We start from the raw sequence: 57,671 nt of genomic DNA, 5'->3' as shown, positions 1-57,671 counted from the left end.
TCGAGAACGGACTGCAGATGGGCAAGACTGTCGCCGACGTTCGATCCGATCGACAACACCGCGCGACTCATGGTCGTGACCTGTGCGCGACCACCGCGACGTCCGCGAACGTCAACGGGATCGGCGCGGACGGCTTGTGCAACACCACCTCGGTGCGCCGGACGCGAGGGTCGGTCATCACCCCGTCCGCGATCTCCGCGGCAACGGTCTCGATGAGGTCCCGTGGGGGTCCCGCGACGATCGCGGCCGCGCGCTCGGCCAGTCCGCCGTAGTCGAGGGTGTCGTCGAGGTCGTCCGATGCGGCCGCCGGGGCGAGGTCCATCCACACGGTGATGTCGACGTAGAAGTCCTGACCGTCCCGCTTCTCGTGTTCGAAGACGCCGTGATTGCCACGAACCTTCAAGCCGCGCAACTCGATTCGATCACTCACGTCCGGCTGCACCCTTTGCCCAGGCCTCGGCGACCGCAATGGCGTCAAGGGAACCCTGCGCGTCGTGCACGCGCACTCCCCACGCCCCGTGGGTCGCGGCGAGCGCCGAAACGACGGCGGTCGCGATCTCCCGTCCGGCGGGCGGCCGCGGTTCCCCGTCCGCATCCGCCAGCAGCGAACCCAGGAACCGCTTGCGGGACGCGCCGATGAGGACGGGGAATCCCAGCGCGTTGAACTCGGGCAGCGCCTTCAGCAGAGCCCAGTTGTGGTCGGCGTTCTTCGCGAAACCGAGACCCGGATCCAGCACCAGGGAACCCGGATCCACCCCGGCCTTCACGGCCAGGTCGACCTGGGTCATCAGTTCGTCCCGAACCTCACGGACCACGTCGTCGTAGTGATCGGCGGTGCCGCGGTGCACGTAGTCGGCAGCCGAACGCCAGTGCATCAGGATCCACGGCACTCCGGCGTCCGCGACCACCGAGGCCATCGCGGCATCCGCGCGGCCACCGGCGACGTCGTTGATGATCGACGCACCCGCCTCGATCGCGGCCTCCGCGACGGACGCCCGCATCGTGTCGACGCTGACGCAGATGCCCTCGCCCACCAGATCCGCGATCACGGGTGCGACGCGACCGGCTTCGACGTCGGGATCGACCCGCGCCGCGCCCGGCCGGGTGGACTCACCACCGACGTCGACGATGTCGACGCCGAGCCGCTTCAGTTCGAGACCCCGCGCGAGTGCGGCGTCACGATCGAGGAAGCGTCCGCCGTCGGAAAAGGAATCGGTGGTGACGTTCAGGACGCCCATCACCACGGTTCGGCCTGGCGCGGGCAACTCGATCACGGTCACTTCCGCAGAATAAGGTCCAGAGCCTCGGAACGTGAGGCCGCGCTGGACTGGAGCAGACCACGCACCGCGGAGGTGGTGGTACTCGCACCAGGCTTGCGGATCCCCCGCATCGCCATGCACAGGTGCTCGGCCTCGATGACCACGATCGCACCGCGCGGGTCGAGCTTGCGCATGACGGCGTCGGCGATCTGGCTGGTCAGACGTTCCTGGACCTGCGGACGCTTGGCGTACAGGTCGACGACGCGCGCCAACTTCGACAGTCCGGTCACCTTGCCCGTCTTACCGGGGATGTACCCGACGTGGGCGACCCCGTGGAACGACACGAGATGGTGCTCACACGTGGAGTACAGCGGAATGTCGCGAACGAGCACCAGCTCCTGGTGCCCCTCGTCGAACGTCGTGTTCAGCACGGTGTCCGGGTCGGTGTAGAGGCCCGCGAAGACCTCACGGTACGACCGCGCCACGCGGGCGGGCGTATCCCGGAGTCCGGGACGGTCCGGGTTTTCACCGATCGCGATCAGCAGTTCGCGCACCGCGGCTTCGGCACGCGGCTGATCGAACACCCGGCCTGTCTCGAGTGCCACGGGCTCACTACCGAGATGATTCACCGACAACCGAAACTCCTCCAGTACCGGGACCGATCGTCCCGAAGCAACAGCCTAGTGTCGGGCGGATCAGTTCGATCCGTCCGGTCCTTTCCAGGCCCTCGTCTGCGCGTCGTCGCCGGTGCCACGCTGCTCGTGCGGCGGGTTCCACTGGTTACCCGGACCCTGGTTACCGGGGTACTGACCCTCGGGGTTGTTCTGGTTCCCCGGGTCGCGAGGCGGCCAGCCCGGAGCCGACCAACCCGCGGGGGCGCCGTAGTCCGGACGCGGCTGCGTCATCCCACCCTGCGGCCTGGCCGGTGCCGGCTGCGAGTAACCGTTGGCGGGCGCCGGCTGCGGGTACTGCTGCTGCTGCGGAGCCTGCTGCGACTGCTGCTGGGCGAACACCGGCTCGGGCTGCTGAGGCCACGGCTCGCCGCGCTCGACAGCGAGTTCCCGCGGCGTCTTGACCGGCGGCTTGTCGGACGGCGTCCGGTGGCCGAAGTCGTTGAACGCCGTGATGCGCGGGCGCTTCTCGACACTGTGGAAGATCTTCTCGAGATCCTTGCGGGTAAGCGTCTCGCGTTCGAGCAGCTCGGTAGCCAGGATGTCCAGCACGTCGCGGTACTCGTTGAGGATCGCCCACGCCTCGGTGTGCGCGGCCTCGATGAGGTTGCGGACCTCTTCGTCGATCTCGCGCGCGACCTCATGGGAGTAGTCGGACTGCTGACCCATCGACCGGCCCAGGAACGGATCTCCGCCCTCCTGGCCGTACCGCACCGCACCCAGCTTGGCGCTCATGCCGTACTCGGTGACCATCGACCGGGCGATCTTCGTCGCCATGTCGATGTCGGAGGACGCACCGGTGGTCGGCTCGTGGAACACGAGTTCCTCGGCCGCGCGGCCACCCATCGCCATGACGAGTCGGGCGATCATCTCGGACCGTGTCATCAGGCCCTTGTCGTCCTCGGGCACCGTCATCGCGTGACCGCCGGTGCGGCCACGGGCGAGGATGGTGACCTTGTAGACGGGCTCGATGTCGGGCATCGCCCACGCGGCGAGCGTGTGCCCGCCCTCGTGGTACGCGGTGATCTTCTTCTCGTGCTCGCTGATGATGCGGCTCTTGCGGCGGGGACCGCCGACAACACGGTCGACGGACTCCTCGAGCGCGGCCTCCGTGATGACGGTGCCGTTCTCGCGAGCCGTGAGCAGCGCGGCCTCGTTGATGACGTTGGCCAGATCGGCACCCGACATTCCGACGGTGCGCTTGGCCAGGCCCTCGAGGTCGGCGTGCTGATCGATCGGCTTGCCCTGCGAGTGGACCTTCAGGATGGCGCGACGACCGGCGAGGTCGGGGGCGCCGACCGGGATCTGCCGGTCGAAGCGGCCCGGGCGCAGCAACGCCGGGTCGAGGATGTCGGGGCGGTTGGTGGCGGCGATGAGGATGACGCCGGTGCGGTCACCGAAACCGTCCATCTCGACCAGCAACTGGTTGAGGGTCTGCTCACGCTCGTCGTGACCGCCGCCGAGGCCGGCGCCACGCTGGCGTCCGACGGCGTCGATCTCGTCGACGAAGATGATGCAGGGGCTGTTCTGCTTGGCCTGGTCGAACATGTCGCGTACGCGGGACGCGCCCACACCGACGAACATCTCGACGAAGTCCGAACCGGAGATCGTGAAGAACGGGACGCCGGCCTCGCCTGCCACCGCGCGGGCGAGGAGGGTCTTACCGGTTCCGGGCGGCCCGTACAGCAGCACGCCGCGCGGGATCTTCGCGCCCAGCGACTGGTAGCGCATCGGGTTCTGCAGGAAGTCCTTGATCTCGTACAGCTCTTCGACGGCCTCGTCCGCACCCGCGACGTCGGCGAACGTGGTCTTCGGCATGTCCTTGTTGAGCTGCTTGGCCTTCGACTTGCCGAAGCCCATGACGCCGCCGCGACCGCCACCCTGCATGCGACTCATCACGAAGAAGAAGATGCCGAGCAGGATCACCATCGGCAGGACGAACAGCAGGATGGACGTGAGCCAGCTCTCCTGCGTGACCGTGGTGTTGTAGCTCTGCAGGCCCTTGTCGGAGATCTCGTTGAAGATCTGCTCGGACGCCGACGCCGGATACTTCGCGAGGATCTCGGTCTTGCCGTCGGTGGCGTCGTTGCCGTCCTTCAGCCACAGGCGCACCTGCTGCTCCCGGTCGTCGATCTGCGCCTTGTCGACGTTGTTCGCGTCGAGCTGCGCGATCGCCACGGAGGTGTCGACACCCTGGAATCCGCGCGTGTCGTTGCCGAAGTAGCTGAAGGCGTAGATCACCAGCAGGATGCCGGCAACTATCGCCAGGTTTCGAAACACAGTCTTACGGTTCATACAGGTCGGCCGATATGGCCGGTCCTTTCGAGAGTGCGGGTCTTCCGGGTGCGCCTTCCGGCTGCCAACCGGACAAACCAGGTTACCGCGAAGGCACCCCGGCGACTCCAGGTAGCAGCCAACCGCCGTTGGGAGCGGTCTCTTTTCTTTCAACGCACGCGGTTGCCCATCGGTTCCCTCGGACTCGATCCGGGTCCGAATGTGCGGGAGTTCACCGCACGGGCGCGACCCTCGGCCAGCCGCCGCCCACCCGCTCGATGTGAGCGGCCAGGGCCAGGATCCTGGCCTCTCCCCCGGGCGGCGCCGCGATCTGCACGGCCAGCGGGGTGCCCGAATGCGAGTGCGTGCCGACGGGCACACTCGCCGCAGGCCACCCGACGAGATTCCACAGCGCGCTGAGCGGGGCGTACCGCACGTTGGCCACGATGTTCGACAGCCACGACCGCTCGCTCCACGTCGTCGCCGCGAGCGGCGGCTGCGCGAGAGCGGGTGTGATCACCACGTCGTAGTTCTCGAAGAATGCGCGTAGCGACTCTTCGAGCCTGCCCACCTGCTCCGGGCGGACGAACCGGCCCAGCGCGCGGCCCACCGCGACGTGTCTGCGGGTCCGCGGCTGCAGTCGCCGCAGATCGAGTCCCTTCGCGTCGGCGGCCGTTCCCGCGGTCCAGCGGGCGAGAACGGGAAGCAGGTTGACCGGGTACGGCAACGTCGCAGGCTCGACGTCGTGACCCGAGCCGGTCAGTTCCGTGCCCGCGCGCACGGCCGCGTCCCGCCACTGCGGATCGACCGTGGCCAGGAACGTCGGCGACCCTGCCGCCACCGCGATCCGCAACGGTTCCGATGCGCCGATCCGCGCGAGTTCGGGTCGGTCGGCGAGGACGGACAGCATCAGGGCGGCGTCGTCGACGGTCGTGGCGATGGGCCCGTTCTCGGCCATGCCGAACCACGAGGTGGCGCCGAGTTCGGACGGCACGACACCCCTGCCCGGTTTGATGCCGAACACCCCGCAGTTCGCCGAAGGGATGCGGATCGACCCCAGACCGTCGGTCCCGTGAGCCAGGGGCACCATCCCCGCGGCGACGGCGGCGGCCGCTCCCCCGGACGAACCCCCACAGGTCAGGGAAGGATTCCACGGATTGCGGGTGATGTGGCCGGGCGCGTCGGTGGTACCCCACACCGCCAGTTCGGGGAGGGTGGTCAGGCCCACGACCACCGCTCCCGCCGCCCGCAGTCGCGCGACGACCGGGTGATCGGCAATCTTCGGTTCCGCACTGGTCGCACCCGATCCCTCGCGCATCGGCAGTCCGGCCACCGAAATGACGTCTTTGATCGCGACGGGCACTCCTGCCAGCGGAAGTGTGGACAGATCCGGCCGGCGGGAGAGGGCGAGCGCGTCGGCTCGGGCCTGTTCGGCGAGGACGGTGACGAACGCCTGAATCTTCGGTTCACGCTCTTCGATGGCCGCGAGCGCGGCCTCGACATGCTCCATCGGGCTCGAGACGCCCGAGCGAACCTGCTCGGCGACGACGACGGCTGAGGTGAACGGGGAGTCCCCCATTACCCGAGTATATGGTGCAGAGAAGCAGTCATTTCGAGTATTCGCGCTGGATACGGTAGGTCTGTGGGGTTACCATTCGCTTGTCCCTGGATGGGACTCTTCACACCGCTCCAGACAACCTCGATGTGCCCAGAGAACCCGCCCAGTAGAACCCTCGATGTGCAATGACCAGAGGAAACGGGTCGGGCAGAGACGGATCGGCCGCTGGATCGGACTCTGCCGAACGGACCGTCGGAGTCACGAACTCCGAACACGAGAGCAGCGAAGCGACGGTCGCGGCCGGACCGTCGACGGTGGTTGCTGCGCACACCGTGTCCGCACGGACGATGACCGCCGAACAAACCGCCGCCGCCGAACGAACCGCCGCCGCCGAACAAACCGCCGCCGCCGAACAAACCGCCGCCGCCGAACAAACCGCCGCCGCCGAACAGACCGCGGCCGCCGGTCCGACCGTGACCGCCAGGCAGCCGGACACGCTCATCACCAAGCCGCCGAACAATGCGGCTCTCGACGATGTGGAGGTCGGGCAGCAGGTCGACGACTTCGATCTGCTGATGAGTCTGGGCAGCGGCGCGTTCGGCCGGGTGTTTCTGGCACGCCAGCGGTCGATGCAGCGACTCGTCGCGGTGAAGATCTCGCACGACAAGGGGAACGAGCCGCAGACCCTCGCAAAACTCGACCACAACTACATCGTCCGCGTGTTCGACCAGCGGTTGCTCGAAGACCGCCAGCTGCGCCTGCTCTACATGCAGTACCTGCCGGGCGGCACCCTGCTGCGGGTTCTGCGGCGCGTGCGTGTGACCCCGGAACAGGACCGGACGGGCAGCCTGCTGCTGGACGTGGTCGACGAGGAGATGCGGGAGAAGGGCGAGATCAGGCCCACCGACTCGAGTGTGCGGGACGAGATCGCATCGCTGACCTGGCCGGAGACGATCGCGTGGCTGGGGCGGCGACTGGCGGACGCCCTCGACTACGCCGGCAAGCGCGGCGTCCTGCACCGCGACATCAAACCCGCGAACATCCTGCTGACGGCCGAGGGGGTGCCGAAGCTCGCCGATTTCAACATCAGTTTCAGCGACACCGTCACCGGGGCGTCACCGCTCGCCTACTTCGGCGGGTCCCTGGCGTACATGTCGCCCGAGCAACTCGAGGCGTGTCACCGCGGTATGCCGGGGACGGCGGCGGACCTCGACACCCGCAGCGACATCTTCGCGCTCGGCGTGATGTTGTGGGAGCTGATGTGCGGACGGCGTCCGTTCGAGGACGAGGATGTGTCGAGCGAGTCGCTCGTCGCACTTGAAGCGATGCTGGACCGCCGCAGCCGCGACATCGACCCGGAGTTCCTGGACCAGTTGCCCTACGACTGCCCGCCGTCGCTGCGACGGGTGCTGCTGACGTGTCTGGCACCGAAGCCGGAGGACCGGTGGTCGTCCGGTGCCGAACTGGCCCAGCAATTCGACCTGTGCCTGAATCCGCGGGCCCGGGACCTCGTCGATCCGCCGCCGAACAGTTGGCGCATGCGGCTGCGCCGATTCGCCCTCCCGATCCTGGTGATCGGTATCGCGGTGCCGAATGCCCTCGCGGGCGCCTACAACTATCACCACAACAAGATGCTGATCATCAGCAATCTGACGCCGGAGGCCCAGCACTCGTTCGAATCGATCCAATTGGTGATCAATTCGATCGCGTTCCCGTTGGGCGCGATCATGCTGCTCTACTGGTGCCGATATCCGCTACTCGTTCCGCGGGGTCTGCGCAAGGGGAAAACGTACGACCGCCAGACACTGGCCCGGGCCCGCACCGACACGCTGCTGCTCGGCGACCGCGTCGTGCTGGTGGTGTTCGGGTTGTGGGTCATCGCGGGCATCGCCTATCCGATTTCCCTGCAACTCGCGGCGGGGAACGTGCCGCCGGGCGCGTACGTGCACTTCATCGCATCACTGATCGTGTGCGGTGCCGTGTCGGTGGCGTACCCGTTCTTCGTGGTGGCGTTCTTCGCGGTGCGCTGCATCTACCCGACCCTGCTGCCTCAGGACATCGCCAGCAGCGCCGACGCGCACAAACTGCGGGGTCTCGACCGCCGGAGCACGCTGTATCTCGCGGTGGCCGCCTCGGTTCCGCTGGCCGGTGTGGCCGGGGTGACGTTCCTGTCGCCCGACGAGATCACGCTGGTGATCATCGCGGTCCGCATCCTGTGCGTCGGCGGCATCTTCGCGTTCGTCGGCGTGTACTGGCTGTTCCGGCAACTGGAACAGGACCTGCGGGCGCTGGAGCTCGCCGTGTCCCACGAATCCGTCCGCTGACGGGCGGCGCGGAGATCAGCCGCCGTAGACGGAAGGCTCGAGAGTCCCGATGTACGGCAGGTCGCGGTAGCGCTCGGCGTAGTCGAGGCCGTACCCGACGACGAATTCGTTGGGAATGTCGAAGCCGACGTTCGCGACGTTGACGTCGACCTTGATGGCGTCGGGCTTGCGCAGCAGCGTGACGACCTCGAGCGACGCGGGGTTGCGGCTCGACAGGTTGCGCATCAGCCAGGACAGCGTCAGACCGGAGTCGATGATGTCCTCGACGATCAGCACGTGCCGGCCCGCGATGTCTTTGTCGAGGTCCTTGAGGATGCGCACGACGCCGGAGGACGACGTGGACGACCCGTAGGAGCTGACGGCCATGAACTCCATCTGGGTGGGGATGGGGAGGGCCCGCGCGAAGTCGGTCATGAAGAAGATAGCGCCCTTGAGGACACCCACCAGGAGCAGATCCCCTTCCGGGGCGCCCTCCGGGTAGCGCTTGGCGATCTCCTCGGCCAGTTCGACGGTACGTCGACGGATCTCGTCCTCGGAGATCAGTACCGATGCGATGTCGCCTTCGTACACGCGATCAAACCCTTCGTCGGTCGTCCAATCCGACGTTCAGCCTGCCACGTCGTCGGCGGACCACCAACCTCGCGTCCGGTGTTCCGCCCCCGATCGCCACCTGCCCCTGTCCCCGCCACCGTGCGACGAGGTCGTCCACGGCCCGCAGCTGGGTGTCTCCGAGACCGCGCGCACCGGCCGCGAGGAGCCAGCTGCGCAGCACCCGCCTGCGGACGGGTGGCGCCGACAGTGCGAGCAGGGCGGTGTCGATTTCGCCGTCCACCACGACTTTTGCTTGGGCGTCGGCGGCCAGCGTGTCGAGGACCGCTCCTTCCTCGCGCAGGTGTTCCCCGGTGCGGGCGAGGGCTCCGGCGACGCCGCCGCCCAGCACGTCCTCGAGCAGCGGCAGCACCTCGGTGCGCAGCCGCACCCGCACGAAGTCGGGTGAGGCGTTGTGCGGGTCCTCGTACGGGCTCAGTCCCAGTTCCGCGCAGGCCTGCCGGGTCACCGCGCGGCGCACGTCCAGCAGCGGACGCCCCCACGGGCTGTCGTACGCGCTCATCCCCCAGATGGATCGACCGCCCGAACCGCGCGACAACCCCAGCAACACCGTTTCGGCCTGGTCGTCGAGGGTGTGCCCCAGCAGCACCGGGCGGGTTCCGCGCGCCGAGTCGAGGGCGCGGTAACGGGCCTGTCGGGCGGCCGCCTCGAGCCCGCCCGACCCGGTCACATCGACGGGAAGCACCTCGGCGGACGCGCAGCCGAGCGCTCGGGCACGGGCTGCCGCCTCGTCGGCCACGTCGGCGGAACCCGGCTGCAGCCGATGATCGACGACGAGGGCACACACCGACCGTGCCTCGACGGCGGCCGCCGCGGTCAGTGCCAGTGAGTCGGCGCCACCCGACAACGCGACCGCGATCTCACCGTCCGGGGCGTGCGCCGCGATCCAGCGCCGCAGGGCGTGACGAACCTCGAGGATCGCCGGCTCCTCGGGAAGCACCATCACCGGCTCAGCCCTTCTCGAATCAGCCCAGAACCCGGGACACCCAGACGTCCGGCGCGTCGATCTCCGCGAGCCGGGGCAACGTGTCGGGGCCGGTCCACACGACGTTGAACCGGTCCATCCCGACCTTGTCCACGACGGCGTCGACGAACGCCTTGCCGCGCACGTACTGCGCCATCTTGGCGTCCATTCCGAGCAGTGCCCGGATGAGACGCTGCACAGGATTGCTCTTGCGGCGGCGCCGCTGATCGAACGCTGCCCGGATCGCGGCCACCGACGGCACGACCGCGGGGCCGACGGCGTCCATCACGTGGTCCGCATGTCCCTCGAGGAGGGTGCCGAGCACCAGCAGGCGGTCGAGCGCCTCACGTTGCGGCTCGGCCTGGGTCGCGCGCAGCAGTCCGACGATGCCGCCCGGTGCGCCCGAGTCGTCCGGCTCCGTGCGCCCGCGGGCGCGCAGCGCGGAGGACAACCGGCCGACCATGTCGGTGAGGGACTCGTCTTCGGCGGATCCGAGGGTCTCCACCGACTCCTGCATGTATCCGGTGAGCCACGGTGAGGACGAGAACTGCACCCGGTGCGTCACCTCGTGGAGGCACACCCAGAGCCGGAAGTCGCTGGGCCGCACCCGCAACGTGCGCTCGACGGACACCACGTTGGGCGCCACGAGCAGGAGGGTTCCGTTGTCGCCGGTGAACGGGTCGTACTGGCCGAGGATCGCCGACGACAGGTACGCGAGCATTGCCCCGGCCTGAATGCCTGCCGGCTTGCCGACCAGCGTGCCGGGAGCGGCGTCGCCGCCCGTGAGTTGCGACATCGAGTGCGCGGCGGCGTGGATCCACCCGGCCCGGTCGAGGATCTGGGCGGTCGGCACCGGAAGTCCGTCGGCGAGGCCGGTGACTTCCCGGACGGGCAGTTCCGCGCGCATCGACGCGTCGGCCAGTTCCGCGACCACGGTTTCGGCGGTGTACCGCGATGTCACCGGTCCGCTGCGCGCGAGTTTCACCCCCGTCCTGGCTGCCAGCTTCCAGTCGACGGCGCCGCTGAAGGCATTTCCCTCGGCGGCCATCACTGGCACCCGCACGTGCGGAGCGCGGCCGCCAGTGCGTCGAGTGCGGGACGGCTGACCTCCGGCGGGCGGTCGTTGGACATCAGCGCGAACGTGAGGACACGCCCGTTCTGGTCCACCACGTAGCCGGCGAGCGCGCTGGCCGTGGACAGGGTGCCGGTCTTCGCCCGCACCCATCCGGCGCCCGTGCGGTTCCCCGACGCGTACCGGTCCGACAGGCTGCCCGTGGCACCGGCCACCGGCAGGTAGTCGAGCATCGGGCGCAGGGCCGGATTGCCGTCGCCCGCGGCGGCCGTGAGGACCTGGTCGAGCGTGTGCGGGGCGATGCGGTCGTCGACGGACAACCCGCTGGCGTCGTGCAGGGTGAACCCCGACAGATCGAAGCCGGCCGCGGTCAGGGTCTGGCCGATGGTCGCGACGGCGCCGTCGAACGATGCTTCCGCGCCGGCATTCATGGCAACCTCCCGCCCGATCGCTTCGGCAAGCACATTGTCCGAGTGTTCCATCATCTGCCGCAACCGGTCGCGCAGCGGCGCGGACTGCACGCTCGCCACGGTAGCCGCACCGGGCGCCGCGACCCCCGACGTGACCGCCGACGGGGCGACGCCGAGCGCACCGGCGAGCGTCCGCCCGGCGTCGAGCGCGGGTGTCGCACTGCGCGGCGACTCGTCCACGAGCGGGTCGGCCCGTCCGCCGTCGATCATGATCGGTTCGGTGGGGGTGATGAATCCGGCGCCGACGTCCGTCGGGAACCACCCCTGCGCCATGGTGTCGCCCGAGTAGATGCTGGTGTCGACCACGATGCTCGTCACCTGGATGCCCGCGTTCCGGATCTGATCGACCAGTTGCGAGATGTGCGCCGCACCCGGGTAATAGCCGTTCTCCCCGACCGGTTTCGCGGTGAGTGTGGGATCACCGCCGGCAACGAGGACGATCTCGCCGGGAGTCGCCCCCTGCACCACCTTCGTCGTCACGCGACGGTCGGACGGCAACGCCAGCAACGCGGATCCCGCGGTGAGGACCTTGGTGGTCGACGCCGGGGTCATCGGGGTCTGCGGGTTGACGCTCCACAGGACCTGACCGGTGACCGCGTCGGCGACCGTTCCGCTGAACTTGCCGAGGTCGGGGTTGGCGGCGGCCGGACCGACTGCGGCGGCGATCCCCTGCGCCGTCGGCATCGGGGCGTCGTCCGGCACCGGCGTGACCTGCGGGGCCGCCGTGATCGGTGCCGGTTCGGGCGCGATCGTCAGTTCACCGCGACCCGCCGACGCGTTGTGCGCGGTCACCGCGACCACCAGAACAGCCGCCATCGCGAGCACCACGACGACGACCGACGCGAACAGAATTCGCATGTTCCGACGGTGGCGTCCCGCCAACGAGCCCATCTTCTTCTTTCCCTGGCTCGGCAACGCGCCTCCGTCTTCACTGTGATTCGTGGGTGGTCAGACAACCAACCTTATCCTCGACCCGATATCCTCTCCCCGAATCATCATCGACACGACAGCGAGGAATCGGCGTGGAGTTCGACGTCACCATCGAGATCCCCAAGGGTCAGCGAAACAAGTACGAGGTCGACCACGTGACCGGTCGCGTGAAGCTGGACCGCTACCTCTACACCGCGTTCGGCTACCCGGCCGACTACGGCTTCATCGAGAGCACGCTCGGCGAGGACGGCGACCCGCTGGACGCGCTGGTCCTGCTCCCCGAGTCCGTGTTCCCCGGCGTCATCGTCGAGGCACGTCCGGTCGGCATGTTCAAGATGGTCGACGAGGCCGGCGGCGACGACAAGGTGCTGTGTGTGCCGGCCGGCGACCCGCGCTGGGATCACATCCAGGACATCGGCGACGTTCCGCAGTTCGAACTGGATGCCATCAAGCACTTCTTCGTCCACTACAAGGACCTCGAGCCGGGCAAGCACGTCGAGGCCGCCGACTGGGTCGGGGTGGCCGAGGCGAAGGCCGAGGTCGAGGCCTCGTTCAAGCGTCTGAAGGACAACGGCGGGCACTGAGCCGGCGGCGAATCGTCGGGCACTGAGCCGGCGGCGAATCGTCTGGCACTGAGCCTCCCGATATTTACGGCAACGGCGCCCACCCCCGCGGGGGTGGGCGCCGTTGGCGTCTCACTCCTGCGCGTCTCCCCGCGCCGCGGCCTGGAGGCCGGACTCGCTGCGGAGTGGCACTTCCTTCCACAGCAGAGTGAGGACGAAGGCGACGACGGCGAGCATCGACACGCTGAGGAAGACGGATCCGATGGCGTCGGCGAATCCTTCGCGGAAGGGTAGGGCCAGCACGTCGTCGAGTTTTCCGATCACCGAGCTGTCCGTGAGGACTCCGCTGACGCCGGCGTGGTCGGGGCTGAGGATCCCTTGGCCCATGGCGGCCTCCGCGGGGTCGTTGCTCTGTGCGGCCGCGGCCACGGCTCGACGGAAGTCGGCTGTGCCGGCGGCGGCTGTCACGCGTTCGCCGATGGCCGGGGTGAGGCGGGAGAAGAGGATCGACAGGAAGATTGCGACGCCTGCGGTGCCGCCGATCTGCCGGAAGAACGTGGCCGCTCCGGTCGACACCCCCATGTCCTGCGGGGGCAGTGCGTTCTGAATGGCGAGGGTGAGGGGCTGCATCAGGTTTCCGAGACCGAGTCCGAGGATCAGCATGAACACCATCACGACGGGCATCGGGGTGTCGGCGGCCAGCGTGTGCAGCAGGAACGCGCCGATCCCGATCAGGGCGGTGCCCAGGATCGGGAAGTACCGGTACCGCCCGGTCCGCGAGATCATCTGACCGCTGACCACCGAGCCGGCCATGAGGCCGAGGACCATCGGCAGAATCTGGAACCCGGCCAGGGTGGGGCTCGAGCCCTTCACCACCTGTAAGTACTGCGGCAGCAGGGTGATACCGCCGAACATGACGGCGCCCACGACGAGGCTGATCACGACACCGAGCGCGAAGGTGCTGTTGCGGAAGAAGCGCATCGGGATGAGTGCGTCGTCCTTCATCGCCAGTTCCACCGACACGAAGGCGAGCACACCGATGACGCCGATCACGTAGCACGCCAACGACTTCGAGCTGTCCCATCCCCAGCTGTGCCCCTGTTCGGCGACCACGAGCAGCGGCACCACACCCACCGCGAGGGCGATCGCGCCCCACCAGTCGATCCGCCGGCTTCCGCTCGGTCGTCGCGGCAGGTGCAGCACGCGGGAGACGACCGTGAGCGCGACCAGTCCCACCGGCACGTTGACGAGGAAAACCCAACGCCAGCCGTCGATTCCGAGGATCACGTCCTGCCCGGCGAACACTCCGCCGAGGACGGGGCCGAGGACGCTGGAGGTGCCGAACACGGCCAGGAAGTAGCCCTGGTATTTGGCCCGTTCACGCGGGGAGACGATGTCGCCGATGATGGTGAGCGCCAACGAGAACAGACCGCCCGCGCCGAGTCCCTGCACTGCACGGAAGGCCGCGAGCATGTACATCGACGTCGAGAAGGTGCACATGACCGAGCCGATCACGAACACCGTGATCGCGAACATGAAGAACGGTTTGCGGCCGTAGATGTCGGACAGTTTGCCGTAGAGCGGCGTCGCCAGGGTGGCGGTGACGAGGTATGCGGTGGTGGCCCACGCCTGCAGCGAATACCCGTCGAGGTCGTCGGCGATGGTCCGGATCGCCGTCGCCACGATCGTCTGGTCGAGCGCGGCGAGGAACATGCCGAGCATCAACCCACTGAGTACAGCCAGGATCTGCCGGTGGGTGTAGGCCACCGGCGTTTCGACCGAGTTCGACACTGTTTCCTCGCTGCGCTGTCGTTTACTTGTAGTCCGCAAGTATGCGAGGGCGGCGAGGTTTCGGGCAACTGATGAACTGGGCTTTACCTGCGGATAAGCGACTACGACACAGCCGCACCCCGTCCCGGAGGTACGGCCGCGTCGGCGGACGGACTATTCGCCCGTGAATTCGGGGGCGCGCTTCTCGAAGACGGCGGTGATCGCCTCGGTCAGGTCCTGCGACGGCAGGAACGCGGCGTTCCACGCGGCGACGTAGCGGAGGCTGTCGTCGACGGCGGCCGCGCGGGAGTGGTCGAGGACGTCCTTGATGCCGTGCACGACGAGCGGCGGGTTCGCCGCGATCTCGGCCGCGGTCGCGTGCGCGGCGGCGAGGACGGCGTCGACGTCCGCGAAGACACCGTTGACGAGACCGATCTTCTCGGCGCGCCCGGAGTCGATGTCCTTACCGGTGAGCGCGAGTTCCCGCAGGTGGCCGTCGCCGATGATGGCGGGCAGCCTGGCGAAGCTGCCCATGTCCGCGACGATCGCGACTTTGACCTCACGGATGCTGAACTTCGCGTCGGTGCTGGCGTAGCGAATGTCGCACGCGGAGATCAGGTCGACGCCGCCGCCGATGCACCAGCCCTGGACGGCCGCGACCACCGGCTTGCGGCAGTCGGCGACCGCGTTGATGCCGGACTGCATCCGCTTGATCATGTCGTGGAACGCGGTACGCGGGCCGGCCTGCGCCTTGTCGGCGAGGACGGACCCGAAGCTGCCGCTCATGGCGGGCAGATCCAGACCGAAGGAGAAGTTCTTGCCGGAGCCGGCGATCACCACGGCCCGCACGTCCGGATCGGTGTCGAGTTCCCCGAAGATCTCGGGGAGCTCGCTCCAGAAATCCGGGCCCATCGCGTTGCCCTTTCCGGGTCCGATGAGCGTCACCTGCGCGACGTGATCCTTGCGCTCGACGGTGAACGCATTCCAGGTCTTCTGTTCGGTCATTACTCCAGAGTAACCACCGCTCTTCGAGGTCAGGAGAAATACCCTGGAGGTCTCTGCACCGTCTTGTGAACGGACAGCCGCCATGACGCACCGGACGACCCCGGCCGGCAACGCCGTAGTCGTCGGCGCCGGAATGGGGGGACTGCTTGCCGCGGCGGCTCTCGCCGGCTCGTTCCGGAGCGTCGTCGTCCTCGACCGCGACATCCTGCCCGACACAGCCGTCGCGCGCAGGTGCGTGCCGCAGGCCCGGCACGTGCACGCGCTTCTCGCAGGCGGGCAGGCCGCGATGGAGGACCTCCTTCCGGGGTTCGTGTCCGAGCTCCTGGCCCTCGGCGCCACCGCGGGCGACGCACTGGGCGACATCCGGTGGATCGTCGACGGGCATCGGATGGCGCGCGAGATCAGTGGCGTCCCCGGTATTCTCGCGAGCAGACCGCTCGTCGAGTGGCAGATGCGCAACCGGGTCGAGGCCCTGCCGAACGTGCGGATACGGGACCGCTCCGACGTCACGGGTCTCACCGTCGACGGCGGACAGGTGACCGGTGTGACCGTGCAGCACCGGGGCGGCGTCCCGCCGGAGGTCGTCGAGACCGATCTCGTCGTGGACTCGTCCGGCCGCAGTTGGCAGACTGTCGCCCGGCTCGGCGAGCTGGGGTTCGCGCCGCCGGCCGAGTCGCAGCTGGCCGTGGACGTCAGCTACGCGACGAGGCACTTCCGGCTCGACCCGCCGCATCTGGACGGGGATTCCGGCATCGGGATGGCGCCGGGACCGTCGAGTCCGCGCAGCGGATTCATGGGCGTGCAGGAGGACGGCACCTGGATCGTCACTCTCGCCGGGTACGGGGACGACGTGCCGCCACTGGATCCGGACGGCTTCCTCGACTTCGTGAAGTCGTTTCCCGCCCCCGACATGTACGACGCGCTGCGCACGGCCGAGCCGGTGGACGACGGCGTGCGATACCGAATCCCGACGACCGTCCGCCGGCACTATTCCGCGGACGATCTGCCGTCGAATTACCTGCCGTTCGCGGACGCCATCTGCTCGTTCAACCCGATCTACGGCCAGGGCATGAGCGTCGCCGCGGTGGAGGCGACGATCCTGCGGGACTGTCTGCGGTCGGGGCGCGCCCATCTCGCTCGCCGGTTCCTCCGCGGGGCGAACCGGTGTATCGATGCCGCGTGGACGCTCACGGTAGACAACGACCTCCGGATCCCGGCCGTGCCCGGTCGGCGGTCGGCGCGGGTCCGGTTGGTCAATGCGTACACGTCCCGGCTCGATCGGGCGGCGTCCGTCGACCCGGCCGTGGGGTCCGCGTTCCTCCGGGTGACGCATCTGCTCGACCGCCCGGGGGTGCTGCTCCGGCCCGCGACGGTGCTGCGGGTTCTGCTTGCCTCCCGCTGACGGGCGACCGCCAGATTACCTGTATGTTTGCGTCACAGATACCTGAAGGGTCTGCGCCGCCACGAGAGGAAATCCGTGCTCGACATCGCCTGGAACCCGACGCTGAACACGCTGACCCGCAACGCCTGGCGACTGTCCTTCGGCGGCGGAATCGCACCGGTCCAGCGAACCCCGTCGACGCGCATCCACGAGGCGCCCCATCAGGACCTGTACCGATTCGACAGCACCGAGACCGACGGCGGCCGGCCCGTCCTTCTCGTGCCTCCGCTCGCCGCGCCCGCACACTGCTTCGACCTCCGGCCGGGCCAGAGCCTGGCCGCGCACCTGGCCGGTTCCGGCAAGGCGGCGTATCTCGTCGACTACGGCACCATGGGCTATTCCGACCGCGGCCTCGGGTTCGAGGACTGGATCGACGACTTCATCCCGGCGGCGGTCGAGCGGGTGTCCCGACTCCACGGCGGTGCACCCGTCGACCTGATCGGCTGGAGCCTCGGGGGAACGATGTCGCTGCTCACGGCGGCGGGCCGGAACTATCTGCCGATCGGTTCCGTGACGGCGATCGGCACGCCGATCGACTACGAGTCGGTGACCATGATCGCGCCGCTGCGGATGGTCGGCCGGTTCACCGGCGATCGCCCCCTCACCACCGCGACTTCGGCGATGGGCGGACTCCCCGCGCCGCTGGTCCAGGCGAGCTACCGCTTCACCGCGCTTCAGCGCGAGCTCACCAAGCCGTGGTTCATCGCCCGGAACCTGCACGACACCGAGACCCTCGCGCGCATGGAGTCCATCGACCGGTTCATGGCCGACATGCCGGGTTATCCGGCCCGGTTCTTCCGCCAGGTCTGCACCCAGCTGATCCTCGGGAACGCGCTCGCCGCGGGGAGTTTCCAGACCCGGAACGGCGCGATCGCGCTGGCCGATCTCGCGGTGCCGGTTCTCGCGATCGGCGGCACCGAGGACGTCATCGCCCCGATCCCGTCGGTCCGGGCGGCGACGGACGTGTTCACCGGTTCTCCGTCGGTGCGGTTCGAGTCCGCGCCGGGCAGCCACCTCGGGCTCGTCGCGGGCCCGAAGGCCAAGGACTCCACGTGGGCGCACATCGACGGATTCCTCGACGGGGTCGTCGCCCACACTGCCTGAGATCAGGTCAGCCCGGCCCTCGCGACGGCGCCCGCGAACAGCGCGGTGACCGCGGCGCCCATCGTCGCCTGATCCACTTCCTCGGGGTCCACGGAGTGCTCGAGCACGAGACCTGAGATGAGGGCCATCAGCGAGATGGCCGTGGTGCGGACGTCGAACGTGTCGTCGACCCCCCACTCCCGCGCGCGTTCGCCGATCAATTCGACGAGCTTTCCCCGCAGTTGCCGCCGCTCCCGCAGGTAGGCCTGGGCGATCTGCGGGTCACGTGCCGCGAGCACGCCGAATTCGAGTACCAGCAGCGACCACCCCGGCTCGCGCACCATCCACGACGCGATCGCCTCGCCGCCTTTGCCCGCGGCATCCGAGGGGTTCATGCCGGCGATCTCGGCGAGGACCCGTCCCGCCAGTTCGAGTGAGCGCGCGGCGAAGAGTTCGGCGAACAGGTCCTGCTTCGACTCGAAGTTCGAGTAGACCGCCCCCTTGGTGAATCCGGCCCGGCGTGCCACCTCGGCGAGCCTGGCCGCACTGAAGCCGCGCTCGGCGAATTCCTCCGCCGCGGCGTCGAGGAGGCGCTGACGCACGACGTCACGACCGGGACGCGTCGTGGGCGCCCATTCGGTGTGACGACTGTCCGGTTGACGATCTGCAGTCACGATACCTAGGGTATTCAATACCCACGGTATCGACAAGGATCGAGGACGTCCGATGACCATGACCGACAGCGAATCCACCACCCCGGCTCCCGTGCACCACGACAGTCCGGTGTCGAAGTACGGCGCGCCCAGGGTGATGGTCGCGCTGGTCTTCGGCGTTCTGCTCCTCCAGCTCGGCTTCATCCTCAGCTACGTGGCCGCGTTCCATCAGCCCACGCCCCGCGACATCGAGATCGGCGTCGTCGCAGCGGAGGGACTGCCCGCAGGCACGGACCAGCAGGTCGCCGACCGGCTCGACGCGATCGACGGCAGGCCGCTGCGGGCCCGTGTCGTCTCGGACACCGCGGAAGCCCGGCGGCTCCTCCACGACCGCGAGATCCAGGGTGCGTTCGTCATGAACCCCGTCGGCCCCGACACCCTGATCACGGCGAGCGCGGGCGGCAGCTCCATCTCCAGCGCGCTCGAATCGGTCTTCGCCCAGGTGGAGAACAGCCAGGGTCGCCAGTTCACGGTCCGCGACGAAATTCCGGTCGGCGCACACGACAACCGCGGACTGTCCGGCTTCTATCTCGCGGTCGGGTGGGTGGTCGGCGGCTACCTGCTCGCGGCGGCGATCGGCCTGTTCATCGGCGCCCCGCGAAGCCTCCGTCAGGCGACCGTGCACACGGCTGTCCTGTTCGGCTACGCCGTGGTGTCCGGCGCCCTCGGCGCCCTGATCACCACTCACGTGCTCGGCACGTTCGCAGGCCATTGGTTCCCGCTGTGGCTACTCGGAACAGGTGTCGTCTTCGGCACCGCCGTGTTCACGCTGGGGTTGCGCGCCTCGGTCGGCATCCTTGCGGTGCCCCTCGCGATCGCCGTCTTCGTCATTCTCGGCAATCCCAGCGCCGGCGGTGCGTTCGGTTCGAACGTCATTCCCGCCTTCTACGCGGCCATCGGACGCTGGATCACCCCGGGCGCCGGCACCGAGGGAATTCGAAGCATCGTGTACTTCGACGACGTGGGGCTCGGACAGCCCGCGCTCGCCCTCGCGCTCTATTCCGTGGTCGGGCTCGGACTGCTGTTCGGGTTCACCGCCCGGCGCCTCCGGAAGCCGGAATCGACTACGCCCCGTTCCGATGTCGTGTCGGACGACGCTTCTTGATGTCGTACCGGAGGAATGGACCTACTCTTGGTTCATGCCGACGCCCCTGCACCCCCACGCCGCGCATGTCGCCGAGACTCTGATCGCGCGAGGACACCATGGGGTGATCGTGACCCAGCCCGACTCCACCCACTCCGCGGCCGAGGCGGCGGAGTCTCTGGGGGTCGATATCGGCGCCATCACCAAGTCGCTGGTATTCCTCCTGGACGACGATCCGATCCTGCTCCTCGTGTCGGGGGCGCACGAGGTGGATCTGGCGAACACGGGCAAACGACTGCAGGGAAATCTGACCCGGGCACCCCTCGACATGGTGCGGATCGCGACCGGACAGCCGATCGGGGGTATTGCCCCGCTCGGACATCCCACGAACCTTCCGACGTACGTCGACAACGCCCTGTCGGAGTACGCGGAACTGTGGGCGGCCGCCGGGCACCCGGACACGGTCTTCCGCACGTCGTTCTCCGAGTTGGTGCGGATCACCGCGGGCCTGGCGATCGACGTCGACTGAATCCCGGGCGGTTGACGCCCCTATAGTTGACGTCAGATCTCGTGAACGAGAATGACACAGTGCCCGCACGGGCCGACCCGGAGAATGATTTGTCCGACAGAGCCGAGAACGCCGAAACCGTCGATGGTTCGGACCTCCCCCGCGACCATCGACTCGCCCCCGGAATCTGCGCCGAGGATTACCGCGCAGCCCTGCGTCGGCACCCGGCGGGCGTCACCATCGTGACCCTCGATTCGGGGTCCGGCCCGGTCGGCTTCACCGCGTCCTCGTTCTCCTCGGTTTCACTGGACCCGCCGTTGGTGTCGTTCAACATCGCGAACACGTCGTCCAGCATCGATGCACTTCATTCCGCGGATTCGCTGGTGATTCACCTCCTCGGCGAGCACCAGCAGCACCTGGCTCAGCGATTCTCCCGAAGCGCCGACCAGCGGTTCTCCGACGAGTCGCTCTGGGCGCGACTCGACACCGGCGAACCGGTCCTCCACGGAACTCCCAGCTGGTTGCGGGTGATCGTGGACCAGCTGATTCCCGTCGGCGATCACACGCTCGTCATCGGCCTCGTCACCCGCGTTCATGCCGAGGCAGACGACGACTCCGCTTCGGCTCCCCTGCTGTATCACGAGGGCCGGTACTACCGGCCCACTCCGCTCGGTTCAGCGAACAACGGCAACTGACCAGGTCAGGACGCCAGTACCCGCTCGCGGAGGGGGAGGTCGAAGCGACGCAGCGCCTCGTCGACGGCGTCGGCGGAGGTGACGAGACCTCGCTCCTCCAGCCACGGGAGGGTGCCGTCGACGAGCTGCTCCAGAACCCTGGGCAGCGACAGCGGCAGCACGGTCACACCGTCGGCGACGCCTGCCGCCTGGATGTCGGCGATGAGTCCGGCGAGGCCGACCGGAGTTCCGATGTACTGCAACGACACCGGAGCACGGGGCGTCGCCAGGGCGCTGTCGAGGAGGGCCAGCTCCTTGCGGGCGGCGCGGGCCTCCACGGCGATGAGCACCTCGAGGTCCACCAGGACGGTGACGCTGTCGGGGTCGCGACCGTCGGCGACGAGTTCGGCGCGGATCCGTGCGCGTTCCTGCTGCGCCTCACGCAGATCGGACGCCCGGATCCGGACGACGTTCGGCGGGAACGACGTGAGGTCGAGCTGATCCGTCGAATCGGCGGTCAGGTCCACCCAGTAGTCCGCGCCGTTGATCGGCCGCGTGCCGGTGGCACCCTCGGCCGCCGGGTGGTGGCCGGAGCCGGTCAGTTCGACGGCGACGCGAAGTGGACGGGATACGAAGGCATTGTCTCGAGACATAGGGGTTCCTCGGGAATGACGTGTGAATGAAACGGAGCTGGAAGAACGGTCAGCTCGAACACATACCCGAGGCGGTTCGGCACAGATCGACATGCCGACGGCACCAGTGAGCAATCATTGTGCTCCCAGCCTGCGATGCCATGCGGTCATACTAGCGCGTCCCGCGAAAAACGCGTCTCCGGCACCGGATTCCACTGGCCGCTCTCCTTGGCGTAGGTCCAGCTCCGGCGGCCCGCCACCAGGGTGCGCACCGCGTCGACCAGCCGATCCACGTCCTCGGAGCAGCTTCCGAGACCCACACTCACCCGCACGGCGCCGTCGGGCCTGCCGAGGCGGCCCAGCAGAGGATGGGCGCAGAACCGCCCGTCGCGAACTCCGATTCCATGTTCGGCGGAGAGGTAGGCGGCGATCTCTCCCGGCTCGAACCCGTCGATCGTGAACGTCACGATCCCCACGGTGTCGGGGGCGTCCGACCACAGCCGCAGGAACTCCAGGCCGTCGACGGAGCCGAGGCCGTCGAGGAGCCGGCCGGTGAGTGCCGCCTCGTGTGCGGCCACCGTGCCGAAGTCCAGCTCGGACAGTGCATCGCACGCGGCGGCGAGCGCCGCCGCGCCGAGCACGTTGGGGGTTCCGGCCTCGTGCCGGGCAGGGGCGGGCGCCCACTGGGTCGATTCGACGGTCACGTTCCGGACCGCCCCGCCGCCTGCGAGATAGGGCTCGGCGGCGTCCAGCCAGTCCCGGCGGCCCACCAGCACACCGGCGCCGAAGGGGGCATACAGCTTGTGCCCGGAGAACGCGAGGTAGTCGACGCCCCACTCCTCGACGTCGATGCGCCGGTGCGGCGCGAGCTGAGCGGCGTCGACGAGAATCCGTGCGCCGCAACGATGCGCCACCTCGGCGAGGGCGGCGATCGGCAGAACCTCGCCGGTCACGTTGGATGCACCCGTCACCGCGAGCAGGGCGGTGGGCTTGGAGCACAGTTCTGCGACGAGCAGGCGGACCGTCTCCTCCAGCGTGTCCGCCGCCCTCACGACGCGAGAGTTCTTCCACGGCAGCAGGTTCGCATGATGCTCGATGTCGAGGACGACGGTGCTGCCGGGGACGCAGCCGGCCAGCAGATTCAGCGAGTCGGTCGTGTTCCGGGTGAAGACCACCACCTGGTCCTCCCCCGCTCCGACGAACCGGGCGACAGAGTCGCGGGCGTTCTCGTAGCACTCGGTCGAGACCCGCGACGCGTAGCCGGCGCCGCGGTGCACGCTGGAGTACGTCGGTAGCAGTGCCCCGATCCGGTCGGTCACCTGCGCCAACGCCGGCGCACTGGCGGCGTAGTCGAAGTTGACGTAGGCGCAGTCGCCGCCCTGAACGAGCGGAACCCGCAGGTCGGAGCCCGAAACCTGGGCCAAGGGGGCAACACACACGTCAGCGGTCAGTACAGCAGTCATCACGACATCCCTCGTAGTCAGGGACTCGTCGCAGGGTCGGTGCCCTCTCGGAGTCCGCGCTTGCCGGGTCCGGTATGGACCTCAGCCTGGTCGTCACCCGGAGCACCCCGCCGCGGTGGAGGGTTGCCGACCAGCTAGCCGGGGCTTGACGCTGGTACTCGTGACCTGTTTCGAAGATTGCAGGATCGACGCGCTGTTGTCAACCCGAAACCCGGAGGGTCCCGGATCCGGGACCGAGAACTCGCGTCAGTTGGGAGTCACCCCGAGGAGCGGGGCGAGCTGATTCGCAATCGGGTTGAGGTCCAGCCTGTTCGGGTCCTTCTTGGGCGTGGAGTCCCACGGCTGAACGGTGGCGGGGTCGCCGAACACGATCCGGTTCGCACTGCGGACGCCGGTGAGACTGCCCTGTGGGGCTTCGCAGGACGCGGCGGTGTTCTGCGGGAAGTCCTGCTGCGTGTCGTCGAAGTTCGGGTCGTTCCGCTTCATCTCCTGGAGGATCGCCTGGGTGCCCTCGTAGCCGACGGTGCACGACGGCGGATTGTTGGTCTCGGCCACCAGGCCCAGGTGCACGGTTCCGTCGTCGGGCGCAATGGTCGACGACGCTGCCGCCACCCCCGGCAGGTACACGAACAGGGTCTGCAGGGCGGTGGCTTGCACCGAGATCGCCTTCGCCGTGACGGACAGGTTGGCGAGGTTCGTCGTGGCACCGGGTCCGGCCTCCGAGACGAGTTGCCCCAGTAGATCGCTCGCCGGATTTCCGTTGTCGATCAGCCGCCGGACGTCCGGGTCGCTGCTGCGCAGACGATCCGCGAGCGAGTCCAGGTCGGCACTGAAATCCTTGATCGCCGAGGACTGTTCGGACTGCGTATCCAGTACAGTGCGACCGTCGCGCACCAAAGCCATTGTCCGATCGAGCGATTCGGAGCCCGACCCCGACAGCCCGGACAACGAATCCGCGAGCGACTGAAGGTCTTTGCCCTTGCCGTCGAATGCCGCACCGAGTTCCGTCACGACGGTGTGGAGCGCGTCGATCGGCACGGATTCCGTCAATCCCCGTGTGCTGGCGAGCAATTCTTCGACGGGCACCGGCGTCGACGTGTCGGCGGCGGCGATTCGGGACCCGTCCGCGAGGAACGGCCCCCGATCGGTGGCGGGCCGAAGGTCGACGTACTGCTCGCCGATCGCCGACCTGTTGGCCACGACGGCTTTCGCGGAGGCGGGAATGTCGGGCGCGCTCGTGTCGATCCTCAGTTCGACGACGACGCCGTCCGGGGTCAGGGACATGTCCCCGACGCGGCCGACCGGCACGCCGCGGTAGGCGACTTCCGCATTGGTGAAGATGCCGCCCGACGTCTCCGATTCGAGGTGCACGGTGTATTCGCCGAACCCGAGGAGATTGCCCAGGCGCACATAGTTGGCACCCACGTAGACGAGGCCCGTGAGAGCCACGAGAACGAAGCCGATCAGCTGCCACCGGACGAGCGGCGACCTCACCGTCGACCCTCGATGTCGCGTCGCCCGAACGCCGTCCCCGCTGCGGCTGGCAGGCACCGGTTCGCGAAATGACTGTTGATGGCGGCGGCAGACACAGGCACTCCGATGACAGTGGGATACGTGAGACAAGCGGTCACACATATATCTAGTCCGGTCGCCGTAGCAGCGCAAACTCCGAACCACCCTCGGTGGCGCACGTCACTCGACGGTCTTGACTGAATTTTCAGTTTGGAATATCTTCGGTTCCCAACAGGACGTGATGACAGTCACCTCCGCCCCGAAATGTGAGGTCCGCAGTGTCCACGAATCTCGACCCGACGACGCCCCTCGACGACACCGCCCCCTCCCCGCCGGAGGACCGCTTCGGACACGTCGAGACGATCGGCGTGGAATACATCCCCGAATCGGAACGCGATTCGCGACCGCTCAACATGCTCGCCGTGTTCTTCGGCGGCAACCTGGCGTTCTCGGTGATCGTGTTCGGCTGGCTCCCCATCACGTTCGGACTCGGGTTCGGCAGCGCGATCGCGGCCAGCGCGGTCGGCATCGGACTCGGCACGCTCCTCATCGCTCCCCTGTCACTCCTGGGCCCGCGCACCGGCACGAACAACACCGTGTCGAGTGGTGCGCACTTCGGAGTGAGCGGACGGATGATCGGCTCGGGGCTCACCCTGCTCTTCGCCCTCGCGTACGCCGCGATCGCGGTCTGGACCTCGGGTGACGCGCTGATCGCCGCCGCCCACCGCCTGCTCGGCACACCGGTCGACAACGGCATGCTCGCCCTCGGCTACGGCATCATCGCCGCCGAGATCGTGGCCGTCGCGCTGTTCGGCCACGGCACGGTGGTCGCGCTCCAGAAGTTCGTGCTGCCCGTCGTTGCCGCGCTGCTCCTGCTCGGTGTGTTCGCGTTCGGGGGTCGCTTCGACGGCGGGTCGGGCAGCGGCGACTATCTCCTCGGCGGGTTCTGGCCCACCTGGATTCTGGCCGTGGTGCTCGCCGTCGGCGGTCCGCTGTCGTACGCCCCGACACTCGGCGACTACAGCAGGCGGATCTCCCGGGTGCGGTTCAGCGACCGTACGATCGTCGCGGCCACCATGGCAGGCATCTTCTTCGGGCTGTTCCTGACCGCGGCTTTCGGATCGTTCACCGCGTCGACGTTCACCACGCTGAGCGACTCCTACGTTGCCGACCTGGTGGCGGAGGCGCCCGGTTGGTACGTGCTGCCGATCGTCCTCGTCGCCCTCGCAGGAGGACTCGGCCAGGGCGTCCTCAACGTCTACGCCAGCGGTCTCGATCTGGAAGCGCTGATCCCCCGGTTGCGCCGCGTCCACACCACGCTGATCACGTCGGCGCTCGCGGTCGCCCTGCTCTACATCGGCGTGTTCGTCGTCGACGCCGTCGATTCGATCACCGCGATGACCTTGGTGCTCAACGGTTTCGCCGCGCCGTGGGTGGCGATCAACGTCGCCGGCTTCCTGGTTGCGCGGCGAGGGCAGTACGACGCCGTCGACCTCCAGGTCTTCAATCTGGGCCGCAGGGGTGGGCGCTACTGGTTCACCGGCGGCTGGAACCTGCGCGCCGTCATCCCGTGGGCGGCCGGATCCGTGTTCGGCGTCCTCGCCGTCGACACGTCGCTGTACTCCGGGCCCCTTGCCGACATCGCGCACGGTGTCGATGTCAGTCTTGTCGGATCGTCGGCCATCGCCGTGGCCGGCTACCTCGCCGCGCTGCGACTGTGGCCCGAACATGTGGCCCCGGTCGAGGCGCCGAGGTCCTAGGGCGGCACGAACCGAAGGAGATTCACCGATGAGCGAGCGACGCGATGCGATTCTGAAGGCCAGCGCGACGGCCATTGCCCAACGAGGCATTCGCGGGCTTCGCGTCAACGATGTCGCGGAGGTCGCGGGCGTGTCGCCGGGACTGCTGTACTACCACTTCAAGGATCGCATCGGCCTCCTCGAGGCCGCCCTGAACTACATCAACGACCGTGCCCGCGCCTACCGCAGCGAGGGTGAGGGATCCGGCGACTCCGCTCGCGACCGCCTCACCCGCTCCCTCCTCGGGGAGATCCAGGACCGTCCCGAGGTCGTAGAGAACTCGTTGGCCTGGAACGAGTTACGCGCCTCCGCTGTGTACGAGGAGGCGCTGCGGGAGCCCCTCGCGCGGACCACCGCGGCGTGGGTGTCGGAGATCGCCGACGCGATCGCCCAGGCGCAGGTCACCGGCGAGATCTCCCGCTCGCTCGACCCCCAGCCCACCGCGATCACGATGACGGCCCTCGTCGAGGGTCTGTCCGGGCGGTGGCTCTGCAAGGAGATCTCCACCGAGGACGCCCGCTCCCATCTGCTCGGCGCGATCGACGTCGTGATGTCCGAGCCCACCCACCACATTGCCGACACCCCCGTCACACCCACACCGAAGGAATAACCATGACCATTCGCACGATCACCGCACTGCCCGCACCGTCCTCACCGGCGCGCTTCACCGAATCCGCCCGCACACCGCTGCGGGTCGGACTGGTACAGCACCGCTGGCGACCCGATGCGGACGCACTGCGCACCGCGTTGACCGACGCGATCGGCGAGGCAGCCGCACTTGGCGCTACGGTGGTGTTCCTGCCGGAACTCACGTTGTCGAAGTACCCCGCCGACACCCGCGCGACCGGGGCCCCCGGCCGCGACGCCGAGCACCTCACGACCGGCCCCACGTACAGTTTCGCGGCCGCCGCCGCTGCCCGGCACGGGGTCTGCGTCCACGCTTCCCTCTACGAACGAGCCGACGGCCCCGACGGTCTCGGTTTCAACACCGCGATCCTCGTCGCCCCGTCCGGTGAATTGCTCTCCCGGACCCGCAAGCTGCACATCCCGGTCAGCGCCGGCTACTACGAGGACACCTACTTCCGCGGCGGTCCCGCCGACGACGCCTACCCCGTCTACCGCCCGGGCGAACTGGACGGTGCCGCACTCGGTTTGCCGACGTGCTGGGACGAATGGTTCCCCGAAGTCGCGCGGATGTATTCGCTCGGCGGCGCCGAGATCCTCGTCTACCCCACCGCTATCGGGTCGGAGCCGAGCGCCCCGTCCTTCGACACCCAGCCGATCTGGCAGCACGTGATCGTCGGAAACGGCATCACCAGTGGCACATTCATGGTGGTCCCGAACCGCTGCGGCAACGAGGGCGGCATCGACTTCTACGGTTCCTCGTTCATCTCCGACCCGTACGGCCGCGTGCTCGTGTCTGCTCCCCGCGACGAGGAGGCGGTCCTGGTGGCCGATCTCGACCTCGATCAGCGGAAGGACTGGCTCGATCTCTTCCCGTTCCTGACCACCCGCAGGCCGGACACGTACACCCGGCTGACGGATCCCGTGGACCACGAGCACCCCTACGGACTTCCGACGACGGTATCGGCCGCGGAGACCCGGTCATGACCTGGCGGATGCCGAGCGAGACCGAACCGCAGGAACGGGTGTGGATGGCGTTCCCGCCCCTCGGGGCCTCGATGACCGCGACCGCGGACGACGCGCACGAGGCGCGAACCGCGTGGACGGCCGTCGCCCACACGATCGCCGAATTCGAGCCGGTCACCATGGTCGTCGATCCGGCGGATCGGGATGTCGCCCGGCAGTACTTGTCCGCGGACATCGATGTGGTCGAGGTTCCCCTCGACGACGCCTGGATGCGCGACATCGGACCCACGTTCGTCCTCGACGAGGACGACCGCCTCGGTGCCGTCGACTGGACGTTCAACGGCTGGGGACAACAGGAGTGGGCGACCTGGGATCGCGACCGGTCGATCGGCGCGGCCGTCACCCGGTGGTCCGGTGCGCAGCCGGTCCCGTCGTCGATGGTCAACGAGGGCGGCGGGATCCAGGTCGACGGTCGCGGAACCGTGCTCGTCACCGAGACCGTGCAACTGGACCCGCTGCGCAACCCCGGCCTGGACGCGGCGGGAGTCGAGGCGGAACTCGCGCGCACGATCGGCGCCGAGCACGTCGTCTGGCTCCCCCGCGGCCTCACGCGAGATTCCGAGAAGTTCGGCACCAAGGGGCACGTCGACATCGTCGCGGCGCTACCCGCACCCGGGGTGGCTCTCGTGCACTCCCAGCGCGACCGATCCCACCCCGACCACGAGGTGTCCGCCGAGATCCTGAAAGTTCTGTCCGACAGCCGTGACCGTTCAGGTGCGCCGTGGCGGATCGTCGAGGTGCCTGCCCCGACGGTCCTGCGTGACGAGGAGGGCTGGGTCGACTACAGCTACATCAATCATCTCGTCGTCAACGGCGGCGTCATCGCATGCGGCTTCGACGACCCTCACGATGCCCTCGCCCGCGACATCCTGTCGAGCGTCTACCCCGGTCGCCGCGTCGTCACGGTCGATGCCCGGCAGATCTTCGCGCGGGGCGGCGGCATCCACTGCATCACCCAGCACCAGCCTCGCGGGCGGATCTAGCGGGCACTGTTCTCGCTGTCCACTTCCGCGAGCCGCCTCGCCAGGAATCGCCGGGTCGGGTCGTTCGCCGCCAGACCGATCGCGGCGCGGTACTCCGCGCTCGCCTCGGCGGGCCTGCCCGCTCGGCGCAGCAGGTCGGCGCGGGTCGCGTGCACGGTGTGCGTCCGCGCCAGCCTCGGCTCCCCGGCGAGTGCGTCCAACTCGGCGAGGCCGGCGTCGGGGCCGTCCCGGAAGCTCACTGCGACAGCGCGATTGAGACGGGCGGCGGGCGAGTCACCGTACGTGCCGAGTTCGTCGTATCCGGCGACGACGGCGTTCCAGTCGGTCGCCGTCCAGTTCGGCGCCGTCGCGTGGGCGGCCGCGATCGCGGCCTGCGCGCTGTACGGACCGCTTCCCCTGCGCCGTGCGGCCCGCAGGCACACGACGCCTTCCGCGATCTTCGCCCGGTCCCAACGCCGACGGTCCTGCTCCTCGAGTGAGACGAGATCACCCGCGTCGTCCGTTCGCTGAGCACGCCTGCTGTCGTGAAACAGCATGAGCGCCATCAGCGCCCACGCCTCACCCTCGTCCGGCATCAGCTCGCACAGCAACCGGCCGAGCCGCAGCGCCTCCTCGCAGAGTTCGTCGCGGATCGCGGTGTCGCCCGACGTCGCCGAATAGCCCTCGGTGAACACCAGATAGATGCAGGCGAGTACCTGCGGGGTGCGCTCGGGCAGCAGATGGTCGGGCGGGACCCGGAAGGGGATACCGGCGGTCCGGATCTTCGACTTCGCTCGGCTGAGCCGTTGGGACACGGTCGGTTCCGGGGCGAGGAACAACCGGGCGATCTCCGCCGGCCTCAGCCCGGCCACCAGGCGGAGAGTCAACGCGACCTGCGACTCCGGGGACAGCGCGGGATGGCAGCACGTGAACATGAGCCGCAACTGGTCGTCACGCACCGGCCACACCTCTTCCTCGTCCGGAGGGGGAACGAGCCGCGCCGCATCGTGCTCCTTGTCGCCGCGCAACGACTCCCGGCGCAACCGGTCCAGTGCCCGGTTGCGGGCGACGGTCGTGATCCAGGCTCCCGGGTTCTCGGGCAGTCCCGCCTCCGGCCAGCTGCGGATCGCCTCGGCGAACGCCTCCTGCACCGCATCTTCCGCGAGGGACAGGTCGCCGACCATCCGTGCCACGGTCGCCAGCGCCCGACCGGACTCCTCCCGGAAGACGCGGCTCAGCGTGTCGCCGTCCATTACTCGGCGTAGGCGACGATCTGCCGGAGTTCGACGCAGCCCTTCGGCGTCACCGGGATCTTCGCCGACAACGCGATCGCACTCTCCCGGTCCTCGGCTGCGAGCACGTACAGACCGTTCGCGACCTCGGCTGTCTCGGCGAAGGGGCCGTCGGTGAGAAGGAGTTCCCCGTCGCGAACGCGGATCGTCGTCGCGGAGTCCGGCGGATAGAGGGCCCCGCCGCCACGCACCGCGGACCCGGCGAGCCGACCGAACTTCTCGTGCTCGGCCATTCCCTCGTCCCACTGGGGTGTGCCCGGCGCCACCGCCGCCGCCACCGGTTCGCGGAGCAGCGCCATCCAGCAGCCTGTCTGATCGGTCACGGGCATCCACTCGAACATCGGCCACAGCTCGATGATCGCCTCCGGGATATGCCGCGCCACATTCAGCACCTCGTCCAGGTCCGGCCCCTCGAGGACGTAGAAACCACCGATCACCTCCGCGGTCTCCGCGAACGGACCGTCCGTGATCAGCGCCCGGCCGCCCTCGTTCCGGATGGTCGCCGCCTCCGCGCTCGGATACAAGGCACCACCTCCGACGATCGCGGAGCCCGCTCTCTCCGTGAACGCCTGGTGGCGCGCAACGGCCACCGCAAACTCCGGACTGTCCGGTGCCCATTCGGTGGCGTTCTTCTCGTCCGCCAGCAATGCCAGGTAGTACATGGGGTCATCCTTCCTCGAAAAGAAGGAACTCGGGCGCTCCTTCTGACCAGACGACGAAGAAGAGGGACGAACTTCGACACGTGCGGTGAGAGAACCGGCACCTGCGGGTGAAGAATGGACGACGAAGCCCTACGAACCACCAACTGTTCACCATCTGGCCACTTGATCGTGAGATAACGAGCCGTACGCACCACCACCCGCTCAGAGAAGGAATTCTGGATTGTCTCTCCAGTCGCCGACGGATTCGGACCTGTCGCTCCGTATACCCCGGGAATTCCTCCGCCGTGAATTCGCACCGGCGCCGCGCACACTCGTCGACATCCTGTTCGCGACGGCCGAGGCGAACCCCGAAGCCCCGGCGATCGACGACGGCTCGACGTCGCTCACCTACCAGGAACTGCTCGAGGAGATCCGGCAGACCGCGGAGGTCCTGGCCGAATCGGGAGTCGGGGCCGGCGATCGCGTCGGAATCCGAATGCCGTCCGGATCCTGCTCGCTCTACGTCGCAATCCTGGCGACGCTCGCCGTCGGCGCCGCCTACGTGCCGGTCGACGCGGACGACCCCGAGGAACGCGCCGAACTCGTGTTCGGTGAGGCGCAGGTCCGGTGCGTGATCACCGGCACCGGGATCACCGCAGGTACCGCCCCCGACAGGGCCGAGTCGCCGAGCGCCCGTCCGCCGACCGTCGACGACGACGCGTGGATCATCTTCACCTCCGGTTCCACCGGCACCCCCAAGGGTGTCGCGGTGAACCATCGCAATGCGGCGGCGTTCGTGGATGCCGAAGCCCGGATGTTTCTGCAGGAAGACCCGATCCGGCCCGGCGATCGGGTGCTGGCCGGACTGTCCGTCGCGTTCGACGCGTCCTGCGAGGAGATGTGGCTCGCGTGGCGTCACGGCGCCTGCCTCGTTCCCGCGCCCCGATCCCTGGTGCGCAGCGGCATGGACCTCGGCCCGTGGCTCGTCGCGCGCGACGTCAGCATCGTCTCGACGGTGCCGACCCTCGCGTCGCTGTGGCCTGCCGAGGCCCTCGAGGCCGTGCGCCTGCTGATCTTCGGCGGCGAGGCCTGCCCACCCGAACTGGCGGAGCGTCTCGCCGTCGACGGACGCGAGGTATGGAATACGTACGGGCCCACCGAGGCGACCGTCGTGGCGTGCGGCGCCCTGATGGACGGCAAGAGTCCGGTCAGTATCGGCCTCCCGCTCGACGGCTGGGACCTCGCAGTGGTCGACGCGACCGGTGAACCCGTCCCCGAGGGCGAGGTGGGCGAACTGGTCATCGGCGGTGTCGGCCTGGCCCGGTACCTCGACCCGCAGAAAGACGCCGAGAAGTACGCACCGATGCCGACACTCGGCTGGGATCGCGCGTACCGCAGTGGCGACCTCGTCCGCCTCGACCGCCGCGGACTTCTGTTCCAGGGTCGCGCAGACGATCAGGTGAAACTCGGTGGCAGGCGGATCGAACTGGGCGAGGTCGACAACGCCCTGCAGAACCTTCCCGGCGTCGGCGGCGCCGCCGCTGCCGTCCGCCGGACCGGAGCCGGTCACCAGGTACTCGTCGGCTACCTTGTCAGCACCAACCCCGACTTCGACCTCAAGGCGGCGCACGCGGCGCTCACCGAGCAGCTGCCGGCGGCGCTGGTTCCCCGGTTGGTCCTGGTCGACGAACTGCCCACCCGCACGTCGGGCAAGGTCGACCGGAACGCCCTGCCCTGGCCCCCGCCGGGTATCGACGACGCCGCGGAGAAACTGGGTCTCGAGGGCACGCAGGCCTGGGTCGCGGGGCTGTGGACGGCGATTCTCGGCGCCGAGATCACGGGCCCCGACGACGACTTCTTCGAGCTCGGCGGCGGATCCCTCTCGGCAGCCCAGCTGGTCACGGCGCTGCGCGAACGGTTCCCCGAGGTGACGGTCGCGCAACTCTACGACCATCCGCGGCTCGGTTCGCTCGCGGAATACCTCGACGAGCTGGCGCCGATCGACGCCGCCGAACCCCGCATCGTCACGCCGACTCCGCGACGGAGCCAGCTCGCGCAGATCGCGGCCACGGTTCCGCTCACCACGCTCACCGGCCTGCAGTGGGTCACGTGGCTGGCCATCGCGAACAACGCCTTCTCGTGGTTCACGACGGTGTCGTGGGCGCCCACGGTGTCGTGGTGGTGGATTCTGCTCGCGTTCTTCGCGTTCATCAGCCCGGTCGGCCGGATGGCGATCTCGGTGATCGGCTCACGGATCCTGCTGCGCGGACTCGAGCCGGGAACGTATCCCCGAGGCGGCAGCGAACACCTGCGACTGTGGGTGGCGCTGCGCCTGACCGAGGCCAGCGGCGCCGCGAACCTGTCTGGCGCGCCGTGGATGCTCTACTACGCGCGGGCGCTCGGCGCGAAGGTCGGCAAGGGGGTCGACCTGCACACGCTCCCGCCGGTCACCGGCATGCTCGAACTCGGCGACGGTTGCTCCATCGAACCCGAGGTCGACCTGTCCGGGCACTGGGTGGACGGCGACGTCGTCCACATCGGTGCGATCAAGATCGGTCCGGGTGCGTCGGTGGGCGCCCGGTCCACGTTGATTCCCGGCGCCACCATCGGGCGAAACGCCGAGGTCGAGGCCGGTTCCGCCGTGTTCGGACGCGTCAAGGCCAATCAGCACTGGGCGGGTTCACCGGCGGTCAAGGTCGGCAAGGCCGTCCACCCGTGGCCCGAGGAGACTCCACGCCGCGCGGCCTACTGGGTTCCCGCGTTCGGCGTGACGTCGATGCTCATCGCCGGGCTGCCGATCTTCGCCCTCGTCGCCGGCATCGTGGTCATCGGCTGGTGGATCCGCGACGCCGGCACGATCGGATCCGCCGTACTCCAGTCGCTGGTGATCCTTCCCGTCGCGACGCTCGTCAGCCTCGCCGTATTCGCCGTCCTCACGGTCGTGTCCGTCCGGCTGCTGTCCATCGGGCTGCGTGAGGGCTACCACCCGGTCCGCAGTCGCATCGGCTGGCAGGTGTGGGCCACCGAACGACTCATGGACTCCGCCCGCACGTTCCTGTTCCCGCTGTATGCGAGTCTCCTGACGCCGGGATGGCTGCGGTTGCTCGGCGCCCGGATCGGCAAGAACGTGGAAGCGTCGACCGTGCTCATGCTGCCGAAGTTCACCACCGTGGCGGACGGCGCATTCCTCGCCGACGACACGATGATCGCGAGTTACGAACTCGGCGGCGGCTGGATGCACATCGAACACGCGAAGGTCGGCAAGCGCGCCTTCCTCGGCAACTCCGGGATGACCGGTCCGGGTCGGCGCGTGCCCAAGAACGGTCTCGTCGCGGTGCTCTCGGCCACGCCGTCGAAGGCGAAATCCGGTTCCTCCTGGCTGGGCAGTCCCCCGGTCCGCCTCCGCAGGGCGCCCGGCGACACCGACGCCTCCCGCACGTTCCGTCCCCCGGTCCGGCTCAAGATCGCCCGCGCGGTCGTGGAGACGTGCCGCCTCATCCCGGTGACGGTGACGTTCGGAATCGGCCTCGGCGTGCTGTTCGCGCTGCAGGTGCTGGCTCACCACATCGGCTTCTGGCTCGCGGCGCTGGCGAGCGGTGTCGTCCTCCTCGTCGCGGGCGCGGTCGCCGGGCTGATCTCCGTGATCGCGAAGTGGCTGGTGGTGGGTCGGATCGGGAAGATCGAGCACCCGTTGTGGAGTTCGTTCGTGTGGCGGAACGAGGTGTCGGACGCCTTCGTGGAAACGGTCGCCGCACCCTGGTTCGCCCGTGCCGCCACCGGCACCGCCGTCCTCAACGTCTGGTTGCGGGGCCTCGGAGCCACCATCGGCAAGGGTGTGTGGTGTGAAACCTATTGGCTGCCCGAGGCGGATCTCGTGACGCTGGGCGACGGCGCGACCGTGGAACGGGGGTGTGTCGTGCAGACTCACCTGTTCCATGATCGGATCATGTCCATGGACACCGTCATCCTCGGAGCCGGCGCCACCCTCGGCCCGCACTGTGTCGCGCTGCCCGCCGCCCGGATCGGCGAAGGCGCCACGGTCGGCCCGGCCTCGCTCGTCATGCGCGGCGACACCGTGCCGCCGTCCACGCGGTGGCAGGGAAATCCGATCGCCCCCTGGGCGGCCACGTGAAGGCTGACAAGGGGATCGACGAGCCGGTCGACCCGTATCTCCCCCAGAACGGAAACCGCGGATACCGGGTGACCCGGTACGAACTCGACCTCACCTACAAGGTTCACAGCAACCGGCTGGCAGGCAAGGCCACGATCACCGCGGTCACCACCGAGGCCCGCTCCCGGTTCGCCCTGGATCTGGCGTCCAATCTGCACGTCACGAAGGTCGCGACCAACGGTTCCCGCAACACGAAGTGGTTGCATCGGAACGGCAAGCTGGTCGTCACGCCCGCGCAGGCGATCCCCGCGGGCGGCGCCCTCGTGCTCACCGTCCAGTACGGGGGTTCGCCGAAACCGATCCGCAGTGTGTGGGGTGAGGTCGGCTGGGAGGAGTTGTCCGAGGGCGCGCTGGTTGCCAGCCAGCCCAACGGGGCGGCGTCCTGGTTCCCGTGCGACGACCACCCGAGTTCGAAGGCCAGTTACCGCATCGCGATCACGACCGATTCGCCGTACTACACGGTGGCCAACGGTGCGCTGGTGAGCAGGCAGACGCGGGCCAGCCAGACGACGTGGGTGTACGAGCAGACCGAGCCGATGGCGAGTTATCTGGCCACCATCCAGATCGGGCCGTACGAACGCCGAAGCCTCGGTTCCGCCGGAGTCCCCATGTTCGCCGTCCACCCGCCGCGGCTGCGTCCGACGTTCGACGTGGACTTCGGCCGGCAGCCTCAGATGATGGACGTGTTCTCCCGACTGTTCGGCCCGTACCCGTTCGCCGACTACACGGTGGTCGTGACGGACGACGAGCTGGAGATCCCGCTCGAGGCGCAGGGACTGTCGATTTTCGGTGCCAACCATTGCACGGGCCGGCGCGGATACGAACGTCTGGTGGCGCACGAACTCGCCCACCAGTGGTTCGGCAACAGCCTGACACTCGGTCAGTGGCGGGACATCTGGCTGCACGAAGGTTTCGCCTGTTACGCGGAGTGGATCTGGTCGGAGAACTCGGGCGGCCCTTCGGCGCACCAGCTCGCACAGCAGGCGCATCAGGGCCTGGCCCGCAAGCCGCAGGACCTGGTGATCGCCGATCCGGGACCGCAGCTGATGTTCGACGACCGCGTCTACAAGCGCGGCGCGCTGACGCTCCACGCGTTGCGACGACGGCTCGGCGACGACAAGTTCTTCGGGCTGCTGCGGCAGTGGACCCTGGCCCATCGCCACTCCACCGTCACGAGCGAGCAGTTCACCGACCTGGCCACCCACTACACCGACGAGCCGCTGCGCCTGCTGTGGGATTCCTGGCTCGGCGAGAAGACTCTGCCGCCGATGTGAGTTGCGGTCACTCCGGGTTCGGCAGGTGCGCGCGCCACTTGGTGAGTGCGAGCGCAAGACAGCCGGCGGCCGCGATCGTCCCGAAGAGGAACATTCTCGGGTACGTCACCGCTGGGAACGTCTCGGACAGGTAGGCCATCACGGCCGGCGTCCCGAATCCCAGGTACGTGAGCGAGTAGAAGACGGCGGTCAGTCCGGCGAGGTCGTTCGGGCCCGCGATCCGCTGAATCTCCTGCAGTCCCGACACCATGGCCATGCCGTATCCGCAGCCGAGCACGACGGCGGCGGCGAGCGCGAGCGGAACGGTCAGCGCCGACGCGGCGACGGCGGCGACGCCCATTCCGACGAGGACGACGACGAGTGACACCACGACGGCACGCGCGTTGCGGGGGGTGTCGATCTTGCGTCCGAGCGCCTGGATCGCGAATCCCGCCCCGAGGCCGACCATGCACATGAGCGCCGAGAACGCGAGCGGCAGCCCACCGGTGTTCCCGGACATCAGCGACGGCAGGACCGCGTAGGCGGCGGCCGCAGTGCCGAACACCCAGGGTGCGAGCGGCGCGATCACGAACAGGAATCGCTTGTGGGCGGCGGACGGGATCGCGAGGTCGCGGGCGAGCGAGACTCGTTCGGAGACCGGCTGGGCCGCGCGGGTCTCCGGGGCTCGCCACAGTGCGACGGCAGCGGCGACGGCGATCGCGCTGTGCACAACGTACGACAGGACACTCGGCAGCGGCGCCCACTGCGCGAGGACGCCGGCGACGCCCGCGCCGAGACCGAATCCGCCGGTCAGGCTCATCGCTGCCCGTCGCGCACCGGCACCGTCCGTGGCCGCGGGATCCCACGGCGCGGTCGACAGTTCCTTCACCCAGCTGCCGCCGACGGCCATGCCGAGGCCGAGCGCGACCCCGCACAGGACGCGGCCGACGATGAGCATGGCCGCAGAGTCGGCGCCGAGGGCCAGGAGCGCGGAGCCGGCGATCGTCAGGAACGGTGCCGGGAGCAGGATCGGCCGTCTGCCCAGCCGGTCGGACAGTGGTCCGCCGAGGAGGAGGGCGGGCACGATTCCGACAACGTAGGCAAACAGGAACAGATCGACCGTGACCGGCGAGAAACCGTGATCGGCGCGGTACATGCCGAGGAGCGGCGTGAATTCGTTGCCGCCCCACGCGACCGCGAACATGGTCGCGGCCACCAGCAGCCAGGCGCGCGGCGACGCGAGGGTCTCCGGCACCTCGATCGGGGATTCGCGGACGACGGTCATCGCGCAACTCCTCTCGGGTTGAGGGCGTGGACCTGGCGCATGTGGACGAGCACCGCGGCGTCGAACCCGGCGGCGTCACCCGCTTCGACGAGTTCGGTCAGCTGCTCGTGGTCGGCGATGATCCTGGGCAGCTGTCCCGGGTCACGGGTGATCGAGTGTGCCGTCATGCGTCGCTGACGCTCGCGGATGCTGGAGTAGAACGTCGCGAGCAGCGGATTCTCGCCCGCCTCGACGATCATCCGATGGAAGTCGGCGTCGGCGGCGCTGAAGGCGGCGACGTCGCCGCGCTCGGCGATCTCCCGCTGCTCGACGAGGTTCTCGCGCAGGCGGGCGACGAGGAGTTCGCGGGCGTGTGGCTGGTCGGCCAGCACCCGGACGCTGTGCGTCTCGACGAGTTGCCGGGCGTCGACCACGTGCTCCGCCTCGCCGTCCGCGACGGGCACGATGAGCGCGCCCCGCTTCGGGTACAGCCGCATCCAGCCCTCGGACTCGAGCCGGAGGAAGGCTTCGCGCACCGGGGTACGACTGAGCCCCATGCGCCCGGCGATCTCGCCCTCGCTGATCAGCTCACCGCCGGGCAGACCGCCCGACAGGATGAGCTCCTTGACCTCGCGATAGGCCTGCTCCGCGGCGGAATACAACATAGACACAAGAAGTATTTAACACCTGGAGCCGGGTGCGGGTCTATGCACGGACAGCCACTGTGAGCTCTATCTCCACGGGTGCGCCGGACGGCAGGGCGTACACGCCGATCGCGCTGCGCACCGGCAGAGCGTCGGCCCCCAGGCATTCGACCAGCACGTCCGACGCGCCGTCGGCCACCGCGGACAGCTCACGGAAGTCCGGGGTACAGGCGACGAAGACGCTCATGCGCAGGCACCGGGAGATCGCCGCCGTGCCGCCGACGGCCGAGGCTATCGCGGTGATCGCGTTCCTCGCCGCCAACCCGGCCGCCTCCCGGGCCCGCGGGATGTCCAGGTCCCGTCCGACGACGCCGGTAACCGTGAGCACACCGTCGCGGCGTGGCGTCATCCCGGCGCTGTACGCGATCCCGTCGTGCACGACCGCGGGAATGTAGCGGCCCTGGGGCCGTGGGGCGGCGGCGACGGATTCCTGCTCAGACACCGAGTGCTATTCCTTCCTGGCGGGGGTCGGCGGCGCCGGACAGCAGGCCGCGCGCTGCGTCGAGGGAGATGATCTGCGCGCTCCCACCGGCGGCCCACGGACCCTGCAGTGCGACGTCGTGACCCAGGCTCTCCAACTCCGTGCGCACCTCCTCCGGAATGCGGGACTCGCACCGCAGTTCCGCCGGGCGGCCGACCACATCGGCGTCACTGCCCGGGAAGACCGTGAAGCGGGGCGCCGCGACGGCCTCCGCCGGGTCGAGTCCGTGATCGAGCAGGTGCGAGATCAGTTGCATGTTCCATTGCACCTGCCCGTCCCCGCCCGGGGTGTTCCCGACGTGCAGGAGATTCCCGGACGTATCGGTGATCACCCACGCGTTGAGGGTGTGCAGCGGTTTACGCCGCGGCGCCGCGGCGTTGGGATGCCCCGGGATCAGATAGGCCCCGCGGCCGAATCGGTTGTTCAGCACCACTCCGGTGCCGGGGACGGTCATCTTGGCGCCGAACGTGAAGGCGAGCGAGTGGATGAAACTGACCGCGCGGCCGTCGGAGTCCACCGCGACGGTCGAGGTGGTGTCACCGGCGCTCACGCTGAAGGCGCCCGACGACGCCCGGCGGCCGTCCAGCCTGTCTCTCGCCGCCCCGATCGCGGTCGGCTCGAGCACGGCCCGCCACCCGTCGTTGCCGGCGCCGCAGGTCGCGAACCGATCCTCGAAGGCCAGACGGGCCGCTCGCGCCATGCGATCGACGGCCGGAGCGGTGAGCCACGGCGAGAAGCCGACGACGCCGTCGTTCAGCGCCGCCTGCTGCAGCACCATCCATCCGGGGGTGGGCAGGGGCGTCTGGTGAACGACCGCGCCGGCGTAGTGCCCGCTGATCGCGAACTCCCGTCGCACGTCGGCGCCTGCCGCCCACTCGTCCCCGCCGAACGGCGCCCCACCGGCGCGGAGCGCCTCAACCGCCTGCTGAGCGAACGGGCCGGTGTAGAAACCGTGCACGTCGCGCGCCAGTGCCTCGATGGTCCGGGCCAGGTCGCGCTGCGGCAGCCGCTCCCCGACCTGCGGCAACCGGCCGTCCGGGAGGTACACCGCACGCAGTCCGGGGTCGGCGGCGATCGCGGTCTGCGCCTCTCGCACGTCGTCGCGGGTCTTGGCCGAGCAGGGAAGCCCCTTCTCCGCCGCGCACACCGCCGGTGCCCAGAGGTCCATCAGCGAGCGGGTGGCGCCACCCGCGTGCAACGCGCCGAGGGCGGCCGGCGCCCCGGGAACCGCCACCGCCAGCGCCCCGTCGAGGGGAATCGACCGCAGCCCACGTTCGGTGTAGAAGTCCACGTCACCGCCGTCGGGCCCGAAGCCGCTGCCCCCGACCGTCCACACCGATCCGTCCGGTTCGCGGACGACGGCGAACGCGTCACCGCCGATTCCGCATTGCCCCGGCAACGTCAGCCAGGTCATCGCGGCCATGGCCAGCGTCGCGTCGATGGCGTTGCCTCCGTCGGCCAGAACGCGGGCACCTACCGTGCTCGCCGCGGGATGACTGGACGAGACCATGCCGTCGGCGGAGAGAGTGGACGGTCGGGGGTTCACTTCATGCACCCCCGCGCGGCCCGCCGGCGCGGGATGGAACTGGTGTCGTCGGGGTCGACGCCGACGAAGATCTCGCCGTCACGTTCCTCGACCGGGTAGGTCTTGATGGCCACCGTCGCCGGTGGGCACACGGGTTCCCCGGTCTCCAGATCGAACACGCTTCCGTGGCAGGAGCATCCGATACCGTCGTCGACGAGTTTCCCGGACGAGAGCAGGCAGTCCAGGTGTGTGCAGTAGTTGGACGTGGCGTAGGCCTTCCCGTTCAGGCGGGCCACGGCGAACTCGTGTTCACCGGCGAAGAAGCGGCGCACGATGCCTTCGGAAACCTGTCCGGAGCGCGCAACGCGAGTGAATTCCATGGTCTTCTCCCTCTGTCGACAGGTAGGTCTCAGGCCGAAGGGCTGAGGTAGACGGTCTTTTCGGCTTGGTAGAACTGCATCATCGAGTCACCCGCCTGCTCCTTGTGGGTCTGCGTGCTCGAGGCCTTGTATCCGCCGAACGGAGCGTTCATGCTCATGCCGGTGGTGGGCTGGTTGATCTTCACCAGGCCCGATTCGGAACGGCCCGCGAACGCAAGCGCCTTCGTTACGTCGTTGGTGACGATTCCCGCGCTGAGCCCGAATTCGGTGTCGTTCGCGAGCGCGACGGCATCGTCGAAGCCGGACGCCCGCAGGAAGACCAGCAGTGGTCCGAACACTTCGTCCGTGACCACCCGCATGTCAGGGCTGCCACCGGCGAACACGGTCGGAGCAGCGAAATAGCCGTTCCCCCTGTCGAGACTTGCTCCGCCGCAAACCAGTTCGGCTCCTTCGTCGCGGCCGATCTGCACGTACTCGAGGAACTTGGCGAGCTGCGCCTTGCTCGCGAGAGCTCCCATGCCCACACCCGGTTCGGCGCCCGGGCCGACGGTGATCCCTTCGGCGAGTTCCACCACGCGGTCCAGCAACCGGTCGTGGATCTCGTCCACCGCGATCACCCGGCTGGTGCCCGTGCACGCCTGCCCGGACAATCCGAAGGCGCCCTTGACGATCAGTGCGGCCGCCTTGTCCACGTCGGCGTCGCCGAGGACCACGACGGGGTTCTTGCCGCCCATCTCGAGCTGGCTGCGGCGAGACGGACCCACCGCCGCGTGGATCGCACGGCCCACGTGGGTGGAGCCGGTGAACGTCACGGCATCGACGCGCTCGTCCGCCGCGACCGCGCCGCCGGCGCGACCGGAACCCTGGACCAGGGCGAGGGCACCGGCCGGAAGCCCCCCGGCCAGCAGCGCCTCGACCAGCCGCTGTCCCATCAGCGGGGTGAGTTCGGATGGTTTGAACACCACGACGTTTCCGGCGGCCAGCGCCGGTCCGAGTTTGCGCGACGGAATGTTGAGCGGGAAATTCCAGGGGGTGATCGCCCCGACGATTCCGACAGGTTCGCGCAGGGTGATGACGAGTCCCTCCCCCGGGGTGGGGTACGTGCTGCCGGTGGTGCGGAGCGCCTCGCCCGCGTAAAAGCGCAGGTTCATCGGTGTGCGACCGACTTCCATGGTCGCCTCCGTCCGGGTCTTGCCCTCCTCGCGGACGAGTTCGTCGACGAGGTCGCCTGCCCGCGCCTCGAGGTGCGCGGCCGCCGCTTCCAGGATTGCCGCGCGGCGTTCCGGGGGCGTCGCGGCCCACTGCGGCGCCGCCTTGGCCACCGCGCTGACGGCGGCATCCACGTCGGCCTCCGTGGAATCCGGGAACACGCCGATCACGTCGTCGTGATCCGCGGGATTGCGCCGCTCGAACGTCGCGCCGGAAGACGACGGGACCCACTGCCCGTCAATGAGATTGAGTCCCTCGATCATGACACCGTCACCAATTCCTCGTCATCGTCCATCAGGTCGAACAGGTCGACGTCCTCGTCCGCCAACCGGGCAGGCGCGATCGACCGGCCGATCAGTTCTCGGGCCGCGCTGATCTCGTCGCCGCGGTCGAGCGTGAAGGCGCCGCGCAGAACACCGCTGTCCAGATAGAAGGCGGTGAACTCGCCGTCGTCGGCGCTGCCGCGAAATACCAGGTCGGTGTAGCGGGCCGCGCCGGTGAACTGGATGTTCTTGCCGAACTGATCGGACCAGAACCAGTGCGCGGGGTCCACCACCCCGACGCGTCCGAGCATGAGGTTCGCGGTCGCCGCCCCCTGCTTGCTCGCGTTGTCGAAGTGTTCGACGCGAACGTGCCTGCCTGCCGCGTCGGAGAATCGCGCTGCCACGTCGCCGGCGGCGTAGACGTGTGGAGTCGAGGTCCGCCCCTGCGCGTCCACGAGGATTCCGCCGTCGACGGCAAGTCCGGAGGCCCGCGCGACCTCGACGTTGGGGACGATCCCGATGCCCACCACCACGACGTCGGCCGAAATCACCTCTCCGCCCTCGAGCGCGATGAGCACGCCGTCCGGCTGGGTCGTCACGGTGTCGACCCGGACGCCGCCGCGGACGGTGACTCCGTTCTCCCGTTGCAATCGAGTGCAGACGTCGCCCATCTCGGGTCCGAGGATTCGAGCGAGTGGCACCTGGTCCGCTTCGAGGACGGTCACCTCGGCGCCCAGGGCTGTCGCAGTGGCGGCAATTTCGAGTCCGACGAAGCCTCCGCCGATCAGCACCAGACCGACGCCGGGACGAAGGTGGGCGGCGAGCCGTTCGGCGTCGTCGATCGTCCTCAGGTAGTGCACCCGTTCGGGCGCAGGCCCGTTCACCGGCATCGTGCGCGGTCTGCCGCCGGTCGCGATCAGTACCGCGTCGGCCGCGATGCTTCGCCCGTCGGACAGTTCGACCGAACCACCGCTCGCGTCGATCCGGGTCACCGTCGTGCCGGTGAGGAGTTCGACGTTCTGTTTGTCTCGCCACGCGTCGGGAAGCAGCATCAACGATTCGCGATCCTCTTGCCCGGCAAGGAATTCCTTGGACAGCGGTGGCCGCTGATACGGCGCGTGCGACTCGTCGCCGACGAGGAGGATCCTGCCGTCGAATCCTCGGCGTCGCAGGGTGCGCGCCGCGACGGCAGCGGTCTGGCCGGCGCCGATGGTGACGATGGTGTTCAACGTCATGGGGTCACTCGCTCTCTCAGTCGACTTCGGCCGGCGAAGTCGCGGTCTCGGCGTAATCGGGGCTGCGGGTGAGATCCACGTAGACGACGTCGTCCTCGACCTTCACCGCGTAGGTCGGCTGGCACAGGTCCTGGTCTTCCTCGTAGCCGGTGTCGAGGTCGAACGCCCACTGGTGGCCTGGGCAGATGACCCGCCCGTGCAGCAGGGTGCCTTTCGCCAGTGACCGATCCTGATGGATGCACAGATCACGAAAGGCGTAGATCCGGTCGTCGGCCTGGAACAGGGCGACCGCGGTGTCGCCGACCTCGACGCGAAGCTTCCGGCGGCGGCCGAGCTCACGGACGGTGACCAGCCGGGTCCAGTTCGTCTCCATCGTTCTCTCCTGTCGGGCGAGATGCCTGCGTCGGGAGGGGCCCGATGCGGGCCCCTCCCTGCGCACGGTCAGGCGGTCGCGAGCTCGAGGTCGGTTGCCACGTACGTGTCGTAGAGCCCCTTCGTGTACGAGAAGCGCATCTCGGCTCCCCACTGCACGAGTTGCAGGCAACGCTGCTGCAGCTGCGGGGTATCTGCGTGGTCGAGCACGATCTGGTATCCACGCTCACCGTGCACGACGTCCGACGTGATGTGCAGGTCGAAGAATTCGATCTCGTCCTCGGTGAACCCGTACACCTCACGCAGAGGAACGATCTGCTTCTTGTAGATGCTCGGTACCTGCGACTCGAGTCCGACGACGAGTGCGGCGGTGGCCACGACGAAGTGCTCACGCTGCGACACCGCGTAGCACCAGGACTGCAGACCGCGGGTGATCGCGTTCATGTTCGACGGGTCCTCGACGCGTTCCTTCGTGGTGCCGCACGCCTCGGCGAACTTGATGAGGAGGTCGGTGTGCCGGATGTCGGCCAGTTCCTCCTCGTACATGTTCTGGAGGGTGAAATCCTTTGCATTGGTGAAGGTGTCGGGGGTGTTCGAGTAGATGTTCGCGAGGTAGTCGGCGAAGGGTCCGACGTAGTGGTAGTGGTTCTCCGCCCACCGCGCGAAATGGTGCTTCTCGAGCTTGCCCTCGGCCCACGCCTTGCTGAACGACGCGTTCTTCGCCTCGCGGCCCTTGATCGCGTTCTCCAGAGCTGCGCGGAAATCGTCCCTGCCTAGAAGTTCGGTCATGATGTGCCTCGTCTTCCTCGAGTATGAGATTGGTTGGGGATGCTCCGACTGGAGTGAACTCGACGTTATCGACTCCCGGTCTGCCCGACCACGGTCGAAGTGACTGCGTTGGAAGGGTTTCGATGTGCACGTTGTCGGCACATCGTGGACGTTCAGCTGGGTACTGCGGCGAGGGCTTCGAACTCGGCCAGCATCGCCGCACCGACCGCCTTGTCCTGCTTGCCGTTTCCGCCGCTGATGCCGATGCCGCCGACGATCTGGCCGTCGAAGACGAGGGGAAATCCGCCGACGAACACCGCGAACTTGCCCGGCAGCATCTGGCTGATGCCGAATGCCTCGTTCCCGGGCAACGCGGGACCGTCGGGAGCCTCGTTGAACAGGTGCGTTGCCCGCTCGTGGCCGGCGGCGGTGAACGCTTTGGCGATCGCGATGTCGACGCCGGTGAGGCGCGCTCCCGGCAGTCGGTGCAGAGCCAGCACGTTGCCGCCGTCGTCGCAGACGCACAGGGTCTGCTTGACGCCGATTTCCTCGGCCTTCGCGCGTCCCGCGGCGAGCAGTGGGAGTGCGTCGTCGAGGGTGATTCGGTGAACCTGATGCATTGTCTTCTCCGTTGCGTATTCGGGAGGAAGTGATGCACCGATTTCTATCACCGGCATCGCCGGAGGAACCATGGTCAAACTATCCGGCACTCTCGGCGAAATCAGGGCATAGTGCATAGGCAGTGCAGGCGTGCGCTCCGCCATACTGCACTTCTCGACCACCCGAGGAGGGTCCGCAGTGGACGACACCACGACACCGGCCGCAGAGGACGAGCGACTGTCGTTACGCGGCCTGCTGGAAGAGCCCCTGCTCGCGTCGGCCCGGCTGCTGTCCGGCACGGACGCCCTGAGCGGTCCGGTGACGTGGTGCCTGCCGTGGGGTGAGGTGCTGAGCAGGCCCGATTCCCTCGCCGAGGTCGCTGTGTACACCCGGCCCGAGACGCTGTCCGCGCACGGACGTGAACTCGAGTCGCTGGTGGCGCGGGGCGCCGGGGTCCTTCTCGTCGACGGGTCGGCGCCCGTGGGCACGGTCTGGCCGACCGGACTCACGGTCGTGGAGCTGGGTTTTCCCGTCGGGTTCACCGCACTCAACCGGCTCCTCGCCGAGCGCGCACTCACCCAGGAAGCGCACGTGATGCGCTACGCCCTCACCGTGCACCAGTCGCTTGCGGGGTTGCTGCACCGCGGCGCGGGCCTGCCGATGCTGATCCGTGAGGTCGCGACGCTGACCTCGGACGTCGCCGTCGCCCTGGACGTCCGCGGACGCCTCCTCGCGCACGCCGGCCTCCCGGACGTCGAGGACGCGGGCACCGTCGCCCTGCTGGAGGCTCTCGCGGACGCCCTGCCGCGCCTCGAGGAATCACCACCGGCACGGATGCACAACGTTCACGTGTTCCGCCTGGAGCATCCGGAGGGACTGTTCGCGCCCACGACGGCAGTCGCCGGGGCCATGCAACTCGCCGGCCGCTACGAGGGCTGGATCGTGGTCGTCGTCCCCGGGGCGAACCCCCGCAGACACGACATCGCACAGCACCGGGTGGTCGTCGAACAGGCCGGAACGATCATCGGCACCGAGATGCTCCGGCAGCGGAGCGTGGACGAGGCCGAGGAGCGGGCGCGCGGAGACTTCGTCCAGGCCCTCGTGCACGGAAACTTCGCCAACGACCACGACCTGCGCACCCGGGCCGCGCTGCACGAGATCGATCTGGACCTGCACTACATCGTGTTCGTCGCCCCCGGTCTCGTCGACCGGGCGTCGGGACGACCCGGCGCGAGCATGGTCCGGCTGGCACGGTACGCCGCCGGCGTCCTGCCGCGTCCGGGCGTACGTTCGCACGTCACCGTCATCGGCGACGTGCTCGTGGTGATCCGATCGTTGAGCTCCGTCGACACGCCGGGTGTCGAATCCGAGATCAGCGAGTACGCCCACGCCATGTCGCTCGATCTCGAAACCCGTTTGGGTCAGCGGATTCCGGTGGCCCACGGACGTCCCGCGGCGGGTGCCCGCGATGTCGGGGAAAGCTACCGCGAGGCCCGCATCACCCTGGGCATCGCCCAGCGGCTCGGACTGTCCGGTTCGGTGGCCTACAACGACCTTCGCGGGTTCAGTGTGCTCGCCCGCGCCACCGACACCGACGAGAGCCGACGGCTCATCCGTGACGTTCTCGGTCCCCTTCGGGCGTCGAGTTCGCATGCCGACACCGAGGAGTTGCTGTTCGCCTACCTCGAGGAGGGCGGCAACATCAACGCCGCCGCACGGCGCCTCCGGATCCACCGGAACACGATGATCGCCAAGCTCGATCGCACGTCTCGGCTCATCGGCATGGATATCCGGGAACCCGAGAACCAGTTCACGCTGTGGCTGGCTCTTCGTCTCGATCTGCTCTCCCAGGTGCAGGACACCGTCAACCACGAGATCGTGACCCGCTAGCCCTCAGCCGGCCCCCGGGTTCTCGCCGGCGAACGTCCCGGCCAGTCCGGCGAGCACGACGACGGCCGCCACGGCGAACAGCAGTCCGTACGGATCGGCCGACAGGTGCGCGGCCACGCCCACCCAGGCGGCGCCCACGGCCGAGCCACCGAAGCGGATGAGGTTGAACAGTCCCAGGCCGGTTCCGACGGCCCCGGCGGGCGATCGGGTCGAACCGGCCGCGGCGGGTGTCTGGACCATGCCGATCCCCACTCCGGCGACGAGGAGCACGGCGCCGACGGCGACCGGGTTCCGGACGTCCGCGGACAACGTGATCGCCAGGGCCACTTGACTACTGACCAACACCGCCAGACCGGTTCGCATCACCACCCGGGCCCCGATCCTGTCGACGAGACGCCCGACGACGGGCGCCACGCACGTCATGACGACCGGTAGCACGAAGAGCATCAGCCCCGCCTGCGTGGTCGAACTGCCCGTGCCCGTCAGGTAGAGCGGAAGCGCGAGCAGCAGGGCTCCCAGCGCGAACATCTGGGTGAAGGCAGCGAGCGCACTACGCAGGAACCGCGATTCGATCACCAGGTCGATGGGCACGAACGGGTTCGCCGCCCGCCGGCAGTGGAGCACGAACCCGGCCGTGACGACGACTCCGGCGCCGATGGTCGTGATGCTGACCCAGGCGGGTACCTGCTCCATCGAGACGGTCGTGAGGCCGAGGATCAGCAGGACCGCGCCGAGTGTGACGGTGGACGCTCCGATCACGTCGAGCCGCATCTTCTTGCCGGGGTAGCGCGGGATGTAGCGGAGGGTCGCGGCGTACCCGATCAGGGCGACCGGCACCAGTGGCACGAACGCCCACCGCCAGCCGCACCAGTCGCTGACGATTCCACCCATGGACGGGCCTACGGCCTGCCCGATCCCGTTCACCGCAGCCCAGGCGCCGACGGCGCGCGCTCGCCGTGCGGGCCCGAACAACCACGCGATCAGGCCCATGACCGCGGGCGCGAACGCGGCCGCGGCGATCCCGCCGAGCGACCGCCACAGCACGAGCACGGGCAGGGACGGTGCGAGCGCCGCACCGAGCGAACAGGCCGCAGTTCCCAGTAGGGCGGCGCAGTACACGCGCCTGCGCCCGAACCGGTCTCCGATCCACCCGGCCAGCGGCATCGTCGCAGCGAAGGTGAGGAGGAATCCGACGACGACGAAGATGCCGCTGCCGAGACCGGCGTCGAAGTCGGTGAGGATCGCGTTCAACGGGACGTTGACGATGTTGTTGCTGACCGTGCCGACGAACGTTCCGGCGAGCAGCGCCGCCAGCGCGGGCGACGTGCCGGGTCCGCATTCGTCACCCGCGGTTGCACTCTGAGCCTGACCGACCGCCGTGTTCATAGAGTCCACTTTCATCCGAGAATTCGCGTTCCGGCGATGCCAGTTCTCGCCGGAATCCCTTACCGCGGCCCGCTCGCCAAGTTTGGTTAGGCAAGCCTAATTATGAACACAGGATTCCGTGAAACGGCTTCTGCCGAGCATTCCTTTACTTGCGCGTGACAACAAGCAATCCCGGCGAAAAATGCCGGGCACAATGCACAAATACGCTGGTTATCGATGTGCACTCTGGACGTTGACCCTGGAAAACGCCCCGCGCAGTATCACTGCACTGTGACTAGTGCCACTAGTCTGTACCTATTTCGAAGGGGCGCACCGTGGATGTAAGTCTCACCGCCGCACATTGGGTGTATCTCGGAGGAATCATCGTCATCCTCGGGACGATGCTCATGCGGAAGAACATCGTCGTCCCCGCCGTCATCGGCACGTTCCTGACCGCCTTCGTGTTCTCCGACAGCCTCGTCACCGGTCTCGCGTCGATTTTCAACGCGAGCCTCGTGGCCGCCCGCGAGCTGTTCAACATCTTCCTCATCATCTCGCTGGTGACGGCGATGCTCGGCGCCCTCCGGCAGATGGGAGCCGACCGGTTGATGGTCGCCCCGTTCCGGCGCGTCATGCGCGGCGGCACCAGCAGCTTCATCGTCCTGGCCATCGTCACCTACACGATCTCGCTGTTCTTCTGGCCAACCCCCGCGGTTCCGTTGATCGGAGCCGTCCTCATCCCCGTCGCCATCCGCGCCGGCCTTCCCCCGATGGCGGTCGGCATGGCGATCGCGATCTGCGGGCAGGGCATGGCGCTGTCGTCCGACTACATCATCAAGGTGGCGCCGGGCCTGTCGGCAAAGTCGGCAGGAGTCGATCCGGACGTCGTCGCGGACCGCGCCCTGGTGATGTCCCTGATAGTCGGTCTCACCGCACTCCTCATCGCCTACTTCACGCAGCGCAGGCACATGCGCCGCCCCGCACCGGAACTGCTCACCGACTGGGAGGCACGCGCGGAGAGCGACTTCGGCAAGCCCGGCGGCGACGCCCCCGAGGCCGGTGCTACCCCCACCGGCGGCGGCGCGATCGATCGTGCACCGGCCGAAGCGGCGACGAGTGCCGCTCCCCCGACGTCGACGGCGGTCCTCGCCGAACCCGTCACGGCCTCCGCCCGGCAGGTCATCGACGACACGTTCAAGAGCATCCGCGCCGCAAAGACTTTCGCAGTACTGGTGCCCACCGCGTATCTGGCGTTCATCGTCTACCTCATGGTCGGCAAGTTCACCGATCTGGTGCCCGACCTCAAGGGCGGCGACGCGGCGGCGATGGTCGGCGGCATCGCCGCGCTCATCCTCTTCGCCGCGGCCGCGACCAACGACAAGAAGGGTTTCCTCGAGACGACGTCCGAGCACCTGATCGACGGTCTGGTCTTCGCATTCAAGGCCATGGGCATCGTGATCCCGATCGCCGGATTCTTCTTCATCGGCAACGGTGACTTCTCCGCCGCCATTCTCGGGCTTCCTGCGGATGCGACCGGCCCGACGCTGCTCTTCGACCTGGTGAACGCCGCGCAGTCCCACCTGCCGCAGAACGCGTTCGTCACGTCGTTCGGCATCCTCGCCATCGGCATGATCGCGGGCCTCGAGGGCTCCGGATTCACCGGGCTGCCGCTCACCGGTTCACTCGCGGGCGCGCTCGGGCCTGCCGTCGGGATGGACCCCGCAACTCTGGCCGCGATCGGTCAGATGGGGAACATCTGGTCCGGCGGTGGAACGCTCGTCGCCTGGTCGTCGTTGATCGCGGTGGCCGGCTTCGCCCGTGTGCCCGTCCTCGAACTCGCCAGGAAGTGTTTCGTGCCCGTGGTGTCCGGCCTGGTGCTGTCCACCGCGCTGTCCGTGCTCATCTTCTGACAGTTCGACGGCCTCGGTGGGGGCGATTTTCCCGCCGAGGTCACGCGCGCAGTCGATCCGCATTCTCGAGGATGGCGGCGCGCAGCGCCTGCTCCGGTTCGCTGAGAACACTCCGGCGGGCCTCCAGCACGAATTCGACGTCGACGGCGGGTCCCCACTCGTCGCGCGAACGCATCCGCACCGGCGCCAGTCCTGCGGGCGGCAGGGTCTCCGCGTGAAACACGACGCCGAGACCCGCAAGACACGCGGCCCGCAACCCGTTCAAACTGTCCGTCACGCAGGCCACCCGCGCACCGCGCCCGGACTTCTCCAGGACGTCGAGCGCCGCTTCCCTCGTGATCGACGGCGGCGGATACGTCACCAGCGGCACCGGCCCCTCTGCATCCGGAACGAAGTCGGGGGCCGCGAAGAACGCCAACCGGTCGGTCCACACCAGTTCGCCGTGCCGGTCTCCTCTGCGCCGCTTCCCGAACACCAGGTCCAGCCGGCCTTCGTGCAGTTGCCGGAACAACACTTCACTCAACGCCACTGTGAGTTCGAGATCGACGAGCGGATGGCTGCGGCGGAACTCGCCCAGAATATGAGGTAGCTCGTGCAGAACCAGATCTTCGGACGCCCCGAACCGGACGCGTCCCCGCACACCGGACTGGGTGAAGTAGCGCTCGGCGTCCGAGTGCCGCTCGAGTATCGACGTCGCGAAACCGACCATCACCGAGCCGTCCGCGGTCAGTTCGACCGAATGCGTGTCCCGCAGAAACAGGCGGCGCCCGGCGGCCAGTTCCAGCTTTCCCACGTGCTGGCTGACCGTCGACTGCCGCAGGTTCAGGCGCCGGGCCGCGGCCGTGAAACTGCGGGTGCGCGCGACCGCGAGAAAGCTCCGCAGATGAACGGGATCGAACATCACCCATTGTTATCACAGTTCGGCATTACAGTAAACGCGACTATCGTCTTTCGAAATATCCGCGCGTTGCTTACGGTCGAACCATGCTGACGAAGATCCCGCTGCTCAGAAGACTCGATCCGTTCATTCTCGGCATCCTGATCACCGTCGGGATCGCCAGCCTGATCCCCGCGGACGGCACGGCCCTGACCGCGTTCACGTGGGCCACGAAGGTTGCCGTCGGAATTCTGTTCTTCCTCTACGGCGCCCGACTGTCCACGCAGGAGGCGCTGCACGGCCTGCGTCACTGGCGTCTCCACGTCACCATCCTCGCCGCGACGTTCGTGATCTTCCCGCTACTCGGAATCGCTGCGCGCGTGCTGGTCCCGACTATCCTGACCCAACCGCTGTACCTGGGCCTCCTCTACGTCTGCCTGCTGCCGTCGACCGTCCAGTCGTCGATCGCCTTCGTGTCGATCGCCCGGGGCAACGTGCCCGGCGCCATCGTCAGCGCCTCGTTCTCCAACATCCTCGGCATCTTCGTGACACCGCTCCTCGTGGCATTGCTGATGACGAGCGAGGGGGCAGGCTTCGACGCGTCCTCCGCGATCGGCATTCTCGTCATGCTCCTGCTGCCGTTCATCGCCGGCCAGGCGGTGCGGCGGTGGATCGGTCCCTGGGTGAAGAAGCACGGCGCACCGCTCAAGCTCGTCGACCGGGGATCGATCCTGCTGGTCGTCTACGTCGCATTCAGTGAGGGAATGAACGAGGGCATCTGGGGCACACTGTCCGTCGGCCGGCTCCTCGCTCTGCTCGCGGTGTGCGCGGTGCTGCTCGCCGTGGTCCTGTCCGTCACGTGGTTCGGGTCGAAGCGACTCGGCTTCGACCGCGCCGACCAGATCACGATCACGTTCTGCGGTTCGAAGAAGAGCCTCGCCACCGGACTTCCGATGGCCACCGTCCTGTTCGCGAGCCAGCCGATCGGCCTGATCGTGCTGCCGCTCATGCTGTTCCACCAACTGCAGTTGCTGGTATGCGCGTGGATGGCGGGCCGGCTGGCCCGACGCGCCGCCACCGAGGAGACGGAACTCGCGACCAGTTCGAGCTAGCCGGGAATCATTCGGCCAGTACGGCCTTCAGGAAGGTCTTGGTGCGCTCGTTCTTCGGCGCGGTGAAGATCGTCGCCGGGTCGCCTTCTTCCACGACCCGCCCGGCGTCGAACATCATCACCCGGTTCGACACGTCCCGCGCGAACTGCATCTCGTGCGTGACGATCAGCATCGTGATGTCGGTGGTGCGCGCGACGTTCCTCAGCACGTCGAGGACGTCCGCCACCAACTCGGGATCCAGCGCCGACGTGACCTCGTCGAGCAGCAGAATGTCGGGGTCCATGGCGAGCGCTCTCGCGATCGCGACTCGCTGCTGCTGGCCACCGGACAGTTGCGTCGGGTGCGCGGTCTCCTTGTCCGACAGACCGACCGTCTCGAGCAACTCGCGTGCCCTCGTCACGGCCGCGGCCTTGTCCAGTCCGAGCACGTGGATCGGCGCTTCGGTGATGTTCTCGATGACGTTCATGTTGGGGAACAGGTTGAACTGCTGGAAGACCATGCCGATCCGGCGTCGTATCCGGCGCACGTACTTCTCCGACGCCGGCACGAGTTTGCTTCCCTTCTCCTCGTGCGTCAGAGGTACCCCGTCCACCCAGATGACGCCCTCGTTCACCTTCTCGAGGGTCATGAGTAGTCGCAGGATGGTCGTCTTCCCCGATCCGCTCGGACCGATCAGGGTCACCCGGTCACCGCGCGCGACCTGGAAGTCCAGGTGGTCGAGCACGACGTGGTCGCCGAACTGCTTCACGACGTCGTCGAATCGGATCATCGGGGTTGCTGCGCTCGCGTCATCGGGCAAGACGTCTCTCCAATCGCCGTATGAGCAGGGACGTCGGGTAGCTGGCGACCAGGAAGATCACACCCGCCAGCGTCAACGGTTCGAGGTACTGGAAATGCCGGGCGCCGAACTGCTGCGCGGCCGTCACCATCTCCACCACCGTGATGGCGAAGAGGAACGGGGTGTCCTTGAACATCGACACCGCGTAGTTGCCCAGCGCCGGGACGACGCGACGGATGGCCTGCGGCAGGATGATCGCACGCCACGTCCGGGTGGGCGCGATGGACAACGCCCGCGCCGCCTCCCACTGGCCGACGGGCACCGCTTCAATTCCCGCCCGGTACACCTCGGCCATGTACGTCGAATAGTGGATTCCGAGTACGACGACACCGATCTGCAGCGGCGACAGTCCCGTGAACGTGTAGTACACGAACAGCAGTTGCACGACGAGCGGGGTCAGCCGGATGAATTCACTGATCGCGCGGACCGGGACACTCACCCATCGCGGCGCGGCCTGCCGGATCAAGGCGATGACGAGACCGAGAACGACGGAGATCAGGAACCCGAGAACGGTGGCGATGAGGGTGATCTTGAAACCCTCGAGCAGCACGGGCAGTGCCTCGAACGCTCGGTCCCAACTCCACTGGACGCTCATTGCTTCGCGGCCTCCAGTCCCCGTGGGTCGGTGGGTGCGAGGCTGAAGATCTCACGCAGCGACGGTCCAGTGCCGAGGCGATTCTTCGCCCGCACCTCCAGCGCGTTCATCACCAGTGTCAGCACGTAGCCGATGACGAAGTAGATGACGAGCCCGACGCCGAACGCGAAGAGCGTGTTTCCGGTCGTCTGCCGGAGTTGGTCGATCTCGAAGGTCAAGTCCTGCAGAAGGATATAGCTCGCGAGCGCTGTGCCCTTGAGGAGCTGGATCAGGAGGTTGGTCAACGGAGGAATCATCTCGGCCCAGGCCTGCGGGAAGACCACCCGGCGCAACCGCTGCCAGTGACTGAAGTCCAGCGCTGTCGCCGCCTCCCATTGCGATTGCGGCACCGAGTTGATCGCGCCCCGAACCACCTCGGCTCCGTAGGCGCCGTAGTTCAGCCCGAGCGCGAGGATCCCGCAGAGCACCGGGTCGATGAGGTAGCCGAACAGCGGAACCACGTAGAACAACCAGAACAGCTGCACCAACAGCGAAGTGCCCCGGAAGAATTCGATGAACGCGCGCGCCGATCCCCTGATCACGATGTTGTGCGCACGGGCGGCCAGCCCGAGCGCGAGCGCGAGGACGAACGCGAGGAGGGCACCGCCCGCCGTCAGTTGGAGCGTGACAACGATCCCTTCCTGGATGCTCGGCCACGCGTCCAGAAAGGCGTCGATGTTCTCCTTCACAGGCAGCAGACCTCTCCGACGATCAGCCGGCCCCGCCGCAGAGTTTGGCGGTGGTCAGGTTCGGATCGGGCAGTTCCTCCGCGGTGAATCCGAACGGTCCGACGATGGACAGGTACTTGTCCTTGTCGGAGGTGATCTTGGCCAGCTCGGCGTTGTAGGCGTCGCGCAACTCGGTGTCTTCCTTGCGGAAGACCGTGCCGCCGGCACCGACCTGGGGTACCCCGTCGATCTCGGCGACGAACGAGCTGGTCACTTCCACCGGGGCCTGCGGGTTGTTCTGCGCCAGCCAGTTCAGTGAGATTCCGGTGAGCGCAAAGACATCGGCTCGCCCGTTGGCGACGGCGTCCATTCCGTCCTGCGGCGACGCCACCTGCATCGCATCGATCCCGAGTTGCTGCGCGTAGTCCGATTCGATCGCCCCGGTCATCGCGGCCATCCGCACCCCGCTCTGCTGCACCGACTGCATGTCGGTGAGCTTCGCGGGATTCCCCTTGGGCACCATCAGCGCGGTCGTGTAGTTGAATTCCGGCTCGCTGAACGCTGCCTGCTCGCACCGCTGCGGCAGGATCGACATTCCGGCGCTGACGACGTCGAAGCGGCGGGCCTGCAGGCCGGGAATGAGCGCCCCGAAGTCGGTACTCACGCCCTCGACGTTGTCGATGCCCAGGTTCTTGAAGATCTCGCGGTGCAGGGCCACGGTCGCGCCGGTCAGCTGGCCGTCCTGCTCGAAGCTGTACGGGGCCTCGCCGGCGAAGCCGACGGTCACCGTTCCGCTGTCCTGCAGCTGCTGGAGGAGCGATCCGCCGCTGGTCGTGTCGGTCTTCGTGCACCCCGCCAGGGAGCCGGCGGCCACCATCATGCCTGCGAAGGCGACAGCCGCCCTGACTGCCGGACGTTGTTTCGACATCGTGCTCGTCACCACAGATTCCCTTCGTCACCTCGGGTGATCCGGGAGGACGCGCACCGCACGGCACGATCCCAACGGATCTGCCCGGGCCACGTTACGCAGGCGAAGGACCTGCCATAGGGGAACCGGGGGGACGTTACCGCAGCGTTATCAAATGCGGTCGGCGAATGTCCCCGGGAATGCCGAAAGCCCCCCAACAAGGTTGGGGGGCTTTCGGTAACGGATGTTCGGCGGTGTCCTACTCTCCCACACCCTGTCGGGTGCAGTACCATCGGCGCTGGAGGGCTTAGCTTCCGGGTTCGGAATGGGACCGGGCGTTTCCCCTCCGCTATGGCCGCCGTAACTCTATGAAACTGTCACACGGAACATCAGCGAAGAAACACACAACAAACAGTGTTGTTGGTGGTGTTCTTCTTTCTTCTGTTCTGAAACGTGTGTGTTGTTTCAGATACTGCACAGTGGACGCGTAGCTTCTTTGTGGTAAGTCCTCGGCCTATTAGTACCAGTCACCTGCATCCGTTACCGGACTTCCAGTTCTGGCCTATCAACCCGGTGGTCTGCCGGGGGCCTTACCCCCTCGAGGGGGTGAGAAACCTCATCTTGGAACAGGCTTCCCGCTTAGATGCTTTCAGCGGTTATCCCTTCCGAACGTAGCTAACCAGCGGTGCTCCTGGTGGAACAACTGGCACACCAGAGGTTCGTCCGTCCCGGTCCTCTCGTACTAGGGACAGCCTTCCTCAAGTTTCTAACGCGCGCGGCGGATAGAGACCGAACTGTCTCACGACGTTCTAAACCCAGCTCGCGTGCCGCTTTAATGGGCGAACAGCCCAACCCTTGGGACCTACTCCAGCCCCAGGATGCGACGAGCCGACATCGAGGTGCCAAACCATCCCGTCGATATGGACTCTTGGGGAAGATCAGCCTGTTATCCCCGGGGTACCTTTTATCCGTTGAGCGACACCGCTTCCACTTGCCGGTGCCGGATCACTAGTCCCGACTTTCGTCCCTGCTCGACCTGTCAGTCTCACAGTCAAGCTCCCTTGTGCACTTGCACTCGACACCTGATTGCCAACCAGGCTGAGGGAACCTTTGGGCGCCTCCGTTACATTTTGGGAGGCAACCGCCCCAGTTAAACTACCCACCAGGCACTGTCCCTGAACCAGATCATGGTCCGAGGTTAGAGGTCCAATACGATCAGAGTGGTATTTCAACAACGACTCCACACTCACTGGCGTGAGCGCTTCACAGTCTCCCACCTATCCTACACAAACCGAACCGAACACCAATACCAAGCTGTAGTGAAGGTCCCGGGGTCTTTTCGTCCTGCCGCGCGTAACGAGCATCTTTACTCGTAATGCAATTTCGCCGAGTCTATGGTTGAGACAGCTGAGAAGTCGTTACGCCATTCGTGCAGGTCGGAACTTACCCGACAAGGAATTTCGCTACCTTAGGATGGTTATAGTTACCACCGCCGTTTACTGGGGCTTAAATTCTCAGCTTCGCCACCGAAGTGGCTAACCGGTCCTCTTAACCTTCCAGCACCGGGCAGGCGTCAGTCCGTATACATCGTCTTACGACTTCGCACGGACCTGTGTTTTTAGTAAACAGTCGCTTCTCACTGGTCTCTGCGGCCCCACCCAGCTCACACTGCAAGAGTGATCACCGGACGAGGCCCCCCTTCTCCCGAAGTTACGGGGGCATTTTGCCGAGTTCCTTAACCATAGTTATCTCGATCGCCTTAGTATTCTCTACCTGACCACCTGTGTCGGTTTGGGGTACGGGCCGTGTGAAAGCTCGCTAGAGGCTTTTCTCGGCAGCATAGGATCACTGAATTCGCCTCATTCGGCTATGCGTCACCTCTCAGGCTGTGTGAATGGCGGATTTGCCTACCATTCGCCCTACAGGCTTACACCAGTATTACCACTGACTGGCTCAGCTACCTTCCTGCGTCACCCCATCGCTTGGCTACTACCAGATCAGGTCCCATGCATCCACATCCAGGGCCCCCGAAGGGGCGTAAGGACGCTTCAGGATGGTTAGTATCACTGATTCACCAGGGGCGCGTTCACACGGGTACGGGAATATCAACCCGTTGTCCATCGGCTACGCCTGTCGGCCTCGTCTTAGGTCCCGACTCACCCTGGGCGGATTAACCTGGCCCAGGAACCCTTGGTCATTCGGCGGACGAGTTTCTCACTCGTCTTTCGCTACTCATGCCTGCATTCTCACTCGTGTGGCCTCCACGGCTGGGTCACCCCGCCGCTTCCATGGCCACACGACGCTCCCCTACCCATCCACACC

General features: G+C 67.8%; 51 protein-coding genes, 2 rRNA genes and 1 riboswitch (2 of these 54 running past the window's edge). Of the genes, 16 read left to right on the top strand and 37 right to left on the bottom strand.

Features of this window, described 5'->3' with window-relative positions:
* The 6 genes from folK to ACLIVD_RS03775 form a co-directional block, all read right to left on the bottom strand.
* On the bottom strand, positions 1-71 hold the 5' end (the start) of the coding sequence (gene folK / locus ACLIVD_RS03800; RefSeq protein ID WP_317570764.1) for a 2-amino-4-hydroxy-6-hydroxymethyldihydropteridine diphosphokinase. The gene continues 442 nt to the left of window position 1, outside the view; the window shows 71 of its 513 coding nt (coding positions 1-71); its start codon is at positions 69-71; its stop codon lies off the left edge, out of view.
* Positions 68-430: a dihydroneopterin aldolase gene (gene folB, locus ACLIVD_RS03795; RefSeq protein WP_280779122.1), complete on the bottom strand. Its 363-nt coding sequence runs from the start codon at positions 428-430 to the stop codon at positions 68-70. The genes folK and folB overlap by 4 nt, the downstream gene beginning before the upstream one ends.
* Positions 423-1,280 carry a dihydropteroate synthase gene (gene folP / locus ACLIVD_RS03790; RefSeq protein ID WP_491931970.1) on the bottom strand — a complete coding sequence of 286 codons (858 nt, stop codon included), beginning with the start codon at positions 1,278-1,280 and terminating at the stop codon, positions 423-425. The genes folB and folP overlap by 8 nt, the downstream gene beginning before the upstream one ends.
* Positions 1,277-1,894: a GTP cyclohydrolase I FolE gene (gene folE / locus ACLIVD_RS03785; protein WP_025431746.1), complete on the bottom strand. Its 618-nt coding sequence runs from the start codon at positions 1,892-1,894 to the stop codon at positions 1,277-1,279. Before folE ends, folP begins: the two co-directional genes overlap by 4 nt.
* 60 nt (positions 1,895-1,954) lie before the next feature.
* On the bottom strand, positions 1,955-4,225 hold the full coding sequence (gene ftsH / locus ACLIVD_RS03780) for an ATP-dependent zinc metalloprotease FtsH (RefSeq protein WP_491931969.1): 2,271 nt from the start codon (positions 4,223-4,225) through the stop codon (positions 1,955-1,957).
* Between the two features lie 211 nt (positions 4,226-4,436).
* Positions 4,437-5,783 (bottom strand): amidase, encoded by a 1,347-nt coding sequence (locus ACLIVD_RS03775; RefSeq protein WP_280779123.1) that lies wholly within the window; start codon positions 5,781-5,783, stop codon positions 4,437-4,439.
* 164 nt (positions 5,784-5,947) lie between these two features.
* Here ACLIVD_RS03775 and ACLIVD_RS03770 point away from each other — a divergent pair, with 164 nt between their 5' ends.
* On the top strand, positions 5,948-8,086 hold the full coding sequence (locus ACLIVD_RS03770) for a serine/threonine-protein kinase (protein WP_491931968.1): 2,139 nt from the start codon (positions 5,948-5,950) through the stop codon (positions 8,084-8,086).
* Positions 8,087-8,101: 15 nt separating this feature from the next.
* Here ACLIVD_RS03770 and hpt read toward each other — a convergent pair whose 3' ends face one another.
* Genes hpt through dacB form a run of 4 tightly spaced genes read right to left on the bottom strand, consistent with a single transcriptional unit; the run spans position 8,102 to position 12,092 of the window.
* Positions 8,102-8,656 (bottom strand): hypoxanthine phosphoribosyltransferase, encoded by a 555-nt coding sequence (gene hpt, locus ACLIVD_RS03765; protein WP_005244976.1) that lies wholly within the window; start codon positions 8,654-8,656, stop codon positions 8,102-8,104.
* A 4-nt stretch (positions 8,657-8,660) separates the two neighbouring features.
* Entirely contained in the window at positions 8,661-9,638 is a 978-nt protein-coding gene (gene tilS, locus ACLIVD_RS03760) for a tRNA lysidine(34) synthetase TilS (protein ID WP_283336363.1), read from the bottom strand.
* A 22-nt stretch (positions 9,639-9,660) separates the two neighbouring features.
* Entirely contained in the window at positions 9,661-10,707 is a 1,047-nt protein-coding gene (locus tag ACLIVD_RS03755) for a zinc-dependent metalloprotease (RefSeq protein WP_280779126.1), read from the bottom strand.
* A complete protein-coding gene (gene dacB, locus ACLIVD_RS03750; protein WP_283336393.1) occupies positions 10,707-12,092 on the bottom strand; it encodes a D-alanyl-D-alanine carboxypeptidase/D-alanyl-D-alanine endopeptidase in 1,386 nt (461 codons plus the stop codon). The genes ACLIVD_RS03755 and dacB overlap by 1 nt, the downstream gene beginning before the upstream one ends.
* Before the next feature lie 131 nt (positions 12,093-12,223).
* Between dacB and ACLIVD_RS03745 the strand changes: the two genes are divergently transcribed.
* Positions 12,224-12,715, top strand: a complete 492-nt coding sequence (locus ACLIVD_RS03745; protein ID WP_418340335.1) for an inorganic diphosphatase — start codon at positions 12,224-12,226, stop codon at positions 12,713-12,715.
* A 111-nt stretch (positions 12,716-12,826) separates the two neighbouring features.
* Here the strand turns inward: ACLIVD_RS03745 and ACLIVD_RS03740 are convergent, their stop codons facing one another.
* Together ACLIVD_RS03740 and ACLIVD_RS03735 are read right to left on the bottom strand one after the other, a co-directional pair.
* The gene (locus tag ACLIVD_RS03740) at positions 12,827-14,524 is read right to left on the bottom strand and encodes an MDR family MFS transporter (protein WP_280779128.1); all 1,698 of its coding nucleotides are present in this window, start codon (positions 14,522-14,524) and stop codon (positions 12,827-12,829) included.
* 114 nt (positions 14,525-14,638) lie between these two features.
* Positions 14,639-15,469, bottom strand: coding sequence for a crotonase/enoyl-CoA hydratase family protein (locus ACLIVD_RS03735; protein ID WP_280779129.1), 831 nt, complete (start codon positions 15,467-15,469; stop codon positions 14,639-14,641).
* 82 nt (positions 15,470-15,551) lie between these two features.
* Between ACLIVD_RS03735 and ACLIVD_RS03730 the strand changes: the two genes are divergently transcribed.
* Positions 15,552-16,871: a monooxygenase gene (locus tag ACLIVD_RS03730; protein ID WP_283354142.1), complete on the top strand. Its 1,320-nt coding sequence runs from the start codon at positions 15,552-15,554 to the stop codon at positions 16,869-16,871.
* A 75-nt stretch (positions 16,872-16,946) separates the two neighbouring features.
* On the top strand, positions 16,947-18,014 hold the full coding sequence (locus ACLIVD_RS03725) for an alpha/beta fold hydrolase (protein WP_491931967.1): 1,068 nt from the start codon (positions 16,947-16,949) through the stop codon (positions 18,012-18,014).
* Positions 18,015-18,016: 2 nt separating this feature from the next.
* Here the strand turns inward: ACLIVD_RS03725 and ACLIVD_RS03720 are convergent, their stop codons facing one another.
* Complete coding sequence (locus ACLIVD_RS03720) at positions 18,017-18,727, bottom strand: TetR/AcrR family transcriptional regulator (RefSeq protein WP_418340337.1); 711 nt, start codon at positions 18,725-18,727, stop codon at positions 18,017-18,019.
* Between ACLIVD_RS03720 and ACLIVD_RS03715 the strand changes: the two genes are divergently transcribed.
* The 3 genes from ACLIVD_RS03715 (at position 18,720) to ACLIVD_RS03705 (ending at position 20,993) form a co-directional block, all read left to right on the top strand.
* Positions 18,720-19,811, top strand: coding sequence for an ABC-2 transporter permease (locus ACLIVD_RS03715; RefSeq protein ID WP_491931966.1), 1,092 nt, complete (start codon positions 18,720-18,722; stop codon positions 19,809-19,811). The genes ACLIVD_RS03720 and ACLIVD_RS03715 overlap by 8 nt on opposite strands.
* A 34-nt stretch (positions 19,812-19,845) precedes the next feature.
* Positions 19,846-20,319: a YbaK/EbsC family protein gene (locus ACLIVD_RS03710; protein WP_005244991.1), complete on the top strand. Its 474-nt coding sequence runs from the start codon at positions 19,846-19,848 to the stop codon at positions 20,317-20,319.
* Positions 20,320-20,483: 164 nt separating this feature from the next.
* Positions 20,484-20,993 (top strand): flavin reductase family protein, encoded by a 510-nt coding sequence (locus tag ACLIVD_RS03705; RefSeq protein ID WP_342365522.1) that lies wholly within the window; start codon positions 20,484-20,486, stop codon positions 20,991-20,993.
* A 5-nt stretch (positions 20,994-20,998) separates the two neighbouring features.
* On the opposite strand, the gene ACLIVD_RS03700 is transcribed toward ACLIVD_RS03705, so the two are convergent.
* The 4 genes from ACLIVD_RS03700 to ACLIVD_RS03685 form a co-directional block, all read right to left on the bottom strand.
* Positions 20,999-21,625: an LLM class oxidoreductase gene (locus tag ACLIVD_RS03700; RefSeq protein WP_283336367.1), complete on the bottom strand. Its 627-nt coding sequence runs from the start codon at positions 21,623-21,625 to the stop codon at positions 20,999-21,001.
* A gap of 49 nt (positions 21,626-21,674) precedes the next feature.
* Positions 21,675-21,743 (bottom strand): putative leader peptide, encoded by a 69-nt coding sequence (locus ACLIVD_RS03695; RefSeq protein ID WP_369325290.1) that lies wholly within the window; start codon positions 21,741-21,743, stop codon positions 21,675-21,677.
* A 28-nt stretch (positions 21,744-21,771) separates the two neighbouring features.
* A complete protein-coding gene (locus ACLIVD_RS03690) occupies positions 21,772-23,067 on the bottom strand; it encodes an aminotransferase class V-fold PLP-dependent enzyme (RefSeq protein WP_283354144.1) in 1,296 nt (431 codons plus the stop codon).
* A gap of 51 nt (positions 23,068-23,118) precedes the next feature.
* A riboswitch (SAM riboswitch) is annotated at positions 23,119-23,233 on the bottom strand.
* A gap of 80 nt (positions 23,234-23,313) precedes the next feature.
* On the bottom strand, positions 23,314-24,561 hold the full coding sequence (locus ACLIVD_RS03685) for an MlaD family protein (protein WP_491931965.1): 1,248 nt from the start codon (positions 24,559-24,561) through the stop codon (positions 23,314-23,316).
* Between the two features lie 296 nt (positions 24,562-24,857).
* Between ACLIVD_RS03685 and ACLIVD_RS03680 the strand changes: the two genes are divergently transcribed.
* The 4 genes from ACLIVD_RS03680 to ACLIVD_RS03665 are packed head-to-tail and all read left to right on the top strand — an operon-like array spanning position 24,858 to position 29,011.
* Positions 24,858-26,339 (top strand): purine-cytosine permease family protein, encoded by a 1,482-nt coding sequence (locus ACLIVD_RS03680; protein ID WP_283336370.1) that lies wholly within the window; start codon positions 24,858-24,860, stop codon positions 26,337-26,339.
* 28 nt (positions 26,340-26,367) lie between these two features.
* Positions 26,368-26,988 carry a TetR/AcrR family transcriptional regulator gene (locus ACLIVD_RS03675; protein WP_283336371.1) on the top strand — a complete coding sequence of 207 codons (621 nt, stop codon included), beginning with the start codon at positions 26,368-26,370 and terminating at the stop codon, positions 26,986-26,988.
* A 2-nt stretch (positions 26,989-26,990) separates the two neighbouring features.
* On the top strand, positions 26,991-27,989 hold the full coding sequence (locus ACLIVD_RS03670; RefSeq protein ID WP_317570754.1) for a nitrilase-related carbon-nitrogen hydrolase: 999 nt from the start codon (positions 26,991-26,993) through the stop codon (positions 27,987-27,989).
* Positions 27,986-29,011, top strand: coding sequence for an agmatine deiminase family protein (locus ACLIVD_RS03665; protein ID WP_477951600.1), 1,026 nt, complete (start codon positions 27,986-27,988; stop codon positions 29,009-29,011). Before ACLIVD_RS03670 ends, ACLIVD_RS03665 begins: the two co-directional genes overlap by 4 nt.
* Here ACLIVD_RS03665 and ACLIVD_RS03660 read toward each other — a convergent pair.
* Both ACLIVD_RS03660 and ACLIVD_RS03655 read right to left on the bottom strand, forming a co-directional pair.
* Positions 29,008-30,243, bottom strand: a complete 1,236-nt coding sequence (locus ACLIVD_RS03660) for an RNA polymerase sigma factor (protein ID WP_491931964.1) — start codon at positions 30,241-30,243, stop codon at positions 29,008-29,010. The genes ACLIVD_RS03665 and ACLIVD_RS03660 overlap by 4 nt on opposite strands.
* Positions 30,243-30,944: a YciI family protein gene (locus tag ACLIVD_RS03655; RefSeq protein WP_283354147.1), complete on the bottom strand. Its 702-nt coding sequence runs from the start codon at positions 30,942-30,944 to the stop codon at positions 30,243-30,245. The genes ACLIVD_RS03660 and ACLIVD_RS03655 overlap by 1 nt, the downstream gene beginning before the upstream one ends.
* Positions 30,945-31,164: 220 nt before the next feature.
* Here ACLIVD_RS03655 and ACLIVD_RS03650 point away from each other — a divergent pair, with 220 nt between their 5' ends.
* Positions 31,165-35,055, top strand: coding sequence for a Pls/PosA family non-ribosomal peptide synthetase (locus ACLIVD_RS03650; RefSeq protein WP_491931963.1), 3,891 nt, complete (start codon positions 31,165-31,167; stop codon positions 35,053-35,055).
* Complete coding sequence (locus ACLIVD_RS03645; RefSeq protein WP_491931962.1) at positions 35,052-36,368, top strand: M1 family metallopeptidase; 1,317 nt, start codon at positions 35,052-35,054, stop codon at positions 36,366-36,368. Before ACLIVD_RS03650 ends, ACLIVD_RS03645 begins: the two co-directional genes overlap by 4 nt.
* A 7-nt stretch (positions 36,369-36,375) precedes the next feature.
* Here ACLIVD_RS03645 and ACLIVD_RS03640 read toward each other — a convergent pair whose 3' ends face one another.
* The 10 genes from ACLIVD_RS03640 to ACLIVD_RS03595 form a co-directional block, all read right to left on the bottom strand.
* Positions 36,376-37,632, bottom strand: coding sequence for an MFS transporter (locus tag ACLIVD_RS03640; protein ID WP_491931961.1), 1,257 nt, complete (start codon positions 37,630-37,632; stop codon positions 36,376-36,378).
* Positions 37,629-38,276: a GntR family transcriptional regulator gene (locus ACLIVD_RS03635; protein WP_005262092.1), complete on the bottom strand. Its 648-nt coding sequence runs from the start codon at positions 38,274-38,276 to the stop codon at positions 37,629-37,631. Before ACLIVD_RS03635 ends, ACLIVD_RS03640 begins: the two co-directional genes overlap by 4 nt.
* A 40-nt stretch (positions 38,277-38,316) precedes the next feature.
* A complete protein-coding gene (locus ACLIVD_RS03630) occupies positions 38,317-38,757 on the bottom strand; it encodes a RidA family protein (RefSeq protein WP_283336382.1) in 441 nt (146 codons plus the stop codon).
* Positions 38,750-40,342, bottom strand: coding sequence for a gamma-glutamyltransferase family protein (locus ACLIVD_RS03625; protein WP_477951602.1), 1,593 nt, complete (start codon positions 40,340-40,342; stop codon positions 38,750-38,752). The genes ACLIVD_RS03630 and ACLIVD_RS03625 overlap by 8 nt, the downstream gene beginning before the upstream one ends.
* On the bottom strand, positions 40,339-40,701 hold the full coding sequence (locus ACLIVD_RS03620) for a Rieske (2Fe-2S) protein (protein ID WP_283336384.1): 363 nt from the start codon (positions 40,699-40,701) through the stop codon (positions 40,339-40,341). Before ACLIVD_RS03620 ends, ACLIVD_RS03625 begins: the two co-directional genes overlap by 4 nt.
* A 29-nt stretch (positions 40,702-40,730) precedes the next feature.
* Positions 40,731-42,173 carry an aldehyde dehydrogenase family protein gene (locus tag ACLIVD_RS03615; RefSeq protein WP_283354153.1) on the bottom strand — a complete coding sequence of 481 codons (1,443 nt, stop codon included), beginning with the start codon at positions 42,171-42,173 and terminating at the stop codon, positions 40,731-40,733.
* Positions 42,170-43,408: an NAD(P)/FAD-dependent oxidoreductase gene (locus tag ACLIVD_RS03610; RefSeq protein ID WP_283354154.1), complete on the bottom strand. Its 1,239-nt coding sequence runs from the start codon at positions 43,406-43,408 to the stop codon at positions 42,170-42,172. Before ACLIVD_RS03610 ends, ACLIVD_RS03615 begins: the two co-directional genes overlap by 4 nt.
* A gap of 16 nt (positions 43,409-43,424) precedes the next feature.
* The gene (locus ACLIVD_RS03605; RefSeq protein WP_005245022.1) at positions 43,425-43,781 is read right to left on the bottom strand and encodes a Rieske (2Fe-2S) protein; all 357 of its coding nucleotides are present in this window, start codon (positions 43,779-43,781) and stop codon (positions 43,425-43,427) included.
* A gap of 68 nt (positions 43,782-43,849) precedes the next feature.
* A complete protein-coding gene (locus ACLIVD_RS03600) occupies positions 43,850-44,569 on the bottom strand; it encodes an iron-containing redox enzyme family protein (protein WP_009477440.1) in 720 nt (239 codons plus the stop codon).
* Positions 44,570-44,721: 152 nt separating this feature from the next.
* Positions 44,722-45,168, bottom strand: a complete 447-nt coding sequence (locus tag ACLIVD_RS03595; protein WP_005262083.1) for a GlcG/HbpS family heme-binding protein — start codon at positions 45,166-45,168, stop codon at positions 44,722-44,724.
* Between the two features lie 178 nt (positions 45,169-45,346).
* Between ACLIVD_RS03595 and ACLIVD_RS03590 the strand changes: the two genes are divergently transcribed.
* Positions 45,347-47,038, top strand: coding sequence for a PucR family transcriptional regulator (locus tag ACLIVD_RS03590; protein WP_283354155.1), 1,692 nt, complete (start codon positions 45,347-45,349; stop codon positions 47,036-47,038).
* 3 nt (positions 47,039-47,041) lie between these two features.
* Here the strand turns inward: ACLIVD_RS03590 and ACLIVD_RS03585 are convergent, their stop codons facing one another.
* Complete coding sequence (locus ACLIVD_RS03585; RefSeq protein ID WP_491931960.1) at positions 47,042-48,424, bottom strand: MFS transporter; 1,383 nt, start codon at positions 48,422-48,424, stop codon at positions 47,042-47,044.
* Between the two features lie 314 nt (positions 48,425-48,738).
* Here ACLIVD_RS03585 and ACLIVD_RS03580 point away from each other — a divergent pair, with 314 nt between their 5' ends.
* On the top strand, positions 48,739-50,313 hold the full coding sequence (locus ACLIVD_RS03580) for a hypothetical protein (protein ID WP_283354157.1): 1,575 nt from the start codon (positions 48,739-48,741) through the stop codon (positions 50,311-50,313).
* A 40-nt stretch (positions 50,314-50,353) separates the two neighbouring features.
* On the opposite strand, the gene ACLIVD_RS03575 is transcribed toward ACLIVD_RS03580, so the two are convergent.
* Complete coding sequence (locus tag ACLIVD_RS03575) at positions 50,354-51,214, bottom strand: LysR family transcriptional regulator (protein WP_280779157.1); 861 nt, start codon at positions 51,212-51,214, stop codon at positions 50,354-50,356.
* A gap of 83 nt (positions 51,215-51,297) precedes the next feature.
* Between ACLIVD_RS03575 and ACLIVD_RS03570 the strand changes: the two genes are divergently transcribed.
* Positions 51,298-52,302, top strand: coding sequence for a bile acid:sodium symporter family protein (locus ACLIVD_RS03570; RefSeq protein WP_283336391.1), 1,005 nt, complete (start codon positions 51,298-51,300; stop codon positions 52,300-52,302).
* A 7-nt stretch (positions 52,303-52,309) separates the two neighbouring features.
* Here ACLIVD_RS03570 and ehuA read toward each other — a convergent pair whose 3' ends face one another.
* The 6 genes from ehuA to ACLIVD_RS03540 all read right to left on the bottom strand — a co-directional run.
* Complete coding sequence (ehuA, locus tag ACLIVD_RS03565; RefSeq protein WP_011596790.1) at positions 52,310-53,071, bottom strand: ectoine/hydroxyectoine ABC transporter ATP-binding protein EhuA; 762 nt, start codon at positions 53,069-53,071, stop codon at positions 52,310-52,312.
* Between the two features lie 19 nt (positions 53,072-53,090).
* The gene (gene ehuD / locus ACLIVD_RS03560; protein WP_005262076.1) at positions 53,091-53,735 is read right to left on the bottom strand and encodes an ectoine/hydroxyectoine ABC transporter permease subunit EhuD; all 645 of its coding nucleotides are present in this window, start codon (positions 53,733-53,735) and stop codon (positions 53,091-53,093) included.
* Positions 53,732-54,463, bottom strand: coding sequence for an ectoine/hydroxyectoine ABC transporter permease subunit EhuC (gene ehuC / locus ACLIVD_RS03555; protein WP_005262075.1), 732 nt, complete (start codon positions 54,461-54,463; stop codon positions 53,732-53,734). The genes ehuD and ehuC overlap by 4 nt, the downstream gene beginning before the upstream one ends.
* A 22-nt stretch (positions 54,464-54,485) precedes the next feature.
* Positions 54,486-55,370: an ectoine/hydroxyectoine ABC transporter substrate-binding protein EhuB gene (gene ehuB, locus ACLIVD_RS03550; protein ID WP_105419557.1), complete on the bottom strand. Its 885-nt coding sequence runs from the start codon at positions 55,368-55,370 to the stop codon at positions 54,486-54,488.
* A gap of 225 nt (positions 55,371-55,595) precedes the next feature.
* A 5S ribosomal RNA gene (gene rrf, locus ACLIVD_RS03545) occupies positions 55,596-55,712 on the bottom strand.
* A gap of 134 nt (positions 55,713-55,846) precedes the next feature.
* Positions 55,847-57,671, bottom strand: a 23S ribosomal RNA gene (locus ACLIVD_RS03540) (it continues 1,311 nt past the right edge of the window).

The organism is Rhodococcus sp. G6(2025) (assembly GCF_058628105.1).
Note: the sequence above shows the minus strand (reverse complement) of the source record. Positions and strands in the feature narration are given on the sequence as shown.

Bases quoted from the DNA above. Each gene is read 5' to 3' on its own strand.
- ftsH (WP_491931969.1), bottom strand. From the start codon at position 4,225: ATGAACCGTAAGACTGTGTTTCGAAACCTGGCGATAGTTGCCGGCATC.
- ACLIVD_RS03775 (WP_280779123.1), bottom strand. From the start codon at position 5,783: ATGGGGGACTCCCCGTTCACCTCAGCCGTCGTCGTCGCCGAGCAGGTT.
- ACLIVD_RS03770 (WP_491931968.1), top strand. From the start codon at position 5,948: ATGACCAGAGGAAACGGGTCGGGCAGAGACGGATCGGCCGCTGGATCG.
- tilS (WP_283336363.1), bottom strand. From the start codon at position 9,638: ATGGTGCTTCCCGAGGAGCCGGCGATCCTCGAGGTTCGTCACGCCCTG.
- ACLIVD_RS03755 (WP_280779126.1), bottom strand. From the start codon at position 10,707: ATGGCCGCCGAGGGAAATGCCTTCAGCGGCGCCGTCGACTGGAAGCTG.
- dacB (WP_283336393.1), bottom strand. From the start codon at position 12,092: ATGGGCTCGTTGGCGGGACGCCACCGTCGGAACATGCGAATTCTGTTC.
- ACLIVD_RS03735 (WP_280779129.1), bottom strand. From the start codon at position 15,469: ATGACCGAACAGAAGACCTGGAATGCGTTCACCGTCGAGCGCAAGGAT.
- ACLIVD_RS03730 (WP_283354142.1), top strand. From the start codon at position 15,552: ATGACGCACCGGACGACCCCGGCCGGCAACGCCGTAGTCGTCGGCGCC.
- ACLIVD_RS03715 (WP_491931966.1), top strand. From the start codon at position 18,720: ATGACCATGACCGACAGCGAATCCACCACCCCGGCTCCCGTGCACCAC.
- ACLIVD_RS03720 (WP_418340337.1), bottom strand. From the start codon at position 18,727: ATGGTCATCGGACGTCCTCGATCCTTGTCGATACCGTGGGTATTGAAT.
- ACLIVD_RS03710 (WP_005244991.1), top strand. From the start codon at position 19,846: ATGCCGACGCCCCTGCACCCCCACGCCGCGCATGTCGCCGAGACTCTG.
- ACLIVD_RS03700 (WP_283336367.1), bottom strand. From the start codon at position 21,625: ATGTCTCGAGACAATGCCTTCGTATCCCGTCCACTTCGCGTCGCCGTC.
- ACLIVD_RS03690 (WP_283354144.1), bottom strand. From the start codon at position 23,067: ATGACTGCTGTACTGACCGCTGACGTGTGTGTTGCCCCCTTGGCCCAG.
- ACLIVD_RS03675 (WP_283336371.1), top strand. From the start codon at position 26,368: ATGAGCGAGCGACGCGATGCGATTCTGAAGGCCAGCGCGACGGCCATT.
- ACLIVD_RS03670 (WP_317570754.1), top strand. From the start codon at position 26,991: ATGACCATTCGCACGATCACCGCACTGCCCGCACCGTCCTCACCGGCG.
- ACLIVD_RS03665 (WP_477951600.1), top strand. From the start codon at position 27,986: ATGACCTGGCGGATGCCGAGCGAGACCGAACCGCAGGAACGGGTGTGG.
- ACLIVD_RS03660 (WP_491931964.1), bottom strand. From the start codon at position 30,243: ATGGACGGCGACACGCTGAGCCGCGTCTTCCGGGAGGAGTCCGGTCGG.
- ACLIVD_RS03655 (WP_283354147.1), bottom strand. From the start codon at position 30,944: ATGTACTACCTGGCATTGCTGGCGGACGAGAAGAACGCCACCGAATGG.
- ACLIVD_RS03640 (WP_491931961.1), bottom strand. From the start codon at position 37,632: ATGACCGTCGTCCGCGAATCCCCGATCGAGGTGCCGGAGACCCTCGCG.
- ACLIVD_RS03635 (WP_005262092.1), bottom strand. From the start codon at position 38,276: ATGTTGTATTCCGCCGCGGAGCAGGCCTATCGCGAGGTCAAGGAGCTC.
- ACLIVD_RS03620 (WP_283336384.1), bottom strand. From the start codon at position 40,701: ATGGAATTCACTCGCGTTGCGCGCTCCGGACAGGTTTCCGAAGGCATC.
- ACLIVD_RS03615 (WP_283354153.1), bottom strand. From the start codon at position 42,173: ATGATCGAGGGACTCAATCTCATTGACGGGCAGTGGGTCCCGTCGTCT.
- ACLIVD_RS03610 (WP_283354154.1), bottom strand. From the start codon at position 43,408: ATGACGTTGAACACCATCGTCACCATCGGCGCCGGCCAGACCGCTGCC.
- ACLIVD_RS03605 (WP_005245022.1), bottom strand. From the start codon at position 43,781: ATGGAGACGAACTGGACCCGGCTGGTCACCGTCCGTGAGCTCGGCCGC.
- ACLIVD_RS03600 (WP_009477440.1), bottom strand. From the start codon at position 44,569: ATGACCGAACTTCTAGGCAGGGACGATTTCCGCGCAGCTCTGGAGAAC.
- ACLIVD_RS03595 (WP_005262083.1), bottom strand. From the start codon at position 45,168: ATGCATCAGGTTCACCGAATCACCCTCGACGACGCACTCCCACTGCTC.
- ACLIVD_RS03585 (WP_491931960.1), bottom strand. From the start codon at position 48,424: ATGAACACGGCGGTCGGTCAGGCTCAGAGTGCAACCGCGGGTGACGAA.
- ACLIVD_RS03575 (WP_280779157.1), bottom strand. From the start codon at position 51,214: ATGTTCGATCCCGTTCATCTGCGGAGCTTTCTCGCGGTCGCGCGCACC.
- ACLIVD_RS03570 (WP_283336391.1), top strand. From the start codon at position 51,298: ATGCTGACGAAGATCCCGCTGCTCAGAAGACTCGATCCGTTCATTCTC.
- ehuA (WP_011596790.1), bottom strand. From the start codon at position 53,071: ATGATCCGATTCGACGACGTCGTGAAGCAGTTCGGCGACCACGTCGTG.
- ehuD (WP_005262076.1), bottom strand. From the start codon at position 53,735: ATGAGCGTCCAGTGGAGTTGGGACCGAGCGTTCGAGGCACTGCCCGTG.
- ehuB (WP_105419557.1), bottom strand. From the start codon at position 55,370: ATGTCGAAACAACGTCCGGCAGTCAGGGCGGCTGTCGCCTTCGCAGGC.